The sequence below is a fragment of the Ensifer sp. MJa1 genome, assembly GCF_037026475.1.
GTDB lineage: Bacteria > Pseudomonadota > Alphaproteobacteria > Rhizobiales > Rhizobiaceae > Ensifer.
In genome coordinates, this window is sequence record NZ_JAKUMO010000032.1 from 1 (window position 1) to 56,740 (window position 56,740).

Below are 56,740 nucleotides of genomic sequence, written 5' to 3' on the forward strand. Positions count from 1 at the left end.
CGGGGTGGAGCAGCCCGGTAGCTCGTCAGGCTCATAACCTGAAGGCCGCAGGTTCAAATCCTGCCCCCGCAACCAAACTTCCCAAATACAATAAGCCCGCTTGGAGAAATCCGGCGGGCTTTTGACGTTTCTGGGGATCAACGAAAAGGCCGGACCACTAGCTCTGGAGCCGCCAGTCCCCGGCAAGGCCAATGGTATCCCTCCGGCGTGAACCGCCTTGCGAAGTTCCGCGTCTCCCGTGAGTCTGCACTCTTAAGAGTGGACTTAAGAGTGCATTGAGCATGGGACATGCAGTTTTGCTGACGGGGCCGGAGCGGCGTCGGCGATGGTCGTTGGAAGATCGCGCCCAGATACTGGCCGAGGCTTTCGCGCCAAGCGCGGTGGTTTGCGAAGTCGCACGCCGTTTCGATGTTGCGACTGGGCTGATCTATACTTGGCGACGGCAAGCTTTGGCGCCGGAAGCCGGTCCGGCGTTCGTCCCGGCCAAGCTCGTTGACGTTCCGAACAATGGTGATGCGGCCGAGCCGGCCGTGTGCGTGGTGAGAAAGGCGGAGATGCGAGCGCCATTTTCCGCGCCGCCAAGATTTCAGTTTCGACCGTGCCAACCTTGGCACTTGCTGGAAAGCCGCGCCGGATACATCCTCTAGAAGTTGCAGAACCTATGGAGGTTAAGGATGACGGCTTACAATTGTGTCCGTTTCCGCGTGAGACCTGGTCAAGAGGAACGGTTTGAGCAGCTGTTTTCATCTGCTCGTCGCGACTTTGAAGGGCTGCGCAAGATGGCGCTAAGCAAGGCAGCTGATGGATCGTATTTCTCGATCGCCGAATGGGAGAGCCTCGAAGCAGTCGCTGCTGCACGGCCCATGATGAAGGCTAATCTCGACACCTTCCGTGATGCGCTGTTGGAGATAAGCCAGGATCTCGGGGTTACGGACCCGATTTCCGGTGAGGCGATTTTCGAGATGACTCGTTAGCTCTATCTGATTGGAACCGTCTTCATAAACACCTGACGAAAGGGCTGCATTCCGAATTCGGCGCACCGCAAGGATCCTGCGATGCTCGAGGGCTCCTAAACGCTTTCCGTTCTGGCTTCGTAGTGCGATAGGATTTCGGCGCCGGTAGCGATCCACACGTCGTCGCGAGCGGCGATTTCGGTGAGGAAGTCTTTCAGGATGCGCCAGCGCATCGGTCGACCGGAGACCTGGGGGTGCAGGACGAGAGTGGTCACGCCGCCCCAGTCGTGCGTGCCGGCGAATTCTTCGCGCCATAGAGGCAGGATGGCGTCGCGGCCAAAGAGCGGGCGCGAATCCAAGCGGCCGGTCATCCCGAAGTTCCAGTCGTCGAACGCGTAGTTGACGGGGATTTCAACCGGTCCGGGCCGGCCATCGGCAAGGCGATGGCGGTAAGGCCGGATATCGTCGCGAAACGAGCTCGAATAGCGCAGGCCGCGTTCGGTGAGATAGGCGAGCAGTTCCGGGAAATTCTCGCCGGATGGCGCGCGGTAGCCGATGGGTGTCACACCGAGCCGGGACTTCAGCGCCTCGAGGCCACGGTCGATCTCCTCCTTCGCCTCGTCCAGCTTGTTGCGATCCGGGCATTTGTGCAGGTAGCCGTGATGGGCGATCTCGTGCCCAGCCGTGACAATCGGTTCACACGCGGCGGTGTGGGCTTCGGCCGTCCAGCCTGGAATGAAGAACGTCGCTTTGAGGTTCAGCATATCCAGCAGTTCGAGGATCTTTGCGATACCCACCCGTGCGTCGTAACCGCCGAGCGAGGTCGTTACCATCCGGTCGACATTGGCGTGGTTGTTGCCGATCCAGGCAGTCTCGGCGTCGACGTCGAAGCCGATGAAGAGGGCGCTTTTCTTGCCGTGCGGCCAGTCAAAAGCGGGGGCTGGTGGCGCCGGGTTGAGCGGGCGAGGGCTGAGATCGTAAGTCATGAAACGTCCTTCTCAAATGAAGACCGGCACTTCCGGTCCGTCGGCGACCAACAGTTCGCAAAGGTCTCGGCAGTCCGCGTGTCTCTCCAGCACGCCTATGAAATCGGCGAGGTTCGCAACGCGAGTTGCCGGCAACGCCATCGATGCGAGGCTGTCGAACTTGGCGCGGATGGCGGCATCGCTCATCGGCCGCTCGCTGGAGCCGGTGGCGCGCGGTACCATCGCCGTCCTGGTTCCGCCATCAGCGAAGGTGACGGTTACCTCCGGCTCGGCCATTTGTGGCATCTGCGGATCGGGATGGAAGCGGATGCGGTCGAGAGCAACGGCCAGGCGCGAATCTCCGCGGGAAGCGACGGAATACTGTTGGAGGTCGACGTGACCGAAGACCAGGAGTGCTGCCAGCGCGTAGCCGAGGCTCATTTGTGCGCCGGCCAGCGTTTCCAGTCGCGCCCGGCCGCACATGTCCATCAGGAAGGCGCTGAGGCGGAGATCAATCCTCGCGATGTCGGCGGCAGTGCGGTCGGTCTCGGCGAGGATGTCTCCGACCGCGTCGATGGCGGAATGCGCGCCGCGGCAGGCGGCGTAGGGTTTGAGCGAGGCCCGCTCGACCTTCCAGTTCGTTCCGAGGCCGGCGGAGAGTTCGGCCGGCTGTCCGGCATCGCGGACATAGGTACGGAAGAAGCCGCCCCAGACGTCCTCGAAGACCTGCGAGGGCCCGGAAAAGCCGGCAGCGGCAAGGTCGGCGGCGAGCAGTCCGCCTTCAGCCGCCCGGCCGGCATGGACCTTCTTTGCCTGGCTGCCGTCATGGTTGAAGGCCCACAGGCCAGAGGAGAAGCTGGTGGCCAATGTCAGGGCGTGGAGAAAGAGGGCGCTGTCATAGCCGCGCAACCGGGCGACCGCCGCTGCGGCGGCGAGCGTGCCGCAGGTACCGGTCGAATGCCAGCCCGCGCCATTGTGTGCGCCGTAGCCGCCGGAGGCGTCCAGCACGCGGCGGCCGACCTCGTAACCCGCCGTTAGCGCGCAAATGAGATCGCCGCCGGAAACCGGGGTCGCGCAGGACGGAAGAGCTGCCAGTAGCGCGGGAAGAACGACGGCGCCCGTATGATCGCAACCGCCGGAATCATCGAGTTCGAAGACATGGGCGGCAACGCCGTTGACGAGCGCCGCGTCTCGAGGGCCGGTTCGTTGCGGCGAGGCAAGGAGCGGCGTTGTTCCCCCGGCTGCGGCGAGCGAACGCACTTTGCGGAACTCGACCGAGCGGGTGCCGGCGAGGGCTGCGCCGAGCGTATCGAGAAGGTGGGATTTGGTGCGGGTGGCGACCCTGTCGGGCAAATCGGCAGGGGCAAGGCGGGCACAGAATTCGGCAAGCGCCTCGACATGCGGCAGCGCTTGCAGGCCGCTCCGGGCTGCATCGGGTGTCATGATATCCTCGTTCGGGCAGGCGAAGGGGACGGCCCGGCGGACCCACCGGGCCGTCCCGCCATTACTTTGCGGCTTCGCCGTTGATCATCACGCCGTCGAGCGTGCTCGCGGAGAGACCGTATTTTTCGAAGATCGCCTTGTATTCGCCGGAGGCCATGAGCGCCTTCAGCGCGCTTGCAATCGCGTCGCGCAGCTCGGGCGTCTGTTTGGAGAAGCCGATGCCCTGATAGACTTCCGTGAAGGGCTCGCCGACGATGGCGTAAGTGTCCTTCTCAAGCTGCAGCAGGTAGGGCAGCGTTTCCGAGCCCTGGACCGCGCCGTCAAGGCGCCCTTGCTTCAACTGGGCGCGGGCATCGGCCGAGCCTTCCGTGCCGACGATGACAAGCGCCGGCTTGCCGTTGGCTTCGCAATTGGCAGCACTCCACTTCTTGGCCTCGTCCGGGAAGGAGGTGCGGCGGCTCATGCCGACAGTCTTGCCGCAGAAATCGGTGATTTCCTTGAACTCGTCCTTGCGTTTGGCCGAGGTGTAAAACTGCGCACCGGAGCTCATGTAGTCGACGAAGTCCATGGTCTCGCGCCGTTTCGGAAGATCGCTCATGCCGCTCAAAACCAGGTCGGCGCGGCCGGTGTTCAGCGAAGACACCATCTGCTCGAAGCCGATCTCGGACCATTCGATCTCGGTGCCGAGCTGCTTGGCCAGCGCCTTGCCAAGCTCGATGTCGACGCCCATCAGTTCGTTCGTCGCCGGGTCGCGGTATTCCATCGGCGGATAATTCGGCGTGTTCGCGACCACGAGCTTGCCCGCGGATTTGTACTTCTCCGGCAGCTCCTGTGCGTGGGCGGTAAAGGCGAGCAGGCAAGCCGAGGCGGCCAGAATAACTTTTTTCATTGTCGTTCCCATTCTGTTGGTTCTTGCGGTTATCGTTGCACGGCCTTGAGGAAATCGGCCGTGCGGGGGTTGTCGGGTTGGGTCAGGACCCGCGCCGAAGGGCCGTGCTCGATCAGCCGCCCGCCGTCCATGAAGGCGACGGTGTTGCTGACGTTGCGGGCAAAGCCCATTTCATGGGTGACGACGATCATCGTCATGCCGGAGGCGGCGAGATCGTTCATCACGTCGAGCACCTCGGCCACCAGTTCGGGGTCGAGCGCAGAGGTCGGCTCGTCGAAGAGGATGAGCGAGGGACGCATGCCCATCGCGCGGGCGATGGCGACACGCTGCTGCTGGCCGCCGGAAAGCTCCGCGGGATAGTTGCCGGCCTTGTCGGCAAGGCCGACGCGTGTCAGGAGTTCCATCGCGTGTTCGCGGGCAACCTTCGGGCTTTCGCCCAAAACCTGTACTGGCCCTTCGATCACGTTTTCCAGCGCAGTCTTGTGCGGGAACAGATTGAAGCGCTGGAAGACCATGCCGATGCCCCGGCGCTGGCGGGCGATTTCCGCGTCGCTCAGCTCATAGAGCTTATTGCCGTCGCGACGGTAGCCGATCAGCTCGCCATTGGCCCAGATCGCACCGGAGTCGATGCGTTCCAGAAGGTTGATGCAGCGCAGGAACGTGCTCTTGCCGGAGCCCGAAGGGCCGATGATGCAGCTCACCTCGCCCTTGCGCACTTCCAGACCCACCTCATGGAGCGCCTTGAATGTGCCGAAGCTCTTGCAGACGTCAACGGCCTTGACCAGGATTTCGCTTGTCATGTGCGCCCCCTTCAGATCGTCGTGCGGCCGCGGGTGCCGCGGGCGTAGTAGCGTTCGATCCGGGATTGGATCAGCGAGAGGACGGTGACGATCGCGAGATACCAGAAGCTTGCGACCATCAGCAGTTCCAGCACGCGCGTATTGGCGTAGTAGATCACCTGCGCATTGTGCAGGATCTCCGAATACTGGATCACCGAGGCGAGCGAGGTGAGCTTGACCATGCTGATCACCTCGTTGCCAACAGGCGGGACCATCACGCGCATGGCCTGCGGCAGCACGATGCGACGCAGCGTCTGCATTCCCGTCATGCCGATCGTCCGGGCGGCTTCGTACTGGCCGGCGTCCACGGACAGAAGACCGCTTCGCACGACTTCCGAAGTATAGGCGCCCTGCTGGATGCCGAGGCCGAGCATGGCGGCGACGAAGGGCGTCATCACCTCGACGGTGTTGAATTCGAAAAGGCCCGGGATGCCCATCGTTGGGAAGATCAGCGCGAGGTTGAACCAGAGCAGCAGTTGCAGAAGCGCCGGCGCGCCGCGGAAGATCCAGACATAAACGAGCGCGATGTATTCGAGCACCGGATTGCCGGAAATCCGCATGATCGCGATGAGGACGCCGAGCGCGATGCCGAGCGACATCGCTGCGACCGTCATCAGCAGCGTGTTCCAGATGCCCTGAATGATCACGGGAGCGAACAGGAATTGGCCGACGACCGGCCATTCGATCTGGCCGACGACGAAGGCGCGGACGAGCAGCGCCACCAGGATGAGCACGATGGCGGCGAAGACCTTGCGCCCCACATGCTTGCGCGGGACGAGTTCGAGATGGGCGATGTCATGAGCATCGCGGCTGGAGTGGGGAAGAGCCGTGTCCGTCATGCTTGAGCTCCCGTCAGTGGCGCCAGGGCAATACCCGAGAGGTTCAGCTCGGCCCAGGCACGTTGTCCTTCGCAGGTTTCGGCGAAGGCTGCGATCTGCTCGCGCACCCGGGCTGGAGCCGTTCCTCCCTGGCCGAAACGTTCGGCAAGCGCCCGGGCCGGGTCGATCACCTCAAGCACGTCCGGGGTCAATGCCGCGTCGATGTTCGGAAGATCGGTCTCGGCCAACCCATCAAGTTCCATGCCCCGCTCTTCGCAGTAGCGCACCGTCGCGCCGGAGATCTCATGGGCATGCGAAAAAGGAATACCCTGCCGCACCAGCCAGTCTGCCACCTCGGTTGCCAGCGTGAAGCCACGCGGTGCGTCGGCTGCCATGCGTTCGGCGTCGAAGGTCAACGTCGCGATCATGCCGGCGAAGGCAGGCAGGATCAGGTCGAGAAGATCGATCGTCTCGAAAAGGGCGCGCTTGTCCTCGGCGAGGTCGCGGTTGTAGGCGAGTGGCATCGCCTTGAGTGTGGCGAGCATACCGGCAAGGTTGCCGATCATCGTGCCCGACATGCCACGCGTCAGCTCGGCGATATCGGGGTTCTTCTTCTGCGGCATGATCGATGAACCGGTCGAGTAGGAATCGTGCAGCTTCACCCAAGCGAACTGGCGCGAGGCCCAGATGCAGATCTCCTCTGACAGCCGCGAGAGGTTCACGCCCAGCATCGCCGTGACGAACAGAAACTCCGAGACCACGTCGCGGCTCGCGACGGCATCAATGGAATTCTCGCAGGGGCGGGCGTAGCCGAGATCGCGTGAAGAGCTTTCGGTATCGCGGGCGAAAGCCGAGCCGGCGAGCGCAGCGGCGCCGAGCGGCGAACGGTCGAAGCGGCGGTCCCAGTCGATGAAGCGCTCGATATCGCGGCTGAGCGACTGCGCATGTGCCATAAGGTGATGACCGAGCGATATCGGCTGGGCGGGCTGAAGATGGGTGAAGCCCGGCATGACCGTTTCGATATGGGCGTTCGCCTGTGTGGCGAGTGCATCCTGTACCGAAAGCACCAGCTTCACCAGTCGCCGTGACGTGCGGCGAAGGTAAAGGCGGGTGTTGTTGGCGGTCTGGTCGTTGCGCGAGCGGCCGGCGCGCAGCTTGCCGCCGAGGGCGCCGAGCCGCTCGATCAACAGGCGCTCGTGGAAGGTGTGAAGGTCCTCATCCGAGGCTTTCGGCTTCTCGCGGCCGGCCGCGACATCGGCCGCGATCGTATCGAGTGTTTGCAGCATCCGCGGCAGTTCGTCCTCGCTCAGCACCCCAGCGCGCGCAAGTTCGCGCGCATGGGCACGAGACCCGGCGATGTCTTCGGGGGAAAGGCGGAAAAAGCTCGGATTGCTTCGCGAGAGCGCCGCGAGTTCCGGAGACGGACCGCTGGAAAATCGGCCTCCCCAAAGCGACGTCGCTTGTTCTGTCATGTCAGTCTCCCATCTCGGTAATTATGTTCCCGAGCTGAGGTTGCCTTTTAGGGACCGCTTGCACAAACGCGAAAAAGCGATACCGTTATGACGAAACCGACTAGCCCCTTGCCGGAGAATGCCCTTGGTTCATACCTCCGTTCCGTTGCCTTCGATGACTGCCCTTCGCGTGATGCTGGCGATTGCGGAGCGCGGCTCGACGACGGCGGCTGCGGAAAGCATCAACCTTTCGCAAAGCGCCGTCAGCAAGCAGTTGCTGACGCTTGAAAACCTTCTCGGCGCGCAGATGTTCATGCGAAAGCCGTCAGGCATGGTGCCGACAGACCTTGGTCGCATCTACCTGGAGCAGGCACAGGTAGCGATCAAGGCGATGGAGGAGGCTGCGTTCCGCGCGGCGAGCCTGCAGCCGGATTCCCATACGCTCCGGCTCAAGGTGCTGCCCATCCTTGGTGATCGCTGGCTTTTGCCACGCTTTTCCGACTTCAACCAGAAACACCCGGATATCGACGTCCAGTACACGACCTTTGCGACCGACAACCCGGCGGCACAGCCCGACGCCGTGTTCCGTTTCGGTCGGGGACCGTTCGCGAAAGAACATTCGATCTACCTCTTCGGAGAGGATGTCCGGCTCGTTTGCGCACCCGCATATCTCGCGCGGCTCGGTTCCTGCGAAACCCTCGAGGATGCCGCGCGCGGTATCATCATCGAGCATCCGGGCACTCCGTTGCGCTGGATCGACCTTGCAGCGGAACAAGGGAAACCGGAGCTTGAGCCGCAGGCCGTCATGCGCTTCGACTATTATACGCTGGTCCTGCGCGCCGCGATCTCCGGGCAGGGCATGGCTCTCGTTCCTCCGCAACTCGTCGAGGAGGAACTGAGGGCCGGAAACCTTATCAATCCCGGCGGGATTCACTACACATCCAAGGCCGCCTATTGGTTCACCACCCCGACGGACCGCAAGCCCTCGCCCGCGCTCAAGGCGTTCCAGCGCTGGCTCATGCAGCAGGTGGAGTAGAAGAGGGGGCGATGGAAAAAGTGACGATACGGCAAGCGAGCCTTGCCGATGCGGATGCAATCGCGCACTTTCACGTGCGGGTATGGCGGCAAACCTATCGCGATCTTGCCCCACCGGAGGTTTACGCTCTGCTCGACGAAACCCGTCGCCGCAGCACTTGGCGCGAAAAGCTCGCGGCGGAGGATCCCGACCAAATCGTGCTTCTTGCGCAATTGGAGGGAAGGCCGGTCGCAATCGGCGCGGCCGGCGCGCCTTCAGCTGCGATCTTCGGCGACCACGGCGAGATCAAGAACCTTTACGTCGATCCGAACGTCAAGCGTCAGGGCATTGGTCGTACACTGCTCTCAAGGCTTGCTGCGCATCTGGTGGAGAGAGGGTTTCCCGGCGTCGGCGTCGGCGTTGTTGACGGCAACGAACCTGCGGTCGCTTTCTACGACGCGCTCGGTGGCCAGCGGGCCGGGGAATACACGGATGCCGGTCCGATCTGGCGCTCGCGAAATATCGTCTTTGTGTGGGAAAACGGCTTGGTGCTCTGAACGTCTCAGGCAGTCGCCGGTCAAGGGTTCCTTGGGCGCAAGCGCGGGATCGGCGACGCTGCTGACCACTTTCGTCATGTCGCTGGATTTGGTCTCACTTTCGGGCGATCGCTCCTGCTAGCCGAAGAAGAAGAGGCCGCATCCGTTCCGCCGGAACGCCGGCATAGCCGAGAATGAGCGCAGCCGGCTGAGGCGTGGCGATCGTATAGTCGGACAGGGGATAACATTGTAGCCCCGCATCGAGCACGGCGTGGTGCGAGGCTTGGTCCTCCCGGCCGCCCTCCAGCCAGGCGAGTGCATTGAGCCCGCTTTCGGAGCAGTCGACGCGAGCAAGCCCGGCAAGCGCATCCCGCCCGGCTTGCATGAAAGCCTCACGGCGCTCGGCGTAAAGGCCGCGCATGCGGCGCAGATGGCTGGCAAAGTGACCGCCGCCGATGAACTCGGCGAGCGCGAGCTGGGTTTCCACCGGGACACTGCGGTGGATCAGCCCCGAGAGCGTGCGAAATGTCCCGACGAGCTGCGGTGGCAGCACGAGATAACCGACGCGGATTCCCGGATAGAGCGCCTTGCTGAAACTGCCCGCGTAGATCACCCGATCGGAACCATCGATGGAGCGCATTGATGGCAATGGCGCGCCGTCATAGCGGAATTCGCTGTCGTAATCGTCCTCTATGATCCAGGCGTCGTTTGCCCGCGCCCATTCGAGCAGGGCGAGCCGGCGCGGCAGCGATAGGGTGATGCCGAGCGGGTGGTGGCGCGACGGCATGACGAAGGCGAGCCGCGCGTCGGGATAGCGCGCCATCGTGCTCTCGACATCCATGCCGTCGGCATCGGTGTTGGCCGGACACAGCCGCAGCCCGAGCGTGCGAAACAGGTTGCTGGTGGTCACCGGCCCCGGATCCTCGAACCATATTCCGTCGCCAGGATCGGCAAGCGCCAAGGCCGCGAGCGTGAAGGCGGCATGCCCGCCGGGCGTGATGACGATCTGATCGGGATCGCAAGGATCGCGCCGATGCAGGGCCAGATATTCGGCGATCCTCTGCCGCAGAACCAGCTCGCCCGCGACATCGCCATAGCCCATGGCCACGGCCTTGCCGCCGCGCGTCACGGCGTTCCAGCATTTTCGCCAGACAGCGAAGGGAAACCGGTCAAGCGCCGGACGGTTGGGGAGGAAAGGCTTGTCTTCCATCTGACCGATATCGGCTGACATCCGGCGTGACTGGTCGCCAACACGCGACAGGCGAGGCGGCGCGCCGTCGGCAACATCGTGGCGAGCGGGCATCGGCAGCGGCTTTGCCGATTGGCGCGGCAAGGCGGCCGACACGAAAGTGCCGGCTCCCTGTCGTGCCTCCAGATAGCCCTCAGCCTTCAAATTTTCGAGCACCCGCACGAGCGTTTGGCGCGACAGGCCCAACTCCCCGGCAAGGATGCGGCTTGCGGGCAGCCGTGTTCCGGCGCGCAAGTGCCCTTTCAGGATTGCCGTGCGCAATTGGTCCTGCACCTGGCGGAATTTCGGCAGCGTGATTGTCTTGTCGAGGCGGAGGAAAGGCAGGATCGGCCCTTCAAGCTGTTTGACCATCGGTGGCCTCTAAAAATTGGTACAGTCAATTGCACCATAATGGACGTTTCTTCGTCGTCCAATTGTTACATGCTGCCCCTACACGAAAACGCACCGATGCAGCCCTTCCGCAGGACGCAGACAAGGTGCAGGGGAACCGGGACAGGCGGCGGTGCCGACGACCGGATGCAAGGAAAAAGCAGCCATCGCCCACGATCCGTCGCCGACGGTCAACAGGAGGAATTCATGAAGAAGCTTCAATCGCGCGCAATGAGCCGCGCCTTCGTCTCCACGCTCGCTCTGGCCGCGGCGCTGCCGGGCATTGCCCGCGCCGAGGCCGCAGAAGAGTTGGTCGCCGCGGCCACGAAGGAAGGCGCGCTCACGGTCATCGCGCTGCCCCACGACTGGTGCAATTACGGCGAGGTCATCGCCGGCTTCAAGGCGAAGTATCCGGGCATCGAGGTCAATGAGCTGAACCCCGATGCCGGTACGGCTGACGAGCTGGAAGCGATCCGTGCGAACAAGGGGAATACGGGTTCGCAGGCACCCGATGTCGTCGATCTCGGCCTTGCCTTCGCGCCGGCTGCCGCCAAGGAAGGCCTTCTCCAACCCTACAAGGTGGCAACCTGGGACGAGATTCCGGCCAATATCAAGGACGAGCAAGGCTATTGGTACGGCGACTACTACGGCGTCATGGCGTTCGGCGTGAACAAGGACCTGCTCGAGACCGTACCGGCTGACTGGTCGGATCTGTCGAAGTCGGAATACGCCGGGGCCGTTGCACTCACCGGTGACCCGCGGTCTTCGGCGCAGGCGATCCTGGCGCTCATGTCAGCAGGCATCTCGCGCGGCGCGAAGCCTGGAGCGGAATCCGGCGGCAAGGGCCTGGAGCTCTTTGCCGAATTGAACAAGTCCGGCAACTTCGTGCCGGTGCTCGGCAAGGCCGGCACCATCGCACAGGGCCAGACGCCGATCGTCGCTGCCTGGGATTACAATCTTCTGGCCTGGCGCGACGCGCTGAAGGGCAATCCGCCGATGGAGGTCGTCGTGCCGACGAGCGGTGTCGTCGCCGGGGTCTACGTGCAGGCGATCTCGGCCTACGCGCCGCATCCGAACGCCGCCAAGCTCTGGATGGAGTATCTCTATTCCGACGAAGGCCAGACCGGCTGGCTGAAGGGATACTGCCATCCGGCGCGCTTCAACGCCATGCTGAAGGCCGGCAAGTTCCCGCAGGAGCTGCTCGACAAGCTGCCGCCTGCCGAAGCCTATGAAAAGGCAATCTTCCCGACGGTCGACGAGCTTTCCGCCAACAAGACCGCCGTGGTCGAGGGCTGGGACAAGGTGGTCGGCGCCAACGTGAAGTAAGCCTCCGTTCGGCAGAGAGGCTTCACCCCTCATGAAGCCTCTCGCCAGTGTACGCGATTAATCCAGGGACAAATCCGATGACGACAATCGTCGCCTCCCTGCCGGCGGCGCTCAGGCCGCGGCAGGTTCTCAGCTGGGTCGGGGTCGCTCCCTTCTTCCTCTTTGCCACGCTCTTCCTCATCCTGCCGACGCTCAACATCGTGCTCGGCGCGTTCCGCAACGCTGAGGGACAGCTGACGCTGGAAAACCTCGGCAAGCTCCTTGCGCCATCGATACGCTCGGCCTTCTGGATCTCGATCGAGCTCAGCCTGCTGACGGCCGTGCTCGGATGTTTTTTCGGCTTGCTCATCGCCGCCGCCATCACGCTTGGCGGTCTCCCGCGCCCGCTGCGCAATGCCATCCTGACCTTTTCGGGCGTCGCCTCGAATTTTGCCGGCGTGCCGCTCGCCTTCGCCTTCATCGCGACACTTGGTCGTCTCGGCTTCGTGACAATGCTGCTGCGCCAATGGTTCGGGATCAATCTTTATGGAGCCGGCTTCAACATCGTCTCCTTCCTCGGCCTGGCGCTTACCTATCTCTATTTCCAGATCCCGCTGATGGTGCTGATCATCACGCCGGCGCTGGAGGGGCTGCGCCGCGAATGGCGAGAGGCGGCCGAAAGCCTTGGCGCCAACGGAATTCAGTACTGGCGTCTGGTGGCGTTGCCGGTGCTCTGGCCCTCGCTTCTCGGCACACTCGCTCTGCTTTTCGCCAATGCTTTCGGAGCGGTCGCGACTGCAATCGCACTCACCGGCTCATCGCTCTCGATCGCGCCGATCGTCCTGTTCGCACAAATTCGCGGTGACGTGCTCAATGACCCGCATCTCGGCTACGCGATCGCCTTTGCCATGATCCTGCTGACCGCCATTGCCAACGCCGTCTACATCCTCTTGCGCATGCGCGCGGAAAGGTGGGTCAAATGACGGAAAGACGTCTCTGGTCCTGGCTCGCCGTCGTGTTGGGCGGGCTCTATTTCCTGCTCCCGCTCGTCGGCATGTTTGATTTCTCCCTGCGCATGCAGCGCGATGGCTACGGCTTCGAAGCCTATCGTGTGGTGCTGGCCGATCCGCAGTTCCAGCAAACCTTCGGATATTCGGTCGCGCTGGCGCTCGTGACCATCGTGCTCGGTATCCTGATCGTGGTCCCGACCGCCTATTTCGTGCGGTTACGGTTTCCATCGCTTCGCCCGATCGTGGAGTTCCTGACACTGCTGCCGCTGGTCATTCCACCGATCGTCATCGTCTTCGGCTACATCCGCATCTACAACACGTCTTCGGTCCTGCCGCTGACAGGAAGCTGGTGGGGTACCAATCTCCTCATTCTGTTCGGCTATGCGACACTGTCGCTGCCATACATGTATCGCTCCGTGGATACGGGCCTGCGCACCATCGATGTCGGCAGCCTGACGGAAGCGGCCCAGAGCCTTGGCGCCGGCTGGGCCCGGATCCTCGCCGTCGTCGTCCTGCCAAACGTCTTCGTCTCGGTGCTATCCGGTGCCTTCCTCACCTTCGCGATCGTCATCGGTGAATATGTCTTTGCCGCCTTGCTCAACGTCGGCTCGTTCGGCCCCTACATGGTCTGGATGGGCGGCAACCGCGCCTACGAACCCTCGGCGCTCGCCGTTGTCGCCTTCGCCATCACCTGGGCCTGTATGGGGCTGATCCAGCTTGTCACCCGTTTCTCCAAATTCTCCACCGTGAGGCGTTGACCATGGCTTTCCTCGACATCCAGCACCTGGAAAAATCCTTTGGGCCGACCCGTGTCGTCAAGGACTTCAACCTCAACATCGAGAAAGGGGAGTTCGTCTCCTTCCTCGGGCCGTCCGGCTGCGGCAAGACCACGGTTCTCCGTATGGTCGCTGGCTTCGAGACGCCGACATCAGGCGCGATCCGCATCGACGGAAGGGGAGTGACGGGGCTTCCTGCCAACCGGCGCAATATAGGCATGGTGTTCCAGGGCTACGCGCTTTTCCCAAATTTGACGGTTGAGGAAAACATAGGCTTCGGCCTCAAGGTTGCGGGCGAGGGCAAGGCGGCTATTGCACGGCGCGTCAGCGAAATGCTGGAGCTGATTGGCCTGTCCGATCTCGGCGGCCGTTATCCCTTCCAGCTTTCCGGCGGCCAACAGCAGCGTGTGGCGCTCGCCCGTGCACTGGCGCCGCGCCCGCAGGTGCTGCTGCTCGATGAGCCGCTGTCGGCCCTCGATGCGAAGGTCCGCATCAGTCTGCGCGAGGAGATCCGTCGCATCCAGCGCGATCTCGGTATCACCGCCGTCTTTGTCACCCATGACCAGGAGGAAGCGCTGTCCATATCGGATCGCATCGTGGTTATGCACCAGGGCGTCGCGGACCAGGTCGGCACGCCGTTCGAGATCTACAATCGGCCGGCGACCCGTTTCGTCGCGCAATTCGTCGGTACGCTGAACCTTCTCGACGCCGACGTCATGGACGCGGCCGCCGGCAAGGTGCGGCTCGGTGGTGTGCCGGTGGTGTTGAACCGGACGCTTTCCGGTCGATCCGGAGAGCGCATCAGCCTTGCCATGCGGCCGGAAACCGTCGCGCTGGGGCGCGGGGAGGGCGACGACGTCGTGCTTTCAGGCCGCATCGCCGAGGTGCATTTCTTGGGTTCAGTGATCAGGATCCGTGTCGCGGTCGACGGCGGTCTGCTCGCGCTCGACACGTTCAACCAGCCTGACAGGCCGCCGCCTTCGGTCGGCGCGTCGGTAGAGATCAGCCTGCCGCACCGTGACTTGCTGGTGCTTGCAGCCTGAAAGCCCTCGAAGTCTCGAAATCGCCTGCGAAGGAGCCGGCACTTTGACCGAAATGCCGTTTGATGACCTGTCGTCGCTGGACTGGCGCGCGAAGATTGCCGCACTTTCCGGCGCAGACCGCGCCAGGCTGGCGGAGCGGGCGCGCACCGCGCCGCTGTTCGCCCATGCCTATGCCTTTCATCTCAACATGCGCTTCGGTGGGCTGACGCCGCTGCAGCTTGCCGAATTCGCCTATGAGCAGCGGCTCGTTGGCCTCAAGCTGCACGTCGAGGACGGGGAGGCGACGAGCCTCGCCCGCATGTCAGACGCCGCCCTTTTGGATTATGGCGTGGCGGTAGCGCGGCTCGGACTGGAACTGCATGTGGAGACCAGCACGACGGAGGCGGCTGGTCTCTTCGATGCGGTGCGCATCGCGCTTGCCACCGGCGCAACGTCGCTGCGTTGCTACCCGCGCTACGAGGGGCGCGTCTCCGAAATCGTGTCACGGACGATCGCCGATTTGCGGCGACTGGAGACCTTCGACCCCGAAGGCCGGCTACGCTTTACGCTCGAACAGCACGAGGACCTGAAGTCGGAGGAACTGATCGGGATCCTGAAGGGGGTTGCCAATCCGCGCCTCGGCCTGCTGTTCGACTTCGCCAATATGATCAACGCTTATGAGCCGCCATTGCCGGCGCTTGCCGCGCAAGCGCCCTACGTGACCGAGGTTCACATCAAAGACTGCCTCGTCCAAGCGGATCGCGGCGGCTGGGCGCATCTCGCCTGCCAAACCGGCACCGGCCACTTGCCGCTGCATGCGATGTTCGTGGACCTGCTTTTGCTCGGCCAGGACCGGCCGCAAGTCTTGAGCTTCGGGCTGGAGGAAGAGGAGGGCTATTTTGCGCCCGCCCTGCGCTTCCCCTCTGAAGAGCCTGATCCCTTCATTGCGGCTCGCTCGGCGAGCTACACAGACATAGGGACCGTCGACCTTGGGGCGCGGCTGCGCCAAGAGGCCATTGCTGCTCATCGGCAGCTCGAATTTGTCAGAGCCTTACTCGATGAAATCGTTACCGAAGCTGAGAGGATCGAAGGATGAACCACGAGCCAACTTGCCCGCCGTCCCATCTGGCGCTCGCTCATGCAATGGCGGATGCTGCGGCCAGCGTGGTCCGTCCACACTTCCGCAAGCGCCTTGTCATCGACGCCAAGGCCGACGCGAGCCCCGTTACCATTGCTGATCGAGACGCGGAGGCCGTGATGCGACAGATGATCGAAGCGCAGTTTCCCGATCATGGCATCAGGGGCGAGGAGTTCGGTGCCTGCCGAACGGACGCCGAATGGGTCTGGGTGCTCGACCCGATTGACGGTACGAAGTCCTTCGTTTCCGGTTCGCTCGCTTTCGGCACGCAAATCGCATTGCTCCATCGCGGCAAACCTGTCCTTGGCATGATCAACCAGCCGATCACCGGCGAACGCTGGCTCGGGATGGGCTGCACCGCGACACTAAACGAGCAGCCTATCCGCACCAGCGAAACGACCGCGCTCGACGAGGCGATCCTCTATACCTCCGCACTCGAGCAATTCGACCCGGCGGGCCATAACCGTTTCGCCGCTCTGGCGGCAAAGGTCCGCTTCACCCGTATTTCTCACGATTGCTACGCAGCCGGGCTGCTGGCGCTGGGCAGTATCGATCTCCTCATCGAAAGCAACGTCTTCGACTACGACATCCTTCCGCAGATGCCCATCATCCTGGCTGCAGGCGGCTTAGTGACCGACTGGGAAGGACGGCCCCTGACAGCCGCCACAAACTTTGACACCGTGCTGATGGCTGCAAACGGCGATCTCCATCAGGCCGCTGTGGAGGTGCTTTGCCGAGACCGAGGATGAGCAGACGGAGGTAGCGCTGTAGCACATGCCTGATCGATTGAATCCGACTGCGGTTACACGCCACCAAGCACGCCATGTGTAGCGATCGGCGAACGATGCTCGCCGCCGCGCCAGCGACGGTCGGAGTTTCTAAGCGGCGTTGCTGATGAAGTTGTCGATCGAGCTTCTGCTGACGTCCGCCTCACTTCTGCCCAATGGGGCCGCAACGATCTTGGCTTAATTGTCTGGAGACGAACACTATGCCGACCCGGCGACAGTTCCTTGCCAGCTTCGTCGCCACGCCAATTGCGCTGCCGAGCCTGGGCCATGCAGCCGGCTCTCCTGTGGAGCTGCCGCTTACGGCTAGTTGCGGTGATGACCACGAGCAGACACCGGCACAGACCGAAGGGCCGTACTTTACGCCGCAGAGCCCTGAAAAACAGGACTTCGCGAGCGATGCACCGGGCGGTGAAAGGCTGACGCTTGCCGGTTACGTACTAACCAAGGACTGCCAGCCGGTAGCGAAAGCGTTGATCGAGCTATGGCACGCTGATGAGAGCGGCACCTACGACAACAGCGGATACAAACTCCGCGGACATCAATTCACGGATGCAGAAGGCAAATGGTGGTTCGAGACGATCGTGCCAGGGCTCTATCCTGGTCGTACCCGGCATTACCACGTGAAAGTCCAGCGGCCCGGCGGGAACGTGCTGACGACGCAACTCTATTTTGCCAATGAGCCGGGCAATGAACGTGACCGCATATTCAACGCAGCCTTGATGCTCGATATCAGGGCGACGAGCGACGGAAAATTCGGCCGCTACGACTTCATAGTGGCGTAGCTGGCGCGTTGCGCCCACCAAGTGTTCGCCTCGTTGATCGCTGCCGCGCAGCCGTACGGCTGCATGCGGCCGCCACAGGTCCCACAGCTATTGCCAGCCAAGATCTCCAAGATCGACCCGATGGGGGGCCTGAGCTTATTCCGAAGACTACAGGCTGCCGGGTAGCAGCGCCGGGCAAGGCTAGAACCATAGGCAACATCGAGTGCTCTTTCGATCCTGCAAGCCCTGTCGTCAACAACGCCCAGCTGATCTACGGTTGCCTAAAAGTTGTGCGCACAATGAAATGTCGCATTATTAGGCAATTACTGTTGCTTAAAATGCTGCGGCGCATCATGATCGAGCCCATGACGCACCGGGACCTCACCATTCTCGTGATAGACGAGAACGCCATCCGCGCCTCGATCATCGAGGAGGGATTGCATGAGGCCGGCCATCGCAAGGTCACGGTCATCCATGAAGTCCAGGGTATGGCCCGCACCATCGAGGCGCTAAGGCCCGATGTCATCTTTATCGATATCGAAAACCCGAACCGCGACATGATGGAGCATCTGTTCCAGCTGACCCGCACTGTCGGTCGGCCGATCGCGATGTTCGTCGACCGCTCCGACACGGCCGCAATCGAGGCGGCAGTGGAGGCGGGCGTTTCGGCCTATGTGGTTGACGGGCTGAAGAAGGAGCGCGTCAAGCCGATCCTCGACATGGCCGTTAGCCGCTTCAACGCCTTCAGCCGGCTGCAGCGCGAGCTTGCCGATGCGAAATCGGCGCTGGAGGAGCGCAAGGTGATTGAACGCGCCAAGGGCATCCTGATGAAGATGCGCGGTCTCTCCGAGGACGAGGCATTCGCGCTGATGCGCCAGACGGCGATGAACGAAAAGAAAAAGATGTCGGAGATCGCCCAAAGCGTGGTGACGGCCGCAGGCCTGCTGATGTGAGAGCGCGGTTACCGATGCTGTCGGAAGGAGATACCGGAGTGACCATCATGACGACCCTCGACAATACGCGACGCGGCGCGGCAATGGGTGGCGGGCTGCCCGCACCCGTGAGGCTCGGTGGGGAAGGTGCGCGAACGATCCGCGCCGGTTTCATTCCGTTGGTCGATGCGTCGGTGCTAATCGTGGCTGCGGAACTCGGTTTTGCCCGCAAGGAGGGCCTGACGCTCGATCTCGTCAAGGATGTCACCTGGGCCAATGTGCGCGACCGTCTCGCCATTCGTCAGTTCGATATCGCTCACATGCTCTCGCCGATGCCGGTGGCCGCCATGCTCGGCCTTGGATCCAATCCTTCGCCGACGATTACCCCCTTCTCGCTCGGGCGCGGTGGCAATGCGATCACGCTTTCCAACGGACTTTTCGCTCGCATGCAGGAGGAGGTTGGTCTCGGTGGGGTGGACGATGCGCTTAGCCATGCGCGTTCGCTCGCAGCGCTGCTTCGCCGAATGCGCGAGCGCGGGGAACCGGCGCCAAGGCTCGGCGTCACCTTTCCCTTCTCCTCGCACAACTACGAAGTCCGCTATTGGCTGGCTGCCGGCGGCATCGATCCCGATCGGGATGTCAAGCTCGTTGTCGTGCCGCCGCCGCTAACCTCGGACGCGCTTGCCGCCGGCACCATCGATGGTTTCTGTGTCGGCGCCCCCTGGAACATGGTGGCCGCTGAGCGCGGCCTGGGGCGCATCGTCGCTGCCAAGCAGGATATCTGGCCATTGGCGCCGGAAAAGGTGATCGGCATGCGGCCCGAATGGGCCAAGAGCAACGCCGAAACGGTGTCGCGGCTAATCCTGGCGCTCGACCGGGCGGCGCGCTGGTGCGACGAGCCCGATAATCGCGGCACGCTGGCCGAATTGCTTGCCGCGCCGCGATACGTCGGCGCCCCGGTCGAAATCATCCGCCGGGTTCTCGCCGGAGAGTTCACCGTCGATGCGGCCGGCAACAGGCGTGTGATCGACGACTACTTCGTCTTTCACCGCGACCACGCCAACTACCCCCGTCCCGGCCAGGCGATGTGGATCTATAGCCAAATGGCGCGCTGGGGGCAGGTGCGGCTGTCGCCCGAGATGCAGGCGGTTGCGGCTTCCGCCTGTCGCCCTGACCTCTATCGTCGGGCGCTCGGCGCCGCTGCTGCCCCCGAGGACGCGGACGTCCGTATCGAGGGCGACAGGCCGGGCGAGCACTTCATGGACGGACACGTTTTCGATCCCGCTGACATTGAGACCTATGTCCGCTCTTTCCCCGTTCGCGCTTTGGCACAAAGCGTTTCCGTCGAGCAGGAGGGCTGACGATTGCGCATCAGGTTTGTGCAGAGTCCCGATGGGAATTTGTGCGTCGCACAATAATTCAGCAGATTCTACAATAGGAGAATTTTTAGGCGCCTCATCTGAGTTCGGAAATTATGGTTTTAATTCAATTGTCTAAAGGTCGTGCCAGCGAGCTGGCACGACCTTTGCTTGTCTAGAAATACCTCGGTCAACGACGATCGAGGTGAACTCAAACGCAAGATCGCGTTTGCCGAAGACACCGACGTCGCAAGGTTTTGTTTCCGAGGGTTCCTCCCGATCCCGGACGCAATCACCGAGCGGCGTTTTTTTATGTCCAACTATCCGACCAGCAGAGGATCCTGCGCATGACCAAGTTTTCGACCGGCGGTCTGACCCGTCGTAGCCTGCTGAAGACCACCGCAACCGCCGCCCTGTTCGGCGCGGTCAAGTCGGCCTTCCCATCCGGCGCGTTTGCGCAAGGTTCCGGTCCGGAAACCACCAAGGCGGTGCTCGGCTTCATCGCGCTCACGGATAGCGCACCGCTGGTCATTGCCAAGGAAAAGGGCCTCTTCGACAAATATGGCATGACCGAAGTCGAAGTCGTGAAGCAGGCGTCCTGGGGAACGACGCGTGACAATCTGGTGCTCGGCTCCGCCGGCGCCGGCATCGATGGCGCCCATATCCTGACGCCGATGCCCTACCTGATCTCGACCGGCAAGGTCACCCAGAACAACCAGCCGCTGCCGATGGCGATCCTTGCCCGCCTTAATCTCGATGCGCAGGCGATCTCGGTCGGCCAGACCTATGCCGATCTCAAGGTCGGTATCGACGCCTCGGCACTGAAAGAGGTCTTTGCCAAGAAGAAGGCCGAAGGCGCTGCCGCCAAGGTGGCGATGACCTTCCCCGGCGGCACCCACGACCTCTGGATCCGCTACTGGCTCGCCGCCGGCGGCATCGATCCGGATAGCGACGTCGAAACCATCGTCGTGCCGCCGCCGCAGATGGTCGCCAACATGAAGGTCGGCACCATGGACTGTTTCTGCGTTGGCGAGCCCTGGAATGAGCAGCTCGTAAACCAGAAGATCGGTTACACCGCGGTCAACACCGCCGAGATCTGGAACGAACATCCGGAAAAGTCCTTCGCCATGCGCGCCGACTGGGTGGAGAAGAACCCGCGCGCCGCCAAAGCGCTCACCATGGCCATCCAGGAGGCGGCGCAATGGTGCGACGACATGGCCAACAAGGACGAACTGGCGAAGATCGTCGGCAAGCGCAGCTGGTTCAATGTGCCGCCGAAGGACATCGTCGACCGCCTTAAGGGTGAATACGACTACGGCAACGGCAAGGTGGTCGAAAAGAGCCCGCACTTCATGAAGTTCTGGCGCGATCACGCCTCCTATCCGTTCCAGAGCCATGACGCCTGGTTCCTCACCGAGAACATCCGCTGGGGCAAGTTCGCACCTGATACCGACATTAAGGCGCTCGTCGCCAAGGTGAACCGTGAGGACATCTGGCGCGAGGCCGCCAAGGATCTGGGCGTGACCGATGTGCCGGCATCGACCTCGCGCGGCGTCGAAAAATTCTTCGACGGCAAGGTTTTCGATCCCGCGGATCCGCAAGGCTACCTCAAGAGCCTTTCGATCTCGCGCGTTGCCTGAGCCATTGCGGATGCTGGCCGGCCTGGCCCGCCAGCATCCGCTCTCGAATTCCAAGGAGAACGGCATGACCGTCACCAATCTCAAACTCAAGGGCCAGTCAGCGCCGGCACCTGCCGCCCGCGTGATCGCCTTTACCCGCTCGGCCAACGTTAGCAGCGGCCAGCCGCTCACTGCGAGACTCGTGGCCGCCGCCACGAACATCATGCCGCTCCTCGTCACCTTGGCGCTGATCCTTGTCGCTTGGCAGGTCGCCTGTTCGGCACCCGATTCCAGCCTGCCGTCGCCGACGCGCGTCATCGAGGAAAGCTGGGAACTGATCGCCCATCCCTTCTATGTCGGCCAGGGTGTCGACCAAGGGCTGTTCTGGCATGTGGCGGCAAGCCTTCAACGCGTGGCGCTCGGCTATGCGCTTGCAGCCGTCGTTGGCATCGCGCTCGGCGCGCTGGTCGGCCAAAGCGCGCTTGCCATGCGCGGCCTCGATCCGATCTTCCAGGTGCTGCGCACCGTGCCGCCGCTCGCCTGGCTGCCTTTGTCGCTGGCCGCGTTCCAGGACGGCAATCCTTCGGCGATCTTCGTGATCTTCATCACGGCGATCTGGCCGATCATCATCAACACCGCCGTCGGCATTCGCAACATCCCGCAGGACTACCAGAACGTCGCGAAGGTGCTGCGCCTCAATACGCTCGAGTATTTCGCCAAGATCATGCTGCCGGCAGCCGCACCCTACATCTTCACCGGCCTGCGCATCGGCATCGGTCTCTCGTGGCTGGCGATCGTCGCGGCCGAAATGCTGATCGGCGGCGTCGGCATCGGCTTCTTCATCTGGGATGCGTGGAACTCCTCGCTGATCAGCGACATCATCGTCGCGCTTCTTTATGTCGGCATCGTCGGCTTCCTGCTCGATCGCCTCATCGCCCTCGTCGGCCGCGTCGTCACCCGCGGCACTGCAACCGCTTGAGAGAGGCAAAAGCCATGACCAAGAGCTATCTTTCGCTGGAACTGATCGACAAGAGTTTTGAACGCGGTAGCGTGCGCACCGAGGTGCTGAAGCAGGTGTCGCTATCGGTCGACCGGGGCGAGTTCATCTCGATCATCGGCCATTCCGGCTGCGGCAAGTCCACCCTGCTCAACATCGTCGCCGGCCTGACGCAGGCGACGACCGGTGTCGTCCTGCTCGACGGCCGCGTTGCCGACGAGCCGGGGCCGGACCGCGCCGTCGTCTTCCAGAACCATTCGCTGCTGCCCTGGCTGACGGTCTATGAGAACGTGCGCCTCGGCGTCGACAAGGTCTTCTCGGCAATCAAGAGCAAGGCCGAACGCCACGACTGGACGATGCGCAATCTTGAGCTGGTGCAGATGGCGCATGCGGCCGAGAAGCGCCCATCCGAAATCTCCGGTGGCATGAAGCAGCGCGTCGGTATCGCCCGTGCTCTCGCCATGGAGCCGAAGGTGTTGCTGCTCGACGAGCCCTTCGGCGCGCTCGACGCGCTCACCCGGGCCCATCTGCAGGACCAGGTGATGCAGATCCATGCCGAGCTTAGCAACACCGTGCTGATGATCACCCACGACGTCGACGAGGCGGTGCTGCTTTCCGATCGCATCGTGATGATGACCAACGGGCCATCGGCCCGCATCGGTGAGATCCTCGACGTGCCGCTTTCCCGACCGCGCCATCGCATCGAGCTTGCCGGTGACCGAACCTACCTCAGATGCCGTGAAGCGGTGCTCAAGTTCCTCTACGAGCGCCATCGTTTCGTCGAAGCTGCGGAGTGATCCCATGGCTCGCCACACCGCCGAAAGGCTTGTGAGCATCGGCAATGACATGGCGCCGGGCCGCATGCTTCGAGGAGGGCCAAGATCGTCAACCAATGACTAGCAGCTACCCTTGGCGATCGAGACGGCAGACGGCTGCATTATCCCGGAACTCGCGCAGGCCCTTGGAGGAGGGATGCCGGAGCTTCTCGTCTGCCGTCCACGCTCGGTATTCGATCTCTGCTATGAGCGTCGGCTGGAGCCAAACGACATTGCGTTTGTCTGAATAGGTGACTGGCGGCTGCTTCTGTTTCCAGGGCAGCTCGGGAGTTCGACAGTGTAGGGTAAGGCTTCACAAGCATTGTGCTGTGCTTGTTTTCGATTGTGCGTCCAGGATCGCCTCGTTGAGGTCGACATCTCTGTGATCGCTTTTGACGTCCGGCAACCACAGCAGGCGCGTCGATTAAAGGCAGCTTCCCCACAAGCGACGACTTGCGTATATTAGCGCAACGCAATCTATCGGGGATTCCATATCAGCGGTGGAGGTCTTCGCCATGTCATTTGGTCAGAGCATGCTTGCGGGCGCGGCAATTTTCGCGCTCGGTTGCACTTCCGTGTGGGCGCAGCAGGTATCGGGCACACTCGGCGCTCCGGGCGCGACGACGACGATCACCGGTGAACAACTCCCGCCGCCATCGTCTGCGTTTGGCGGCGTGATCAAGGAGAAGGCGTCGGACTCGAAGCCGTGGTGGGCTCCACGGATCGTACCGCCGAAGGGGGCGCCCAATGTACTCCTCATCATGACTGACGATCAGGGATTTGGCGCGCCCAGCACCTTTGGTGGCGTCATACCAACGCCCGCCATGGACCGTATCGCCAAGGAGGGGCTTCGCTTCACGAATTTCCACTCGACGTCGCTATGTTCGCCGTCGCGTGCGGCGTTGATCACCGGACGCAACCACCATTCGGTTGGCTACGGCGTCGTCGGGGAGATCGCGACCGGGTATCCCGGTTACGATTCGATCATTCCAATCGAGAAGGGAACGGTCGGAACGATCCTCAAGGAAAATGGCTACGCCACCTCGTGGTTCGGCAAGAACCACAACACGCCATCCTATCAATCGAGCCAGGCTGGCCCCTTCAACCAGTGGCCGACGGGCATGGGCTTCGAATATTTCTATGGCTTCGTCGGTGGCGATGCTAGCCAGTGGCAGCCGAACCTGTTCCGCAACACGACTGCTATCTATCCGTTTGAAGGCAATCCCAAATGGAACCTTGAAACGGCCATGGCCGACGAGGCCATTCAGTATGTCAGGCAGCTTGAAGAGATCGCACCGGAAAAACCCTGGTTCGTCTACTATGTGCCCGGTGCCACCCATGCGCCGCACCACCCGACGCCCGAATGGATCAAGAAGATCAGCGACCTGCACCTCTTCGACGAGGGCTGGAACAAGGTTCGCGAGACGATTTTCGCCAATCAGAAGCGGCTCGGCATCATGCCCGAGAATGCGAAGCTGACCCCCTGGCCAGAAGGGCTGCCGCAATGGGACACGCTCGGCCTGGAAGAAAAGAAACTGTTCATCAGGCAGGCCGATGTCTACGCCGCCTATCTTGCCTATGCCGACAACGAGATCGGGCGGATCATCCAGGCGGTGGAGGATCTTGGAGAACTCGACAACACGCTGATCATCTACATCGGCGGCGACAACGGCGCGAGTGCCGAGGGCATGCTCAACGGGACACCAAACGAGTTCACCACATTCAACGGGGTCGACGTTCCGGTGAAGGATCAGTATCTCTGGTACCCGTTCTGGGGATCGGACCGGACTTTCCCGCATTTTGCGGCCGGTTGGGCCTGGGCGATGGATACCCCGTTCAAGTGGGTCAAGCAGGTGCCGTCACATTTCGGCGGCACGGCACAGGGCATGGTCATGTCCTGGCCCGGCCACATCAATGATGCCGGCAGCATCCGCCGGCAGTTCCACCACTTCATCGATATCGTGCCGACGATCCTCGAGGCGGCCGGCATTTCGCAACCGCAGACGATCAACGGAATCAAACAGGAGCCGATCGAAGGCGTCAGCATGGCCTACACCTGGGACAAGGCAAATGCCGAGGCGCCGACGACACACACAACGCAGTATTTCGAAATGCTCGGAAACCGGGCGATCTATCACGATGGATGGGTCGCTGCGACGACGCCCGCGACGCTGCCGTGGGAACTCAGCACGAAGACGCCACCCGACGTGATTACGGGTTACAACTGGGAACTCTACAATGTCGACGAGGATCCCACGCAGGCCACCGATCTCGCCGCCAGCATGCCAGACAAGCTCAAGGAACTGCAGGACCTCTTCTATTCGGAGGCGAAGAAGTACAACGTGCTGCCGCTCGACAACTCGACATTGGCCCGTTGGAACAGCCCCCGCCCGAACCTCACCGCCGGACGAACGAAGTTCACCTATTCCGGTGAACTGAGCGGTGTGCCGGCCAGTGCGGCACCCAGCACCTTGAACAAGTCCTACACGATCACGGCTGAGGTCGACATACCCGAGGGCGGCGCGGAAGGCATGATCGTCACGGAAGGCGGGCGGTTTGGCGGCTACGGGCTCTTCCTCAGCAAGGGTGAACTCGGCGTCGGCCGAGGCAAGGTCGTGTTCCTCTACAACCTTCTCGACCTCAAGCGCACCATGTGGGAAGGACCGGAACTCGCGCCCGGTAAACATACGATCGTTTTCGACTTCAAGTCGGACGGAAAGGGACTTGGAACGGGCGGCACGGGCGTTCTGTCGGTGGACGGCAAGGACGTCGTCAAGAACAGCATCGATCATGGCATCCCCGTCACTTTCCCGGAGGATGAGACCTTCGACGTCGGTGTCGACACCCGCACCGGCGTGGCGCTGCTGGAGTACCGCTATGACGCGCCGTTCCGTTTCACGGGCAAGATTGACAGGCTGACTTTTGAGTTGAAGCCGGGGGCCAGCGCTACACCGTGATATGTCGGCCGAATGGAGAGAACGTTTGAGGTCAACCGTAAGGACACCAAAGGGGTTTGTTCGTGGTGCGCGTGCTTGATGTCGCAGCGTTCGCGGAAATTGCGACCGGTCTCGCTCTTGTGATCCTGCCCAGCTTCGTCGGGCAGGTGTTGCTCGGGGAGGCGCTGAGCGGCGCTGCCATTCCGACGGCTCGGGTCGCGGGAATTGCCCTGATCGCCCTCGGCGTTGCCTGCTGGAGAAACTCCGGCCTTCTCGGCATGCTGATCTATAGCGTCGCAGTCGCGGTCTATCTGGCGCTCTTCGGTTTGACGGCCGGCTCTGCGGGTGTGCTTCTTTGGCCGGCGGTCGTGGTTCACGCCCTGCTGTCCGTCCTGCTCGTTCGCAATTGTATGAACGTGATGCGGGAATGAACGCTAGTGCGACGGCAATGCCCTCAGTCAACGGGAACCAAGGTTGTTTGACATGCCCCTTCAGCAGAACGTAACATTGATCCGTGTGATCGTATCAACAGCGGCTCACACCCTGTGATGCGCCCGCTGACACCGTCTCTCATCCGTGAACTCAACGCTAGACGGAGCCCACGCCACATGATGGTCGTCGGCTTGTTGGCGAGTTTGCTGGTCGCCTGTGCGGGACGACCGACGGGTGTGTTGCAACCCATTGCCGCCTCGCCAACTGCCAGCCAGGTGGAAATGCTGGTGACGACGACGCGAAGCCGGGCAGCCAAACCCGGTGAGATGTTCAGTGGCGAACGGGCTCTTGAGCCGAACTTTGCCGAGATCACCGTGTCAATTCCACCTGCAAACGTCCGCAAGGTCGGCGAAGTCGCCTGGCCACGGAAGCTCCCGCCCAATCCCGCAAAGGACTTTGCGGCGGTCAAGGCGGAGGAAGTCGATCGGCCGACGGCGGAAAGCTGGCTCAGCAATTCCGTGCGCAAGAGCCCGGACCGCAGCGTGCTTGTCTTTATCCACGGCTTCAACAACGATTTTGAGCACGCGGTTTTCCGCTTTGCGCAGATCGTTCACGATTCCGGGGCTCACAGCGCCCCGGTGCTCGCGACATGGCCCTCAAGGGGCAGTCTGCTGGCCTACGGCTATGATCGCGAAAGTACGAACTACACGCGCAACGCGGTGGAGAGGCTGTTTCAGTATCTGGCGCGCGACCCACAGGTGAAGGAAGTCTCGATCCTGGCCCACTCGATGGGCAATTGGCTTGCGCTGGAATCCCTGCGCCAGATGGCCATACGCAACGGCGGGCTGCCGGCGAAGTTCAAGAATGTCATGCTGGCCGCGCCCGATGTCGATGTGGACGTGTTTCGCTCGCAGATCACCGACATGGGCGAGGTGCGCCCGCGGTTCACACTCTTCGTCTCGCGCGACGATCGGGCCCTGGCGGTGTCGCGGCGGGTTTGGGGCAATGTTTCCCGGCTCGGAGCGATTGATCCCGAGCAGTCGCCGTACCGGGAAGAACTTGCAAAGAACGACATAGCGGTCATCGACCTCACCAAGGTCAAGGCCGGCGACAAGTTGCATCACAGCAAGTTCGCTGAGTCCCCGGAGATCGTGCGGCTCATCGGCACGCGCCTTTCGTCTGGTCAGACTCTGACCGACAGCAAGTTGGGGCTGGGCGACCATATTGTGACGGCAGCCGCCGGTGCGGCGAATACTGTCGGCACGGCAGCGGGCCTCATCGTTTCGGCTCCGGTGGCTATAGTCGACCAGAACAGCAGGCAGAACTATGCCCGTCATGTGGAGGCAGTCGTTGGCCCCTTGGACAGGACCGGCCCCGGTGCCACCGAACTCGATTGCACCAACAGAAGTCAGTCAAGAACCGGCAACTGCAGCCGGTAAGTCCAACCTGCGAAAGGAACAGTCTCTAAGCGTGATTTGCCAACCGGTCGATGCGGCAAGGCAGAGCGCAGTCGAAGGCCGAACCGTCCATGTCTGAAGCGGCCCTTCCAAATGCTCGGTCGGTCCCTCAAAGTCTTGAGGAGCTGAAACTGAGGATTGTCGAGCGCCGGATCGCATTGCCGACCTCGCCCAAGCTTGCGATGCACCGCATCTTGAGTCAGCCCGGGATTGTTGCCTTTGGGACCGTAGAATCCGTAGCTGCAGCCTGTGGTGTGTCAGGTACAACGATTGTCCGATTTTGCTCGAAGATCGGCTACAAGAACGTCAGGGAAATGCGGCGGATTTTTCAGGAACATGTCGCTGTGGCCGCGAGAGGCTGGTCCTAGAACGAAGCGGCCGTCGCCGAAGGGCTCAACGTATGCGACGTGCTGGAGGAGAAGGCCAAGCTGTTCTTCATCTTCGGTGTTCGCAAAAGCGCCCAGCTGAGTGTCGAAGCTGTCGACGGCTCGATGGAGGTGGAGATCGCCTGGACACTCCCTCTTACCATTTGTTGACTCACCCGCGGTTGAACAATAACTTGCGAAGCCGGTCGTTAGGCTCGTCCTCACATGACGGATCAATCTCTTCAGCGTCGCCTTGCCGCCATCGTCGTTGCCGATGTGGTGGGATATTCACGCCTGATGGAGGCTGATGAAGTCGCAACGCTGGCGAACCTCAGGGAACTCCGTTCTGGCGTAATCGAGCCGGTTGTGATGCGCCACAACGGTCGCATCATCAAGGTCATGGGCGACGGATTCCTAATCGAATTCGGTAGCGCGGTGGATGCGGTCGCAGCAGCGTTGGAAATGCAACGGGCCACCACTGCTGTTGAGGCTTCCGGAGACCGGCGCCTGCTTTTGCGTGTAGGCGTCAATCTGGGAGATGTCATTGACGACGGTTCAGACGTGCTTGGCGACGGCGTCAATGTCGCGGCGCGCCTCGAGACCCAAGCCGCACCGGGAGGTATCTGCATTTCGGGCAAAGTTCACGGCGAGATCGTCGGCAAGATCGGCGACCGGTTCTTTGATGCAGGCGAACGCTACCTGAAGAACCTCACTCGCCCGGTCCACGTGTGGCATTGGCCGGATGCGCTGCAAAGCACATTGCCGCTGCCCGAATGTCCCTCGATCGCTGTATTGCCGTTCACCAATATGAGTGGGGATGAAACGGACGCGCCTTTCGTCGAGGGCTTGACCGAAGACCTGATCACCGACCTTTCCCGTACGGCTGGCCTGTTCGTCATCGCGCGCAATTCCGTGCATGGCTACAAGGGCAAGCCGGTCGACGTGCGGCTGGTCGCCCAGGAACTCGGCGTCCGCTACGTGCTTGAGGGGAGCGCCAGACGCGCAAAGGGCCGTGTCCGCATCAATGCCCAATTGATCGACGCGCTTGGCGGCCAGAACTTGTGGGCCGACCGTTTTGACAGGACGGTGGAAGATGTATTCGAACTGCAGGATGAAGTTAACGCCAAGATTGTTGAAGCTCTCGTCGGCCGGCTGACCATCCCGACGCAGCGCAAGCGGCCGAAGAACTTTGAGGCGTACGATCTGTGTGTGCGCGCCCGCCTGCTGACGGAAGAGTCGCCGCAAACTGAGCGTGAGGCCTATATGCTGCTCCAGCGCGCGGTTGAGCTCGAGCCATCCTATGCCGAGGCGCTCGGTTTGCTCGCCTATAACCGTTGGCTTGCCTGGACTCATTTCGGCGAGCCCGAAGATCCTAACCGTCGGATGGCGGCGACGCTCGCGCAGAAGGCGGTCGACCTGGATCCCAACGATGCCGGCTGCCGTTACGTTCTGGGGACGATCTTGGCTTATGAGCGGCGATGGGAGGAATCGGAGGCCGCCTTCGCCAAGGCCCTGGAACTCGACCCCAACCACGCTGACACCTGGGCAGCGATGTCGGACATGTCGGTGCTCGACGGCAGGATTGCCGACGGACTAACGAAAAAGCTCTGCGGCTCAATCCCTATCCAGCCTGCTGGTATCTTTGTCATCTTGGACAAGCGCAATACGCGGCGCGTGACTATGAGGCGGCAACCGCTACACTCCGCAGGAAAGAGACGTATCGTACCAATTCACGCAAATTCCTGGCTGCTGCGCTTGCGCAGTTGGGCCGCCGTGAGGAAGCGCGGCGAGAAGCAGAACTGTTCCTGATCGCCCACCCTCATTTTACGATCGGTCATTGGCTCAGCTCCCAGCCGCTGCGCGATGCATCTGTACGGGACCACTTTGTCGACGGCTTCCGAAAGGCTGACCTGCCGGAGATGTGACATCCGGTCGAAAGCATCGGCTCCTTGCGCTTCGAAGCGAGGTCGACGTCGAGGACCTGCGTTCTCCGAGAAGATCATCGCCTTTTACGCGGTATGTTCGCGGATGGAGCGGGATGCGGCGCAAATACCATCGGCGTTCCGCACCCCGCTTGACTGATCCCGAGAGGGTTAGCGAACGTAGATCGTCAGCCCGCCGTCAGTCGCCTGTTCAGCCCCGCCGATGTTGTCCATCTCGACGTTCTGCGCCTTCAGCTTTTCAGACAAGGACGTATTCGCCTTGACCGCCTCGAGCAGCGCTGCACGTTGTTCCGGCGTGGCATGCTCGACCCACATGCGCGTTTGGTTCTGCTCCGCAAGTGTGCTTACATCGACGATATTGATCTTGTCGCCGCTGTAGCTGCTCACGGTTTTCTCGATCTCTTTGGGCCATTCCATTGCGGCACCTTGGCCGAGCACGTTCCCAGCGAAGCTCAAGGCAGAGAGGCAGGCAATCATAGAAAAAGTCGCAATGCGGTTCATTGTCATGCTCCTTCCTAGGTTTTGCGCTTGTGACCGGGCGGCAACCAAGCGCGGCGGCTCAAAGCAGTCGTCGCAACTGACATTACGCGAAACTCTACCGAACGATATTGTCCTTAGGGGAAGTCGTGTGAACGCGTCGGCCGCCGGTAGGATCGACCGGCACGAGGCTCTCCACGTTTCAATGACCGACTGAGGTAGGTCCATCTTAGATCATGGACACCAAAGCTGAAGGTACTCGAAGCGCGGTATTTGGTATTCCCGGCTGTCGAGGGAACGTCCACGACTTGATCAGTTTGTGAACGAAAATTGGATCGCTGCCTGTTGCCCTTTTGGGGAGGCAGGCTCGAACGCTTTCAATCGTCTGGCGAAACGCCCAATGCCTCGTTGACCGCGCTGATCAACTTGTCGGCCGGGAACGGCTTATGCAAATAGGCGATGCAGCCCCCTTGGATCGCCTTCGACTCGAGCGTCTGATCGTCGACGGCGGTGATGAAGATGACCTTGATCTTTGAGCCGGCGCCCTTCAGTCGGTGCCAGAGTTCGATGCCCGATATGCCGCCGAGATGGACATCAAGTACGATGCAACTGATCTCGCTCAACATGGCGCGGCCGAGAAAGGCCTCGGCCGAGACAAATCCTTCCGTCGCGAAACCATGCGCGTTCAAGAGCCGCACGACGCTCTTGCGCATGCTCGGATCGTCTTCCACGACGGCCACTTTGCGTGGGTGGCTTTCCAAGTGGATGCCTTTCTGAGGCCCATGCGGAAGGGCATGTCCAGCCCCGATCATCATGATCGTATGACCAACGTTGAAGGCTGGATATTGTCCTATGGGGAAGCGCGGCGAACGGCATCGTGCATATCTTCAGGCGGATTTGCTGTCGGGTCGAGAAGTCCCAGTCTCTCTGCGATCGACACGGCCTCGGCCAGCGAATGCACGCCAAGCTTTTCCATGACATTGTGCCGATGCGCTTTGACGGTTCGCTCGGAGGTGCCGAGATCGTAAGCGATCTGCTTATTGAGTTTGCCGCGGACCATCAGGCCGAAAACTTCGACCTCTCGTGGCGTCAGGGTCTCCAGACGGGCCTGGAGTGCATGGACGCGATCGAGTTCGGCGCGCCGTGTCTCTGAGCGAAGCAGCGCACGCTCAACGGCGTCCAGCAACGCCTCCCTCGGGGCCGGCTTCTCCAGGAAGTCTTCGGCGCCGGCCTTCATCGCCCGGACGCTCGCCGTGATGTCGCCTCGTCCGGTCAGAAACACGATCGGCAACAGTGGCGCTTTCTCAGTGAGCCGGTCCTGCAACTCGAGCCCGCTCAGACCCGGCATCTGCAGGTCGAGGAGGATGCATCCGGGGTCGGAGCCCGGCAGATGGGCCAAAAGCTCTTCGCCGGAGCTATAGGTGACGACACCAAAGCCGGATGCCTCCATCAACCGTGCCAGCGCGGTGCGATAGGACTTGTCGTCGTCGACGATATGAATGACGCGTTCCAATTGGGTCATCCTGGCTGAGCAAGCGGCAGGACAAAACGAAACACGGCGCCGCCTTCGGCGCGATTGTCCGCCCATATCTTGCCACCATAGGTTTCGATGATCGCACGGGCGATTGAAAGACCCAGCCCGGTGCCTGTCGGCTTGGTCGTGTAGAAGGCACGGAAAACGTGGTCGAGCTGGTCGCTCGGGATGCCGCGGCCTGTATCGGAGATCGACAGCTCGACCTTGGAATTCTCGATCAGCGCCGTCTGAAAGACCAACCTCCGTTCAGTGGCCGCGGCATCGACCATGGCGTCCATCGCATTGGTGGCGAGGTTGAGAATGACCTGCTGGAGATGCACCTTGTCGGCCCGCACTGGCAGCGCCCGGGTCTGGTCGCTGGAGCTGACGACGATGCTTTTTTGTCCCGCCTCGGCGTGAAGGATACAGATCGCGCTGTTGACCACCTCGTTCAGGTCGAATTCCTGCCAGTCGATCTCGCTTCGCTTCTTCAGCAGTCCCCGTAGTCGAACAATGATATCACTGGCGCGCTGGTCGTCCTCGCCGATGTCTACGAGAATCTGCCGGATAAGGTTGAGATCCGGCCGCTCTTTTCGAAGCAGGACTTCGATGGCATCGACATTGCTGCGGATCGCCCCGAGCGGCTGGTGCAGCTCGTGAGCGATCGATGCCGAGAGCGCTCCCGCCGTCGCCGACTGGTTGAGATGCACGAGCTCAAGCAGACGAAGCCGCGCTTCCTGCTCTGCGGCCCGCCGGCGATGTTGCTCGAACAGAAGCACCGTTATGATCGCCGCCTGAAGCGCAAGAGCCGCAACGAAGCCGATGATTGCTACCCGGTATGTTTCCCAGAGGCTCTTCTCCTTGAAGCTCAGGACGGTTCCGGCAGGAAGCCCGCTCTCCGGTAAACCCCAGCGCGCCAACTCTCTCGCATCGGCGACAAAGGTCTTCGGCACGTTGACGTTGGCGATCGGTTTTCCCGCGATCGCGTCAAGCGCAAGTTCAGCGACCGCTGTTCCGACCGACTCGAATGTGACGGTGTTACCGCCGACGGCGCCGTGGCCGATATAAGTGGAATACGGACCGTAGATCGGAGCGCTCGCCTTGGCGGCAATCCGTTCGAGAGCGTTGCGCGGAATGAAGTTGCGGCGGCTGCGATCGGTAAAGACGGTCAGGACAAGAATGATGCCTCCTTCCGGCACACGCGAGGCGCGGTCCGCGAATTCATCGATGGTCAAATCCTCGACGTAGGTCGTTCTAAGGCCGTTTGCGGGGCCGGCGAGACTCGTGCGCGCCGTCGCAAGCCAGGAGCGGTCGAAATCCGAGGACCCACCGATTACGACCAGATCGCGGGCATCCGGCTGGAGACCGCGCGCCATGAGAAGGGTTTTTGCGATGTCATACTCGCTGAAGGCTCCGACGACGTCGCTCGGTAGGCTCAACTTCGCGGCATCCGCGCCGCTGAAGCCGCCGAACACGATCTTCGCATCCGGGGCGATCGCATGCCGGTACCTGACGATGAAGCCTGTTGCCTCCTCACCGAGCGCAATCACTACATCCGGATGTCGGTCGGCGTATTTCTCACTGAGATGTCGCGCCATCCGGTCGATGTGAACCTTCTCGGGGAACCTGGAAAGGTCGAGAAATTCCGAGAACAGATCGACCTTCCCCGCTGTCGCCTGCTGCAGTCGATTTCTCAGGGTCTCGCCAGCAATAGTTGTTGCCGGAATCCTCTCGTCATAGGGATAGAGGATAAGGATGCGTGGCACCTGGTCCACGACCTCCGCCGACAAGGGCCCGGCCGTCACAAGGGTCAGGAACAGCAGAAGGCAAAGAAATGCGGATGCGATCCAGGTCAACGGGTTCCATGGTTTCGTTGATGCACGGACCATATTGAACGTCCTTTACGCCATTGTCCGTCTATGCGTTCGGATGTGCGATGCGGCCGGGGCGGTTGCTCGTCGGCGTTCAACTATTTCAGAATCTAGTCCCGTCCCCTGCGCCAAAACCGTGCTGCGTCCGGTTTCCACACGCATGCAATTGCTGATCGATCCAATTCGTACGCGCTGCCCCAAAGGACAATATCGCTGAGGCGCGTTCCTGACTAGGCTGGGATGCAATGAGTGGCTTTCGCGTAAGTAGAAATTGCGTGAACTCGGCGTAGTTCCATGTTCGACGACAACAGACGCGCGACGACTTCGGCGCACCTATGAATGCAAGGATAGGCATGTGGTCAGGCCACCGTGAGCCAACTTCCGGTTCGGAGAACGCGTCGCTGCACGTTCGGCGGAGAATGCAACGACTGTTGCAATCATTGGTTATGGTCCTGGTGTAGATGAAGGCGTGCCCTTCTTTTGCTTCTACGCCCAACCGCGTTGACCGCCTGGCCGCGCCGCCATGCAAGACCGGGCGCATTCCGAACCGCAGCGGCATGACCACAATTGCCTTCCAGGGCCAAGGCCAAAGGGGCGCAGGCTGCCGGCCCATTTCGGGCAGCCAGTGAGGAATCCAGACCATGAGCAAGATGAAAAACATCTGGTTCGGTCTGCTGGCTTCCACTTTTGTTGCGTCAGCAACAACTATGCCGGCAGCCGCGCAAGATCAGCAAAAGCCCAACATTGTCGTCATCATGGGCGATGATGTTGGTTGGTTCAACATTGGCGCCTATCACCGGGGTATCATGTCCGGGAAGACGCCAAACCTCGACAAGCTTGCCGCCGAGGGCATGCTATTCACCGACTACTACGCGGAAGCAAGCTGCACCGCGGGTCGAGCAAGCTTCATCACAGGTGAGATCCCATTGCGCACCGGCTTGACGACCGTCGGTCAAGCGGGGGCAGACGTCGGCATGCCGGACAAGGCGGCAACCCTGGCCACCGTCCTCAAGGCCCAGGGATACGCCACCGGCCAGTTCGGCAAGAACCATCTTGGAGATTTGAACAAGTACCTGCCGACGCTGCATGGCTTCGATGAGTTCTTCGGCTATCTCTATCACCTTGATGCGATGTCAGACCCCTATTGGTATTCGTTCCCGAATGACCAATCTTACCGGGACAAAGTGGGGCCACGCAATTTGGTCCACAGCTTTGCAACGGACACGGACGACACGACCGAACAGCCGCGTTGGGGCAAGATCGGCAAGCAGAGGATCGTGGACGAGGGCCCACTGGCGCCGTATCCCGACATGTCCAACGTGCCGAACATGCATGACATAATACCCAAGGCCAAGTACGATATGGGCACGTTCGACGAAGTGCTGGTCAAGGCTTCGTGCGACTTCATGGACAAAGCCAAGACCGACGGCAAGCCGTTTTTCGTCTGGCACAACACGACGCGCATGCACGTCTGGACTTTTCTGTCGCCCAAATACCAAGCCCTCATGAACAGCGACACAAACTACGGCCTTGAAGAAGCCGGAGTGGCACAGCTTGATGACAGCGTTGGCGCTCTCGTGAAATGCGTGGAAGACGCGGGTGAGACCGACAACACCATCGTTATTTTCACGACCGACAATGGGGCGGAAGTTTTTACTTGGCCCGACGGTGGCATGACCCCGTTCAAGGGCACCAAGGGTACCGTAATGGAAGGTGGCTTCCGCGCACCGGCCATCATTCGCTGGCCCGGCAAGGTCAAGCAGGGTACGGTCGAGAACGGCATATTTTCCGCCCTGGATTGGTTCCCCACATTGGCGGCTGCAGCCGGCAACACCGAAATCACGGAGCAGTTGCTCAAGGGTGTGAAGCTGGGCGACAGAACCTACAAGAATCACCTTGATGGCTACAATCAATTGGGCCTGCTGGAGGGAAAATCCCCATCTGCACGGCATGAATTCTTCTACTTCGGCGGCCCTTCTCTAGGGGCGGTTCGCATCGATAACTTCAAGTTCCAGTTCTTCCAACAGCCGCAGGGCTGGCCCGGTGGGAAGGTAACAACTGACATGCCCACCATGGTGAATATCCGCCAGGACCCATTCGAGCGGACACCGTCGATTGGTCAGCAAAGCCTCAATGACCTGGGCGGGGGCTATATGAATGACTTCTTCGCTCGCGAGTTCTGGCGCTTCGTCAGCGTCCAGCAGGAGGTTGCGAAACTGGCGCTCACGGCGATCGACTATCCGCCGATGCAAGACCCGGCTTCGTTCAATCTTGATGCCGTCAAGCGGCAGATCGACGCCGCAATTAGGAACAAGCCTGGTAACTAGAAGGCAGGCTCAACACGACGGGCGGTTTTCCAGGGCCGCCCGTCTGGCTCCGAGGCACAGTTCAGCGCAGGTCTTAAGGGACGGTCCAGGAACCGGGACACCTAACCCATGGAGGGTTCGTCATGTCTGTGGCGCATAACTTCATCAGACTGGCCGGTGGTATCGTGCTTGGCCTGACAACGTTGTTGGTTAATGCTTCGGCGCAGACCCAGACCGACCCGCTGCCGTCGTGGAACGATAACGCCCCGAAGGCGGCCATCGTCGCCTTCGTCGAGAAGGTGAGCAAGGAAAACTCGCCCGACTTCATTCCGGAGCCAGAGCGCATCGCTGTCTTTGACAATGACGGCACGCTATGGGTCGAACATCCGATGTACGTCCAACCCGCTTTCGCGCTCGACCGCGTGAAAGCGGAGGCCGCAGCCCATCCGGAATGGAAGGACACACAACCGTTCAAGGCGGTCCTGGAGGGCGACATGAAGGCGCTTGCGGCAGCCGGCGAAAAGGGGCTGGTGGAGCTCATCATGGAGACCCATTCGGACATGACCAGCGACGCGTTCCAGAAGGTCGTTTCCGAGTGGCTCGCCACCGCGCGGGACCCGCGCTTCAAGCGCCCCTATACCGCTCTCGTCTACCAGCCGATGCTCGAACTGCTCGCCTATCTGCGCGCGAGCGGTTTCAAGACCTTCATCGTATCGGGTGGCGGCATCGAGTTCATGCGCCCCTGGGTCGAACAGGTTTACGGCGTGCCGCCCGAGCAGGTCGTCGGCTCGTCGATCAAGACGCAGTTTGAGATGCGTGACGGCGTGCCGACCCTGTTTCGCCTGCTGCAAACCAACTTCATCGATGACAAGAGCGGCAAGCCGGTTGGCATCAACGAGCACATCGGCCGCCGCCCGATTGCCGCCTTCGGCAACTCTGACGGCGACCTGGAAATGCTGCAATGGACGACGATCGGCGGAACAACGCCCCGTTTCGGCCTGATCGTTCATCACACCGATGCAGATCGCGAATACGCCTATGACCGGGACGCCGAATTCGGCCGTCTCGACAAGGCGCTGGATGCCGCCGCGATAAACCAATGGACCGTGGTCGACATGAAGGCCGATTGGAAACAGATTCTTCCGGAGAAGTAGAACTGCGTTTTACGCCGGCGACGCGCCACGCGCTCAGTCATGCATCTGCAACAAGAATGGATAGGCGGCCTTGCCACTTGTTCCCAGCTAGGGGGACATCCACATGGGCATCAATCATATCGCCGGCTTGATCGCCGTTGTCGAAGGCATGGCACTGGCGACAACTGCTGCAATCGCACAGGTCTCCTATTGGGCGTCGGCGAGCCAGCGTCGATCGAGCAGAACCGAAATGGCGGCATGGACCGTAACCGCCGGCCACAGCAGCATCAATTCCTTCCGCCGATCCGAGATAGGCAAGATATAGCGCGACTGCCGTGCTGCAGATCAACATGCCAAGCAAAGGCGCTCTCCGCCAGCAGGCGATTGCCAGGGCAACCAGGGCGATGCCAGCGACACGGGCGACGGCTGCAGCGATCCCGTCCAGCGCCCCGCCGAGCAGCAACTCCCCGACAAGCGACGAGGCCACCAGCAGAGCAGCGCCTGTCGCTGCCTCCGCCGCCGCAGCGATATCAGGTGCGCCACTCTCTCTGGTCCGTTGACCACTCGGGCAGGTTTAGGTCCTGCTAGCTAGCACGGTGGAAGCGGATAGTAGCCGCATGCCGGATGTACATAAGGATGATAATAGGTGGCCGCTGCGCCATACCAGGCTCCCCTGTATGCCGTTCGGCGCGCCGCACCGGCGAAAGAGGCGGGCGTTCGCGGCATTCCGATTATGTCTATGAATATGGAGGCCGGGCCGTCCGCCTTGCTAAGACTGCCCTCGAGCACGTCCACCTTGAAGGTCAAATCGGTTCCCTCGAGCTTCGGTTCCTTCAGGACTACGACAGCGTCCTCGACGTCGGCGGCGTCCTTGTTGAGAACGGACACCGTGGCGTTCGGTGGATCGTTCACGAATCCGCCTCCTGGCGACCATTCCTCCAGCAGGTGAGCGGTAAGCGCATGCCCGGCCGAACGAACCGGGCGGTCGGCAAACAGGATTGAGTTGTTGGAGATTCCCGTCAAAGTGAGCGTGTCACCACTCAGCTTCGCACCCGCCGAATTCATGACTATCAACGAGGGCACGAGCTGGCTCTTCTGTGTGCTGGTGGTGCCAATACTCTTCGCGGCCGGCTCTTTAATGGCATTTTGTGCCGGCGAGACGGACGGCGCGAGTATCGCGATCGACGCAGAAGCCGCGGCGGCGCAAGTGATAAGCTTCAACCTCATTTTCAGCTCCTAATTGGGTTCGAAAGTTAGCTTGTCGATTTTGCCCGTGAAGCGGAAGGTGCGTCGTAGCGGTATTCCAGCAAGGCGACGCGCGTGCGTAGAACAACGAAGCGCTACGCAAGTTAGGGTTTTCTAACTTACATGTATTGTTGTGTGCTGGAAAGGTAGCCTCCGGGAGAATGTTGCGGACACTCCTTCAAACTGAAGGTCGCTCGAGACCAGATTGTGGACGTCGAGTTCACGTCGACCACATGTCCGATGAGCGGACACTGATGCACGTTGTCCACGGCCATCCAGCGCCCGCGGGGCGGCGCGCAGCTCTCTGACTGCTCCCTCCGCGACACTCTTCCTTGAGACGGCTGCTTGATGGAGATCACATTGACTGCTGCGCCCTGAGCCGGCTCGGCGTTTGGCCATAGGTCTTGGCAAAAATCCTCGAGAAGTGGCCGGCGCTCTCGAAGCCGACCTCGAGAGCGATTTCTATCAATGATGCGTTTGTCTGGGTGAGAAGATGCTTGGCGCGCTCCAGACGAAACTTGCGATAGACGAGCGCAGGCGACATCTTGGCCTTGTCCATGAACAGGCGCTCGAGCTGGCGCCGCGACAATCCGACGGACGCCGCCAGTTCAGGGATCGAGATCGTGTTTTCGGTGTGCTGCTCCATGATGATGAGCGCAGCGTTTAACCGGGGATCGTTGCTCTCGATCGCGAGCGGCTTTCTCGGTTGAACATGAAGATGCGAGCGTGCCTTGTCGATCTGCAGGACTTCAAGCGCATTCCGCTCCGCCTCCTTGCTGATGTGAAGGCGGACGATATGGGCCGCCATGTCGGCAGCACTGCTGCCGCCGGCGCATGATCCGCGCGTGCGTTCCAGATTGAACAGGCGATCCGAGCGCACCTTGAGATCGGGAAAGCGTTCACGGAATGCCTGGTAGTGGAGCCAGCTGACACACACGTTGTGCCCCGCCATCAGGCCCGCATCCGCGAGAACGAAAGTTCCCGTGCACAGGCCGATCAGCGGGATTTTCTTCGCCGCCGCTTTCTTGAGGAAGCTGACGGTCTCGTCGTCGATCGGGCTCTTGCTGTTGAGCAAGCCGCCGACGACGACGATGTAGTTGAGTTGAGCGGGGTCGACGAGGCCCGAAGTCGGCGCCACCTGCACGCCGCAGCTGGAGGTGATGAGGTGCCGCGTGTTGCCGAGCACCTGCCAGTCGGCGCGGATGCGGCCGGACTTGTCGAGTTCGTCGCTCGCGAGCCGAAGCGTGTCGACGAAGAGCGCGAAGGCAGAGAGAGTGAAGGATCGGGCCAGCACGAAACCGATCTTGAGACGGTTCGTCGCCGCTGCGTTGGGTCTCATGCTTGTCGTCATCGCAAACCTACCTCGCCGCCCGGGCCTTGGTTGTCACTTGTGGGCTGTTCATCGTAGTGGGGTGCATCCCAAACGCGCGTCTATTAACGCCCCGTCGCGGCTCGCACAGAAAGCGCATACATGCTTCCAAACTCGATTGCTTATGGCTTCTAAAAGGGCGCCTGCCTTGCGCAAAAGGGCGGCAAATCAGTGCGTCTCTCAAGGATACGTGTGCTCATTCTCGGTGTAGACGCGGCCTCAAACAGCCGTCGCCAAGGTGCGTCATCCCTCGCGACCTGCGCGCAGTTCCTGCAATCGGATGACCGAGTTGATCCCGAGCCACGCAAACGGCTCCGGCGGGAGCCGGGTTGGGCCGTGGTGATTCATGTAATCTGCGAGCTCCCGAGACGTGCTCCCGGTCGCCAAGTCGGCGGCCATCATGCCGGCAAGAGTGCTCTTGACAGTGCCAAGCCCATTCTCGCAGCAGGCGGAAAAGAGCCCATCGTCGATCTCGCCAAAGGCTGGGACATGGTTGAGGCTGAGGCAAAGACGACCTGCCCAACTGTGCTCGAACGGTATTCCCTTGAGGCCAGGAAATCTCGCATCCATCGAACGTCGATGCGCTTGCGCCATTTTCGAGAGGCGGTTTTCTGAGAGGGCGACCGTCGTGTCATAGGTGTACTTGGTGCGGATCGCGATGCGTGACTGACCGCCTGACGTGATCTTGCGCACCGTGGCGCCCATAGCGTCGGCCGGCAGCAAGGCCCAACGATCCCGACCGGAAGCCTTGTGTCCGATGCCGTCAGCCGGAAACGGCGCGGTCATGGAGGCGTAGGCGAAGATGTGCACCAGCCGCCTGCCGAAATGGCCGAAATCGTCCACATGACCGTTGACGCCGAGGATGACCTTCGGCGCGCTTACCGAGCCGCGTGCCGTCATTGCCGTCCAAATCCCATTGTCGCGCTTGAGGGACGTCACCGGGGATCGCTCGAAGAGGTCGATGTCGTGCGAAAGGCCGGCAGCGAACTGGCGCACGTAGTCCGCCGGCTGGATAAGCACCGCACCCGGCGTATAGAGTCCGCCGAGGTAATAGTTCGACCCCGTTATCTCCCGCATGTCTGCGGCGTCGAGGAAGGTGTGCTTTTCTCCTGCGGCCTTGAGCGACTGGCCAAAACTCATATTGAGTTTGATGCCGCGGGCCGTCGCAGCCGCATTGATCTTGCCTGCGGGATCGAAGGTCTCGCGCGACATTCCATAGGCTTGCGCCACTCGCCTGGCGAATTCGATGGCGTATCGGTTCTGGGCCATTTCCCGGCGCGTGCTGTCAGCGCCTCCGCTTGAATATTCGCTGGATGACAGGTTGTGCGGCACGTCGATCATGTAGCCGGAGTTCCGGCCCGACGTGCCCTTGCCAACTTCGCTCGCCTCGAGAATGACGATCTTGTCATCGGGACGCAGTTGTATGAGGCGACGCGCTGCCGAAAGGCCGGCAAAGCCGGCGCCGATGATCAGCCAGTCTGCGTTCACGTGGCTGTCGAGGCAGCAGACCGGAAACGAACGTTGGCTGATCGCCTCCCAGCCCGAGATGCCATTTTCGACCGGCAAGCGTTTGACGGGCCGCGTGATCATCGGGGTGTCTCGCTTGTGGCTTCAAGGCGCATCTCGGCGATCATTTTGGCTGTGATTGCTCGCTCACGCATGGCGGTTTCCCGCGGCGATCAGGGCGACATCGCGCCTCAAGGTGGCGACGATCGTCTCGAGAGTTTGCTTTTGTTCGGTGTTGAGCGGACCGAGTGGCGCACGGACCGGCCCCGCCGGCAGGCCCTTCAGTTCGCAACCGTATTTGATCGACTGGACGAACTTGCCGCCTTCGAGGAAATCCATGAGCGGCAGCATCGCCGTCATGATCGCCCGTCCCTTGTCGAAGTTCTTCTCGATGACGCAGGCCTCATAGAGGGCGACATGTTCCTTCGGCAGAAAGTTGGAGCCGGCGCAGACCCAGCTCCTTGCGCCCCAGGCGAAGAACTCGAGTGCCTGGTCATCCCAACCGCAGGAAAGTGCGATGTTAGGATACTTGCGCGCGAGCAGGTGGAGATTGGCCATGTCGCCGGAGCTTTCCTTGATCGCCACGACGTTTCTGGATTCGCTGACACGGGAGAAGTACGCGTCCCCCATCATCACCCCCATGCGGGCCGGGTAGTTGTAGAGCATGATGGGCAGACCCGCCGCCCGATCCACCGTCAGTGCGTGGACGGCGTTTTCCTCCTCGGTCGGCAAGGCGTAGGGCGGCGATGACACGAGAATAGCGTCGGCGCCGATCTCCTTGGCCGCCTTGGCGAACGCCACGGAATCTTCCGTCCTGGTGGCACCGGTCCCAACGACGAGCGGCAGCCGCGAGCCGATCACATCCTTGGCGAGGGCGGCCAGTTCGAACCGCTCCTCTGCACTCTGGGCGTAGTATTCGCCGGTCGATCCGCCAATGATGATGCCGTGAACTCTCGCTTCGATAAGGGACTCGAGCACGGCTGCAAAACCCTTGCGGTCGATTTGCCCGTCGTGCCCGATCGGGGTGATGGCCGGGGTGTAGATGCCTTCGAACTTCATGATGCAGTCTCCATGGATAGTCGGATTCTGGACGAGCGGCGCCGCGGAGACGCCTGGCCCGGGTTCCTGGGTTTCCGTTGAATGTGTGCGGGTCTTCCGCCGCTCAGTGCGGCGTTACGACTGCTGCGGCCAGCCGCTTCAGATCGACGGTGCCGACGGGCATTCCGCCGGCATCGACCACCACCAGATCCTTGGCATCCCTGTGCGCCAGTATCTTGAGGGCGGCTTCGATCGTGCTTCCCGTGCTCAGCGTCGCGCCATTGACGGCGTGATCCGCGGCGACCGGCGTCATGACGGCCTCGACATGCACGACCCGACCACGGTTCACCTCCTTGACGAAGTTGGCGATGTAGTCGTCCGCGGGCCTCAAGACGATGTCCTGGCTGGTGCCCTGCTGGATGACCTCGCCGTCGCGCAGGACCGCAATCTGGTCGCCCAATCTCAAGGCTTCGTCGAGATCATGGGTAATGAAGACGATGGTCTTCTTGATCTCTTTCTGCAGGTCGAGAAGGACCGTCTGCATGTCCATGCGGATCAGTGGGTCGAGGGCAGAATAGGCTTCGTCCATCAAGAGAACCGGCGCATCGTTGGCAAGCGCACGCGCAAGGCCGACACGTTGCTGCATGCCCCCGGAAAGCTGATTGGGGTATTTGCTTTCAAAGCCCTTCAGCCCCACGCGCTCGATCCATCGCATGGCGATGTCGACACCCTTCGCGCGCTCAACGCCCTGAACTTCAAGGCCATAAAGCGTGTTGTCGAGTACGTTGCGATGCGGGAGCAGCGCGAACTTCTGAAACACCATCGCCGTCTGGTGGCGCCGGAACTCACGCAGTTCCGGCTGGGCCATCTTGACGACATCGACACCGTCGACGAGCACTTCGCCGGCAGTCGGGTCGATCAGCCGGTTGATGTGCCGGATGAGCGTCGATTTTCCCGAGCCCGACAGACCCATGATCACTTGAATGCAGCCGGAGGGAATTTCGATGTTGATGTCCCGCAGGCCGAGCACATGTCCGTGCCGCTCGTTGAGTTCTGTTTTCGTCAGGCCCTTTTGCACGGCCTCGACGTGCGTGCCTGCGTTCGGGCCGAAGATCTTGTAGAGGTGGCGGATCTTGATGCCGCCAAATGTCGTGTCAGCCATGGACGATCTCCCGGTGCTTCTGGAGCCTTTCGCCATATGCCTGGCTGACCCGGTCGAAGATGATGGCGATGCCGACGATGGCAAGGCCGTTGAAAATGCCGAGCGTGAAGTACTGGTTGGCAATCGCCTTCAGCACCGGCTGGCCGAGACCCTGAACACCGATCATCGAGGCGATGACGACCATGGCGAGCGCCATCATGATCGTCTGGTTGATGCCGGCCATGATTGTCGGTAGCGCCAGCGGCAACTGCACGTTCTTGAGCTTCTGCCAGTTCGATGAACCGAAAGCATCGGCCGCTTCGAGAACGTCCTTGTCGACCAGACGGATACCGAGATTGGTAAGCCTGATCATCGGCGGGATCGCGTAGATGACGACGGCGATCAGCCCCGGCACCTTGCCGATGCCCAAAAGCATGACGACGGGGATCAGGTAGACAAAGCTCGGCATGGTCTGCATCACGTCGAGCACCGGGTTGACGACCCGCTGCAGGCGATCGGAGCGGGACATCAGAATGCCGATCGGAATGCCGATCGCAATTGAAAGCAGCGTGCAGACGAAGATCATCGAGACCGTCCGCATCGTGTCGTCCCACATGTCGAAGTAGCCGATCGCCAGGAGCGTCACCAGACAGCCGAGCACGACCTTCAAGCTTCGGCTCGCGCCCCAGGCGATCGCCAGGATGATCAGTAGGATGATCGGCCAGGGCGTCTGTGTCATGAAGCGCTCGGAAGCGATCAGAAAATGCTGCAAGGGGGAGAAGAAGCCCTCGATGGCGTCGCCATAGGCGCGCGTGAACGACCGGAATCCCTCGTCTATCGCTTTCTTCAGCGTGCGAAGGGAGTCGTCGTTCATGTGTGGGAATTCATAAAGCCATTCCATTCGGTTCCCCTTTTCTGAAGAAGCCGGCGCGAGTTTTCGATTTTGGCCAAGGGTGCGGTGCGCCTCGGCTCACCGCACCCGGACGAGGCTTACAGGGCCGATTTGATCTTCTCGGCCGCTTCCGGCGAGACCCATTTCGACCAGACCGCCTCATTTTCTTCGAGGAAGTGCTTGGCGCCTTCTTCGCCGCTTGCCTGATTGTCCGTCATCCAGGCCATCAGCTTGCTGACCGTGTCGTTGCTCCAGGCGCGTTTGTTGAGATAGTCCATGACCTCCGGCCCAACCTTTTCGGAAAACGGCTTGGCCACCAGTGTCACGATCGTATCGACGGGCCAGGCGCTCGGTTTCGGATCCGAGCAATCGGCAACGGTGATGCAGCGTTTCCATTCGGCGGCATCGAGCGGCACGCCTGCGTCGAGCTTGACCATCTCATACTTGCCAAGCAATGCGGTCGGCGCCCAGTAGTAGCCCGCCCATCCTTCCTTGCGCTCGTAGGCCTTGGCGATGGAACCGTCGAGACCCGCCGCCGAACCGGTATCGACCAGCGTGAAGCCTGCCTTCTCGGCTTCAAACGCCTTGAAGTACTGGGCGGTGACCACCGTGCCGCCCCAGCCCTGGGGGCCGTTGAAGATGGCGCCCTTCTTTGCGTCTTCCGGATCGGGGAAGAGTTCCGGATGCTTCAGCACGTCGCCAATCGTCTTGATGTCCGGATGGGCGTCGGCGATATATTTCGGGATCCACCAGCCCTGCACGCCGCCATCGGGTAGTGGCGAGCCGACCTTGATGATCCGGCCTTCATCCGTTCCCTTCTTGACGATGTCGGGCAACAGGTCGATCCACGCTTCCGGAGCGATGTCGGGCTGGCCCTTCTCCGCCATGGACGTGATGGTCGGCACGGTGTCGCCGATGGTGATCTCGGCGCTGCAGCCATAGCCTTCATTGAGGATGAATTTGTCGAGGTTCGAGAGCACCTCGGCGCTCTGCCAGTTCATACTGGCAATGGTCACGCTTCCGCATTCCGCGGCATGTGACGCCGATGCTCCGCCAATCAGGCCGAACATCAGGCAGGTTGATGCAAGCAGCTTTTTCATTTTTCCGTTCCCTCTTTTGGCGGCGTGTTCCATCAAAGCCGGAGTGCCGCGACCACCGACTTCAGTTATCGAAAGGTCCTGCTGTCGCGGCGACTATCTACTCGCCACCGGCGCGCCACTCGCGGAACGCGAGGTTCGCCTTGGCACCGATTGTCCGAAACGGTTGGCGAGGCAGCGATTTCGGTGCGTCGAAGCGCGCGAAGATTTCTGTCAGTCGTGATTTGACGCCGAGCATCAGGTCGGCCGCCGCGATGCCATTCGCAGTGGCTTTCGTGGCGCCGACGCCGTTGCACCCGCAGGCCGCAAACAGGCCGGGCTCGATTTCGCCGAACGCGGGCACCGAGTTCCACGTCAGTGCCATGGCTCCGCCCCATCGATACTCCATCGGAACATCCGGCAATTGGGGAAAGCGGGCGTGATATTTCTGATCGTGCTTCGCACCCGCGCGCCGCAGGGTTGTCTCGCTCGCCTCAATGTTGTGGTGATAGGTGTAGCGGGAGCGGATGAGGATCCGGTCGCCAGCCTGACCCTGAATGCGCCGCACGGTCGTGCCCATCGGAAGCGCCGGCGTCGCCGCCCATTTTCGCTGACCCGGCAACCGGCTCGGGTCGAACTCTCTTGTCATCGAGGCAAAGGTGAAGACATGGAGCAGCCGGCTCTTGAAGAAGCCAAAACTCTCCGCATGGCCGTTGTTGGCAAGGATGATCCGGCCCGTGCTGATCGAGCCTTGGGGTGTCTTGACGAACCACCCGCGACCGGCGTTTTCCAACTGCACCGCTGGGGTATTTTCAAAGATCCTGACGGGGTCGCGCAGGCTGTCTGCGACGCCGCGGATATAGGCTGCCGGCTGCACCATGATGGTTCCGGGTGTAAACAGCGCCGACGTATAGGTGTTCGTGCCCGTCACGTCGGCGATTTCGCGCGCGTTGAGCAACTGATGCTTTTCGCCAAGCTTCACCAATCCCTTGGCATAGTCGACCAGATGCCGGTCGCCCTCGTCGCTGATGGCGACGCTGTAGCGTCCGCATGGATCGAAGATCTCGCGGCCCCAGCCCTGTTCCTGTGCAACGGTACCGGCAAGGGCGATGGCAGTGCGGCTGATCTCGATGGCCTCGCGGCTTCTTGTGGTCGAGTCGCCGCCGTAGTCTTCGGACGAGACCTCATGCGGCAGGTCGATGATGAAGCCGGAATTTCGTCCCGCCGCGGCCTCTCCGATGACGCCCGCCTCAAGGACGGCGATATCGAGTGTCGGATCGAGTTCCATGATCCTGCGGGCTGCGGACAGGCCTGCGAAGCCTCCACCGATGACGACGACGTCGGCGGTGATATGCCCCTCGAGCCGGAGTTTTGCCTGGCGGGCAGGGAGCATCGCCACCCACCCGGAAACGCCCGTGTTCTTCGGGAGCCTCGATGCGACAAATACCTTCTTCGAGGGGGTGCTCACGGCTCAAGCTTCCCGTTCGATCAGGCTGCCGAGAGCAGCGCGGATAGTTGCGATGCGATCTGCCGAGAGCGGACGAAGCGGCTTGCGCGGCGCGCCGGCACCAAAACCAGTGAGTACGGCGGCGGCATAGACCGACTGCACATAGTCGCCTTCCCAGATGAGCGACATCGCCGGTTCGAGCAGAGACCAGATCTCGCGCGCCTTGCCCCACTCGCCGGCGGTTGCGGCGGCGACCAAGGCGAGCGCGGTGCGCGGGGCAAAATTGGCGCCGCCCCAGATGAGGCCACTCGCTCCGGACCAGAGAGCGAAAGGAACCAGATGGTCGGCGCCATTCATGACCGGAAGGCCAGTACGAATGAGCGATGCCTGCCTGCCGAGATCGCCGCTCGAGTCCTTGACGGCACAGAAGTTCGGGATGGCGCAGAGCGCCTTGAGAAGCTCCGGCGTCACGGTCACGCCGACGGCGTGCGGGACGTTGTAGCCGATGACCGGAAGGCCGGCGGCCGCCACTTCCGCGTAGAAGTCGATGATGCCTTCATCGTCCGTCGGCCCCTCGAAGAAGGGCGGCAGGACCATGACGCCGTCGGCGCCGCAATCGGCCGCAAACTTCGTCCGCTCGACCACGTCGGCCGTCAGCAGCGCCGAGGTCTGGGCGATCACCTTGGCCCGGCCATTGATGATCTTCGCGCCGCGCCGCACGAGTTCCTTCGATTCCTCTTTTGTCAGGTACACATGCATGCCGGTGCCCGAGCTCAACACGAAGCCGGGTACGCCGAGCGCCAGGTAGCGCTCGATATTCTGCTCGAGCTTCGCGTAGTCGATGCGGCCTTCCGCGTCGAAGGGCGTTGCGATTGCGAGGTTCAGTCCGGGAAACGGAAAGCTGGTCATGACTAGAGGTCCGCGGTTTCGTCGTCGTTGAGATCGAGCCAGATGGTCTTGAGCTGGGTGTATTGGTCGTGGGCGTGAACGGAATTGTCGCGCCCGCCGAAGCCGGACTGTCTGTAGCCGCCGAACGGTGTGGTGATATCGCCCTCGCCGAACGAGTTGACGGTGACGGTGCCGGCACGAAGGGCGCGGGCGGCGCGCATGGCCCGTTTGCCGTTGCCGGTGAAGACGGAAGCGGTCAGTCCGTATTCCGTCTCGTTGGCGATCGCGACGGCCTCTTTCAGGCTGTCGACGGTGATGACCGTCAGGATCGGTCCGAAGATTTCTTCCTTCGCATGCCGGGCGGCGTTGCTTTCGACCTCGACGATGGTCGGGTGAACGAAGCGGCCCTTGCTGGTTTCACCTCCGTGAAGAACCTTCACCCCATCGCCGAGATAGCTCGCAACTTTCCGGTAGTGCGCCTCGGAGACGAGGGGGCCGACACGGTTATCCGGATCCAACGGATCGCCCACGTGCCAGTTCTTCACCTCGGCGACGATCTTGTCGAGCAGCTTCCCCTTGATGGCAGAATGGACGATCAGTCGAGAAATGGCCGAGCAATTCTCGCCCATGTTCCAATAGGCGCCGTTGACAATATGAGCGGCCACCGCGTCGAGATCGTCGGCATCGTCCAGGACGATCGAGGGGTTCTTGCCGCCCATTTCGAGGACGACTTCCTTGAGGTTGGACTCGGAGGAATAGTTGAGGAAACGGCGGCCGGTCTGCGTGGACCCGGTGAACGAAACGGCGTCGACATCCATATGCCGGCCGATCGGTTCGCCGACCTGCGAGCCGGAGCCTGTCACCACGTTGAAGACTCCGGCCGGGATGCCGGCCTCGAGCGCCAGTTCGGCCACCCGAAGCGCCGTCAGCGACGTCTCGGCCGCCGGCTTGACCACCAGGCTGCAACCGGCGGCAAGCGCCGGACCGATCTTCCAGGCAAGCATGAGAAGCGGGAAGTTCCACGGCAGGACCAACCCGACAACACCCACGGGTTCGCGAACGACAAGCGCGATGTGGTCGTTCGAGGCCGGCGAGACCTGATCATAGATCTTGTCGATTGCTTCGGCATGCCAGCGGAGGCAGTTGACGGTCTCGGGTACGTCGACCGTCTGGCAATCGAGGATCGTCTTGCCGCTGTCCAGGCTCTCCATGACGGAGAGTTCGACCAGATTGTCCTCGATGAGCTGGGCAAGGCGAAGAAGCGTCTGTTTGCGGGCAGCGGGATGTTGCTTCGCCCAGCGGCCATCGGCGAACGACTGCCGCGCGCTCGCAACCGCCGCGTCAACGTCCTCGGGGCCGCAGGCGGGCAGATCTGCGAGCTTCTCTCCTGTCGCGGGATTGGTCGTTGCAAATGTGCGTCCCGATCTCGCCTCGACAGATCGGCCATCGATGATGGCCTTTGCGGGAAGGGATAGTTGCGACGCGATTTGCTCGTACTGCGCCCTGGTCAGAAGTTCCGTCATTCGTCTGCTCCCATCAATCGTAAAATCATCCGCAACGCTCGACCTGGCTCGACGGTCCTGCCGAGTGTCTTGCTCGTTTGCTATAATACAATAGATAGACATTTGATCTACTGTCAATAGACACGTGAAGTGCGATGACGCGACAGTGCCTCGGCTCATCCCGCGGAACGGACTGATAACCGAACGTGCGGCGAGCGTTGGCCGTCGGGCCGGAGACCATCGGGCCTTGCGCATCTAGCGAAGAGCGGGCAAAAAGGAGCCGCGCGATCACAGGGGGAGAGTCGACGAAAATCGAAATACGTTGACCAGTCTACCTTTTGTAGACAAGATGCGCGCAAAAGGAGTTTGTCATGGCGCAAAATCAAAGCTCACCTGAAACAGGCGTTGGCCCGGATCGTAAGGCTGCGCTGAACAACACCTTGCGCCACCGTATCCTGACGATGCAGATAGCGCCGGGATCGGTTCTGGATGAAGTCGCCTTAAGCGAGGAATTCGGACTGTCCCGCCCTCCGGTGCGCGAAGCGATGCGGCAGCTTGCGGGGGAAGGGTTCATCGAGCTTGAGGCGAACCGCCCGGCCCGCGTGACCTCGATGAGCTACCAATCCCTTCGAGACTTCTTTTTGATCGCCCCAATGATCTATGTCGCGGCCACGCGGCTCGCCGCCGAACACGCGTCGAAGGCCGACATCGCAGGCCTGCGCGAGATACAGGACAGCTTTCGCGACGCGGTCCACAGCAATGACGTCGACGGGCGCGTTTTCTACAATGACAAATTTCACCTTCGGGTCGGCGAGATCGCGAACAATGCGTACATTCTTCCAAGCCTTCGCCGGCTGCTGATCGATCATGCGCGTATCGGCAAGATTTTCTACAGGCCGAGCAATGCGCGCATGTTGGAGGAGTTGCACGAGGCGTCGCGCCAGCACGACGAAATCATCGATGCAATCGCGAACCACGATCCTGACCGCGCGGAGGCGTTGATCCGCGCACACCTCGATCTGTCGCGCAAGAACATGGCGATGTATGCCGCCCCGGAAGGGATGGCGATTTCGCTCGGCGTGTAACGGGACCTTCGTCGCTGGGTTACGCCGATCCGCCAGACCAGTTGGACGCAAAACGATCAATGGCGTCGAAGACGGCGCGGGACATGCGCAATGGTCGCTCCATCGAACCGGGCGGCCTGCCGCTGACGCCCGGAACGTGCACGCCGAGTTCTTCCAGCCGCCGGACCTGGTTGTGGGCGCGGGCGATGTGATCGCTGCCTGCCGCACCCGGCATCATCGCAATCACTGTCAGGCCGACGGCCGGGGATGCATCACCCGACCGGAAGCTCGGCGTGTCGAGCGACCACGATCCGCCCGAGAGGCCGGCCGACAGCATTTCGACGACCAGCGCGACGTTCGCACCCTTGCGGCCGCCGAACGGGAGGAGCGCGCCTATAAGTGCCCTTTCCGGATCCTGCGTATCTGCGCCTTCTGCGTCGACCGCCCATCCTTCCGGGATTTCTCGCCCCTCGGCGGCAGCAGCGACAATGTTGACGTAGGCAGTCGCGCTCGACGATTGGTCGACGATGAGCGGCGGCGCGGTGTCGCCGAGCGGAAATCCGAAGGCGATGGGGTTCGTGCTGTAGACGGGCGGCCCTCCCGCCTTTGCCACGACCATGGCATTGGCGTTGGTCGCTGCAAGTCCGCTCAAGCCTTCCAACGCAAGCCGGCGCACGTAGTAACCAAGCTCGCCTGTCGTATAGCTGTTCTTCTGGGTGAAGAGCGCAATCCCGAAGGTGCGGGCGGCATCGACGAAGTCGCGGAAGGCGAGGTCGAAGCCGAGCTGCGCGATCCCTCGGTCGGCATCACAGGCGAGATGAGCGGGGAAGGGGCGAGTGGCGACCGGCGCGGGAGCGCAATTGATGCGCCCTTCGCGAAAACTGTTCAGATAGTCGACCAGGTGCGGAAACCCGACAGCACTCGGGCCCAAGCGGGCGGCCGATACCGTTGCGTCCACGAGCGATCGGGCGCTCGCCGCGTTGGCGCCGGCACCAAGGCAGGCTCGGAGCGCCAGATCTCGTGCGTCACTCTCGCTGAGTTCGATCTCTTGCATGTCAGATCTCCAGTCCCGCCTTGCGGCCCTCGTAGAATGCATAGGGCGCCTGTCGCGGCGCGGCGCAGTCACCGATCTGGTGCGCAACGATATCGCGTTCGGCAAGACCGGGCATCAGCCAGTCGGCCGGGGAATTCGTGGTGGCCGTGACAAGGGCGTCGGCCTCGATGAACCGGCACTCTCCCGTCGTGTGATCGACGATCGTTGCGCCGTTGCCATGCCACTCGGTGACGCTCGCCTCGACGATCCATTCGACGCCGAGTTTCCTCAGCGCCTGCCGCATGGGAACGTCGGCCGCGGTTCTCTGCAGCTCCTTGCCGACGAACGGATCGGGCGTCAGGATCGTTACCTGATGGCCTTCCTCAGCAAGCTTCCAGGCGGTGCCGCAGCCGCGCCAGCCGCCACCTTCATCCAAAAGCAGCACGCGTTTGCCCGGTCGGGCCTGGCGCGCCATGACCGCTTCGACCGTGAAGACATTGCCCTTCTCCAGGCCCGGCATCGTATCGACCGTCGGCAGCGCCTTCTGGAAGCCTGTCTCCGGGGAATAGGAGCCGGTGGCAACGATGACGCGGTCAAATTCGGCAACGTCGATGTCCTCGGCCTCGACATAGGAGTTCAGGCGAACCTCGACGCCGAGTTTGTCGAGTTGCCGCTCATACCAGGCGATGAGATCGAGGACCTGCGCCCTTCGCGGCTGCATGCCCGCCAAAAGGAAATTGCCGCCGAGACGGCTCGATGCTTCTGCGAGCACGACCTTGTGCCCGCGTTCTGCGGCCACCCGGGCCGCCTCCAGTCCGGCGGGTCCGCCACCGACGACCAGCAGGCGTTTCGGATCGCCGGTCCTTACAAAACGGTCACCGTTCCATTCGGCTTCGCGCCCGACCGAGGGGTTGATCAGGCAACTGATCCAGTAGTCCCGCGACCGGCGTCCCCAGCACATCTGATTGCACGAAATGCAGCCGCGAATGTCGTCCGGGCGATCGTCGCCCGCCTTGGTCGCCAGATGGGGATCGGCGATCTGGCCGCGCACGATCGAAACGAGGTCGGCTGACCCTTCGCCAAGCACTGTTTCGGCATTTTCAGGGGTGCGGATGTGGCTTTCGGCGATCACCACAGCATTCCTGACGACACCCTTCAGGACGGATGCGAGGTCTGCGCCCAGCTTCTCGGGATAGAGGAACGTCGGCATCAGCTTGTAGAAATCGAGATAGCCGCCCGAGCCACAGGTGACATAGTCGATGAGGCCAAGCTCGTCGTGCAGACGGATGATTTCGGCAAGCTCGTCGCGCTGAAGCGCGACCTTCACGTCCGGTTCGTCGCTGATGGCAAGGCCGACGATGAAGTCGGGGCCGCAAACTTGCCTGATCCGCGTCAGGATCTCCCGCGACATCCGCGTACGATTTTCGAGCGAACCGCCCCATTGGTCGTCGCGCCGATTGCACCATGGGGTCCAGAACTGGTCGACCATGCCAAGATAGGCTGCCCAGACTTCGACACCGTCGAAGCCGGCGTCGCGACATCGCCGCGCCGCTTCGACGAAGCCGTCGATCGTCTCGAGGATTTCCGCTTCGGTCATCGGATGCGAGCCGTCGCTGTCGTGATAGCTCGGGCCGCCCGAAGGCGACCAATGGGGGTGGAAGGAGTTGTCGGAATCTCCATGCGCGCCGACGTGATAGAGCTGCTGGATCGCGACCGCTCCATGCCCCTTGATCGCCTCGACCACCTTCTTGAAGTGCGGGATGACGCCGTCGTCGGAGTGGCGGAAATTGCCGCGGGTCAGGACAGCCGCGGCGTGCACCGGCATGGGTTCGACGACAATCATCGCGGCGCCGCCGATTGCGCGTTCCCGGTAATAGGCGGCATGGCGTTCGGTTGGTAGGCCCTCGACCGCCATGTTCGCTGTGTGGGCACCGAAGACGATCCGGTTCTTCAGCGTGTGCGACCGCAGCTTGAGCGGGGAGAACAGCCGGGGAAACTTCTTGGACATCGCGCAACTCCGGGCGGGGAGAGGATCGGGTTGGGAAAGGGGGGCTCATCGTTCCTTCCGGGCGGCGAACACACCGCCCGGAGGCAAAGCAATTGGACTGTCGGGTTGGCGCATCACGCGGCGGTGGCCGCAATCGCCATCGTGCGATCGATGGTCTCATGCGCATTGACCATGGCGCCTGCGAGTTGGCGGAAGGTCACCGTGCCGAGAGGTTTGCCTGCGGGATCGACGACGGTGATATCGCCTTCGGGTGCAGACGCAAGCGCTCGCACCGCCTCTTCAACCGTGAGATCGGCTGCAATCTTCTGTCCGCTGCCGGCAGCCGCCGTACCAAGCGGCGCCATGATCGCCCCGACATGCACGACGCGGCCCCGGTTCACCTCCTTGACGAAGTTGGCGACATAGTCGTCGGCAGGCCTCAGCACGATATCCTGGCTCGAACCCTGCTGGATGACCTCGCCGTCGCGTAAGATGGCAATCTGATCACCCAGTCGGAGTGCCTCGTCGAGATCATGGGTGATGAAGACAATCGTCTTCTTGATCTCCTTCTGAAGGTCCAGAAGCACCGATTGCATATCCGTGCGGATGAGGGGATCGAGGGCCGAATAGGCTTCGTCCATCAAGAGAACCGGCGCATCGTTGGCAAGCGCCCGGGCAAGGCCGACGCGCTGCTGCATGCCGCCCGACAGTTGGTTCGGGTACTTCTTCTCGAAGCCCTTGAGCCCGACCCGCTCCAGCCAGCGCATCGCCGTGTCGATGCTTTGCGCGCGCGATGCGCCCTGGATTTCGAGGCCGAAGATCGTGTTGTCGAGTACGCTTCGATGTGGAAGCAGCGCGAACTTCTGGAACACCATTGCCGTCTGGTGCCTGCGGAACTCGCGCAGTTCCGCCTCCGGCATCTTCACCACGTCGACGCCGTCGACGAGGACTTCGCCGGCCGTCGGGTCGATCAGCCGGTTGATATGGCGGATGAGCGTCGACTTGCCCGAGCCGGAAAGGCCCATGATCACCTGGATCGAACCCGACGGCATTTCGATGTTGATGTCGCGAAGGCCGAGCACATGCCCGTGCCGTTCGTTGAGCTCTGCCTTCGTCAAGCCGTTTTGAACTGCCTCGACATGGGCCTTCGCATTCGGCCCGAAGATCTTGTAGAGGTGGCGGATCGCGATGCCGCCGAAAGCGTGGTCAGCCATGGACGACCTCCCGGTGCTTCTGCAGCCGTTCGCCGTAGGCCTGGCTGACACGGTCGAACATGATGGCAATGCCGACGATGGCGAGACCGTTGAAGATGCCGAGCGTGAAATACTGGTTCGCGATTGCCTTCAGCACCGGCTGGCCAAGCCCCTGAACGCCGATCATCGAGGCGATGACGACCATGGCGAGCGCCATCATGATCGTCTGGTTGATGCCGGCCATGATGGTCGGAAGCGCCAGCGGGAGCTGCACCTTGAAGAGCTTCTGCCTGTTGTCGGCGCCAAACGCATCGGCAGCCTCCAGCACATCCTTGTCCACCAGGCGAATGCCGAGATTGGTCAGCCGGATCATCGGCGGGATGGCGTAGATGACGACGGCGATCAGGCCCGGAACCCTGCCGATGCCGAGCAGCATGACCACGGGGATCAGGTAGACGAAGCTCGGCATGGTCTGCATCACGTCGAGCACGGGATTGACGACCCGTTGGACCCTGTCGGAACGCGCCATCAGAATGCCGATCGGCAGGCCGATGGCGATCGATAGAACAGTGCAGACAAAGATCATCGAGATCGTCCGCATCGTGTCGTCCCACATGCCGAAGTAGCCGATCAACAACAGCGTCACGAGACAGCTGGCTACGATTCGCATGCTCCTTGTCGCTGCCCAGGCGATGGCGAGGATCAGAAGCGTGATGATCGGCCAGGGCGTCTTGGTCATGAAGCGCTCGGCGGCGATCAGAAAATGCTGCAGCGGGACGAAAAATCCTTCGATCAGATCGCCGTAGTTGCGGGTAAAGCCTCGAAATGTCTCGTCGATGACCTTCTTCAGGGCTCGAAGCGCATTGTCGTTCATATGCGGAAATTGATAAAACCAGTCCATTCGGTTCCCCTTCTCGAAAGAGCCGATCCGTTCTTCTTGTTATGTCGGCAGGAACGGTGCGACGGGTCTAGCGCCCATCGCACCGGATTCAGTGGCGGCTGACTAAAGCGCGGCTTCGATTTTCGCTGCGGCCTCGGGGGACACCCACTTTTTCCAGATATCCTTGTTTTCTTCGAGGAAGTGCTTGGCGCCTTCCTCGCCGCTCGCCTGATTGTCCGTCATCCAGGCCATCAACTGGCCCAGCGTCTGGTTGCTCCAGGAGCGCTTGTTCAGATAGTCCATCACCTCAGGGCCGGCCTTTTCGGAGAAGGGTTTTGCAACCAGCGTCACGATCGTGTCGATCGGCCAGGCATTCGGCTTGGGGTCCGGGCAGTCCGCCACCGTGTTGCATCGCTTCCATTCCGCCGCGTCGTTCTCAACGCCGTAGCCAAGCTTTACCATTTCGTATTTGCCGAGCAGCGCCGTTGGAGCCCAGTAGTATCCGACCCAGCCTTCCTTGCGCTCGTAGGCCTTGGCGATCGAGCCGTCGAGGCCTGCAGCCGAGCCCGTATCGACCAGCGTGAAGCCGGCTTTTTCCGCCTCGAACGCCTTGTAAAACTGCGCTGTTACGACCGTACCGCCCCAGCCTTGCGGGCCGTTGTGGATCGCCCCCTTGCTCGGGTCTTCCGGATCCGGGAAGAGTTCCGGATGCTTGAGTGCATCCTGGATCGTCTTGATGTCCGGATGGGCATCGGCAAGGTACTTCGGGATCCACCAGCCCTGTACGCCGCCATCGGGAAGCGGTGAACCGACCTTGACGATACGACCCTCGTCCGTTCCCTTTTTGACGACGTCTGGCAGCAGGTCGATCCAGGCTTCGGGCGCGATGTCGGGCTCGCCCTTTTCCGCCATCGAGGTGATCGTCGGGACCGTGTCTCCGATGGTGATCTCGGCGTTGCAACCATAGCCCTCGTTGAGAATGATCTTGTCGAGGTTGG

The 56,740-nt window shown here is 61.7% G+C and carries 50 protein-coding genes and 2 pseudogenes (1 of these 52 cut by a window edge); 25 read left to right on the top strand and 27 right to left on the bottom strand.

What is annotated here, in order from left to right; all coding sequences use genetic code 11:
- The first annotated feature begins 281 nt into the window (after positions 1-281).
- Positions 282-647 (top strand): transposase, encoded by a 366-nt coding sequence (locus MKZ91_RS31685; protein WP_442892360.1) that lies wholly within the window; start codon positions 282-284, stop codon positions 645-647.
- Positions 648-674: 27 nt separating this feature from the next.
- The gene (locus MKZ91_RS28490) at positions 675-974 is read left to right on the top strand and encodes an antibiotic biosynthesis monooxygenase family protein (RefSeq protein ID WP_336174410.1); all 300 of its coding nucleotides are present in this window, start codon (positions 675-677) and stop codon (positions 972-974) included.
- 95 nt (positions 975-1,069) lie between these two features.
- Here the strand turns inward: MKZ91_RS28490 and MKZ91_RS28495 are convergent, their stop codons facing one another.
- The 6 genes from MKZ91_RS28495 to argH form a co-directional block, all read right to left on the bottom strand.
- Positions 1,070-1,939, bottom strand: coding sequence for a polysaccharide deacetylase family protein (locus tag MKZ91_RS28495; RefSeq protein WP_336174411.1), 870 nt, complete (start codon positions 1,937-1,939; stop codon positions 1,070-1,072).
- Between the two features lie 12 nt (positions 1,940-1,951).
- Complete coding sequence (locus tag MKZ91_RS28500; RefSeq protein ID WP_336174412.1) at positions 1,952-3,361, bottom strand: MmgE/PrpD family protein; 1,410 nt, start codon at positions 3,359-3,361, stop codon at positions 1,952-1,954.
- Positions 3,362-3,422: 61 nt separating this feature from the next.
- Entirely contained in the window at positions 3,423-4,250 is an 828-nt protein-coding gene (locus MKZ91_RS28505; RefSeq protein ID WP_336174413.1) for an ABC transporter substrate-binding protein, read from the bottom strand.
- 29 nt (positions 4,251-4,279) lie between these two features.
- A complete protein-coding gene (locus MKZ91_RS28510) occupies positions 4,280-5,050 on the bottom strand; it encodes an amino acid ABC transporter ATP-binding protein (protein WP_336174414.1) in 771 nt (256 codons plus the stop codon).
- Positions 5,051-5,061: 11 nt separating this feature from the next.
- Positions 5,062-5,928 carry an amino acid ABC transporter permease gene (locus MKZ91_RS28515; protein ID WP_336174415.1) on the bottom strand — a complete coding sequence of 289 codons (867 nt, stop codon included), beginning with the start codon at positions 5,926-5,928 and terminating at the stop codon, positions 5,062-5,064.
- Positions 5,925-7,379 (bottom strand): argininosuccinate lyase, encoded by a 1,455-nt coding sequence (gene argH / locus MKZ91_RS28520; RefSeq protein WP_336174416.1) that lies wholly within the window; start codon positions 7,377-7,379, stop codon positions 5,925-5,927. The genes MKZ91_RS28515 and argH overlap by 4 nt, the downstream gene beginning before the upstream one ends.
- Before the next feature lie 154 nt (positions 7,380-7,533).
- Here argH and MKZ91_RS28525 point away from each other — a divergent pair, with 154 nt between their 5' ends.
- Together MKZ91_RS28525 and MKZ91_RS28530 are read left to right on the top strand one after the other, a co-directional pair.
- Positions 7,534-8,394 carry a LysR substrate-binding domain-containing protein gene (locus MKZ91_RS28525; RefSeq protein WP_336174458.1) on the top strand — a complete coding sequence of 287 codons (861 nt, stop codon included), beginning with the start codon at positions 7,534-7,536 and terminating at the stop codon, positions 8,392-8,394.
- Positions 8,395-8,405: 11 nt separating this feature from the next.
- A complete protein-coding gene (locus MKZ91_RS28530) occupies positions 8,406-8,930 on the top strand; it encodes a GNAT family N-acetyltransferase (RefSeq protein WP_336174417.1) in 525 nt (174 codons plus the stop codon).
- 94 nt (positions 8,931-9,024) lie between these two features.
- Here MKZ91_RS28530 and pdxR read toward each other — a convergent pair whose 3' ends face one another.
- The gene (pdxR, locus tag MKZ91_RS28535) at positions 9,025-10,509 is read right to left on the bottom strand and encodes a MocR-like pyridoxine biosynthesis transcription factor PdxR (RefSeq protein ID WP_336174418.1); all 1,485 of its coding nucleotides are present in this window, start codon (positions 10,507-10,509) and stop codon (positions 9,025-9,027) included.
- Positions 10,510-10,758: 249 nt separating this feature from the next.
- Here pdxR and MKZ91_RS28540 point away from each other — a divergent pair, with 249 nt between their 5' ends.
- The 12 genes from MKZ91_RS28540 (at position 10,759) to MKZ91_RS28595 (ending at position 23,030) form a co-directional block, all read left to right on the top strand.
- Entirely contained in the window at positions 10,759-11,853 is a 1,095-nt protein-coding gene (locus MKZ91_RS28540) for an ABC transporter substrate-binding protein (RefSeq protein WP_336174459.1), read from the top strand.
- A gap of 77 nt (positions 11,854-11,930) precedes the next feature.
- Positions 11,931-12,815 (top strand): ABC transporter permease, encoded by an 885-nt coding sequence (locus tag MKZ91_RS28545; RefSeq protein WP_336174419.1) that lies wholly within the window; start codon positions 11,931-11,933, stop codon positions 12,813-12,815.
- Positions 12,812-13,600 (top strand): ABC transporter permease, encoded by a 789-nt coding sequence (locus MKZ91_RS28550; RefSeq protein ID WP_336174420.1) that lies wholly within the window; start codon positions 12,812-12,814, stop codon positions 13,598-13,600. The genes MKZ91_RS28545 and MKZ91_RS28550 overlap by 4 nt, the downstream gene beginning before the upstream one ends.
- Before the next feature lie 2 nt (positions 13,601-13,602).
- The gene (locus MKZ91_RS28555) at positions 13,603-14,661 is read left to right on the top strand and encodes an ABC transporter ATP-binding protein (RefSeq protein ID WP_336174421.1); all 1,059 of its coding nucleotides are present in this window, start codon (positions 13,603-13,605) and stop codon (positions 14,659-14,661) included.
- A 52-nt stretch (positions 14,662-14,713) separates the two neighbouring features.
- On the top strand, positions 14,714-15,736 hold the full coding sequence (locus tag MKZ91_RS28560; RefSeq protein ID WP_336174460.1) for a sugar phosphate isomerase/epimerase family protein: 1,023 nt from the start codon (positions 14,714-14,716) through the stop codon (positions 15,734-15,736).
- Complete coding sequence (locus MKZ91_RS28565; protein WP_336174422.1) at positions 15,733-16,527, top strand: inositol monophosphatase family protein; 795 nt, start codon at positions 15,733-15,735, stop codon at positions 16,525-16,527. The genes MKZ91_RS28560 and MKZ91_RS28565 overlap by 4 nt, the downstream gene beginning before the upstream one ends.
- A 239-nt stretch (positions 16,528-16,766) precedes the next feature.
- Positions 16,767-17,348 (top strand): dioxygenase family protein, encoded by a 582-nt coding sequence (locus tag MKZ91_RS28570; RefSeq protein WP_336174423.1) that lies wholly within the window; start codon positions 16,767-16,769, stop codon positions 17,346-17,348.
- 344 nt (positions 17,349-17,692) lie between these two features.
- On the top strand, positions 17,693-18,280 hold the full coding sequence (locus MKZ91_RS28575; protein WP_336174424.1) for an ANTAR domain-containing response regulator: 588 nt from the start codon (positions 17,693-17,695) through the stop codon (positions 18,278-18,280).
- Between the two features lie 47 nt (positions 18,281-18,327).
- Positions 18,328-19,620, top strand: a complete 1,293-nt coding sequence (locus MKZ91_RS28580; RefSeq protein WP_336174461.1) for a CmpA/NrtA family ABC transporter substrate-binding protein — start codon at positions 18,328-18,330, stop codon at positions 19,618-19,620.
- 344 nt (positions 19,621-19,964) lie between these two features.
- A complete protein-coding gene (locus MKZ91_RS28585) occupies positions 19,965-21,257 on the top strand; it encodes a CmpA/NrtA family ABC transporter substrate-binding protein (protein WP_336174425.1) in 1,293 nt (430 codons plus the stop codon).
- A gap of 64 nt (positions 21,258-21,321) precedes the next feature.
- Positions 21,322-22,215, top strand: coding sequence for a nitrate ABC transporter permease (ntrB, locus tag MKZ91_RS28590; RefSeq protein ID WP_336174426.1), 894 nt, complete (start codon positions 21,322-21,324; stop codon positions 22,213-22,215).
- Between the two features lie 14 nt (positions 22,216-22,229).
- Positions 22,230-23,030, top strand: coding sequence for an ABC transporter ATP-binding protein (locus MKZ91_RS28595; RefSeq protein WP_336174427.1), 801 nt, complete (start codon positions 22,230-22,232; stop codon positions 23,028-23,030).
- 106 nt (positions 23,031-23,136) lie between these two features.
- Here MKZ91_RS28595 and MKZ91_RS28600 read toward each other — a convergent pair.
- A pseudogene (locus MKZ91_RS28600) lies at positions 23,137-23,331 on the bottom strand (ATP dependent DNA ligase); the annotation flags it as partial.
- A gap of 232 nt (positions 23,332-23,563) precedes the next feature.
- Here MKZ91_RS28600 and MKZ91_RS28605 point away from each other — a divergent pair.
- The 5 genes and pseudogenes from MKZ91_RS28605 (at position 23,564) to MKZ91_RS28620 (ending at position 30,163) form a co-directional block, all read left to right on the top strand.
- The gene (locus tag MKZ91_RS28605) at positions 23,564-26,005 is read left to right on the top strand and encodes an arylsulfatase (protein ID WP_336174428.1); all 2,442 of its coding nucleotides are present in this window, start codon (positions 23,564-23,566) and stop codon (positions 26,003-26,005) included.
- 62 nt (positions 26,006-26,067) lie between these two features.
- A complete protein-coding gene (locus MKZ91_RS28610; RefSeq protein ID WP_336174429.1) occupies positions 26,068-26,415 on the top strand; it encodes a hypothetical protein in 348 nt (115 codons plus the stop codon).
- 177 nt (positions 26,416-26,592) lie between these two features.
- Positions 26,593-27,855 (top strand): alpha/beta hydrolase, encoded by a 1,263-nt coding sequence (locus MKZ91_RS28615; protein WP_442892361.1) that lies wholly within the window; start codon positions 26,593-26,595, stop codon positions 27,853-27,855.
- 89 nt (positions 27,856-27,944) lie between these two features.
- Complete coding sequence (locus tag MKZ91_RS31690) at positions 27,945-28,241, top strand: hypothetical protein (RefSeq protein ID WP_442892362.1); 297 nt, start codon at positions 27,945-27,947, stop codon at positions 28,239-28,241.
- 222 nt (positions 28,242-28,463) lie between these two features.
- A pseudogene (locus MKZ91_RS28620) lies at positions 28,464-30,163 on the top strand (adenylate/guanylate cyclase domain-containing protein).
- A 168-nt stretch (positions 30,164-30,331) separates the two neighbouring features.
- Here the strand turns inward: MKZ91_RS28620 and MKZ91_RS28625 are convergent.
- The 4 genes from MKZ91_RS28625 to MKZ91_RS28640 form a co-directional block, all read right to left on the bottom strand.
- Positions 30,332-30,682 carry a hypothetical protein gene (locus MKZ91_RS28625; protein WP_336174430.1) on the bottom strand — a complete coding sequence of 117 codons (351 nt, stop codon included), beginning with the start codon at positions 30,680-30,682 and terminating at the stop codon, positions 30,332-30,334.
- Positions 30,683-31,035: 353 nt separating this feature from the next.
- On the bottom strand, positions 31,036-31,470 hold the full coding sequence (locus MKZ91_RS28630) for a response regulator transcription factor (RefSeq protein ID WP_336174463.1): 435 nt from the start codon (positions 31,468-31,470) through the stop codon (positions 31,036-31,038).
- 38 nt (positions 31,471-31,508) lie between these two features.
- Positions 31,509-32,180 (bottom strand): response regulator transcription factor, encoded by a 672-nt coding sequence (locus MKZ91_RS28635; RefSeq protein WP_336174431.1) that lies wholly within the window; start codon positions 32,178-32,180, stop codon positions 31,509-31,511.
- On the bottom strand, positions 32,177-34,060 hold the full coding sequence (locus MKZ91_RS28640) for a sensor histidine kinase (RefSeq protein ID WP_336174432.1): 1,884 nt from the start codon (positions 34,058-34,060) through the stop codon (positions 32,177-32,179). The genes MKZ91_RS28635 and MKZ91_RS28640 overlap by 4 nt, the downstream gene beginning before the upstream one ends.
- Positions 34,061-34,683: 623 nt before the next feature.
- On the opposite strand from MKZ91_RS28640, the gene MKZ91_RS28645 reads away from it, so the two are divergent.
- From MKZ91_RS28645 to MKZ91_RS28655, 3 genes are all read left to right on the top strand, one after another.
- Positions 34,684-36,369 carry an arylsulfatase gene (locus MKZ91_RS28645; protein WP_336174433.1) on the top strand — a complete coding sequence of 562 codons (1,686 nt, stop codon included), beginning with the start codon at positions 34,684-34,686 and terminating at the stop codon, positions 36,367-36,369.
- Between the two features lie 122 nt (positions 36,370-36,491).
- Positions 36,492-37,502 (top strand): HAD family hydrolase, encoded by a 1,011-nt coding sequence (locus tag MKZ91_RS28650; protein ID WP_336174434.1) that lies wholly within the window; start codon positions 36,492-36,494, stop codon positions 37,500-37,502.
- Positions 37,503-37,605: 103 nt separating this feature from the next.
- Complete coding sequence (locus tag MKZ91_RS28655; protein ID WP_336174435.1) at positions 37,606-37,806, top strand: hypothetical protein; 201 nt, start codon at positions 37,606-37,608, stop codon at positions 37,804-37,806.
- Between the two features lie 263 nt (positions 37,807-38,069).
- Here MKZ91_RS28655 and MKZ91_RS28660 read toward each other — a convergent pair whose 3' ends face one another.
- From MKZ91_RS28660 to MKZ91_RS28705, 10 genes are all read right to left on the bottom strand, one after another.
- Positions 38,070-38,708, bottom strand: coding sequence for a hypothetical protein (locus MKZ91_RS28660; RefSeq protein ID WP_336174436.1), 639 nt, complete (start codon positions 38,706-38,708; stop codon positions 38,070-38,072).
- Positions 38,709-39,081: 373 nt separating this feature from the next.
- Positions 39,082-40,065 (bottom strand): GlxA family transcriptional regulator, encoded by a 984-nt coding sequence (locus MKZ91_RS28665; RefSeq protein ID WP_336174437.1) that lies wholly within the window; start codon positions 40,063-40,065, stop codon positions 39,082-39,084.
- Positions 40,066-40,338: 273 nt separating this feature from the next.
- Positions 40,339-41,685, bottom strand: a complete 1,347-nt coding sequence (locus tag MKZ91_RS28670) for an NAD(P)/FAD-dependent oxidoreductase (protein ID WP_336174438.1) — start codon at positions 41,683-41,685, stop codon at positions 40,339-40,341.
- Positions 41,686-41,748: 63 nt separating this feature from the next.
- Positions 41,749-42,660, bottom strand: a complete 912-nt coding sequence (locus MKZ91_RS28675; protein WP_336174439.1) for a dihydrodipicolinate synthase family protein — start codon at positions 42,658-42,660, stop codon at positions 41,749-41,751.
- A gap of 103 nt (positions 42,661-42,763) precedes the next feature.
- Positions 42,764-43,801, bottom strand: coding sequence for a quaternary amine ABC transporter ATP-binding protein (locus tag MKZ91_RS28680; RefSeq protein ID WP_336174440.1), 1,038 nt, complete (start codon positions 43,799-43,801; stop codon positions 42,764-42,766).
- The gene (locus MKZ91_RS28685) at positions 43,794-44,681 is read right to left on the bottom strand and encodes an ABC transporter permease (RefSeq protein WP_336174441.1); all 888 of its coding nucleotides are present in this window, start codon (positions 44,679-44,681) and stop codon (positions 43,794-43,796) included. Before MKZ91_RS28685 ends, MKZ91_RS28680 begins: the two co-directional genes overlap by 8 nt.
- Positions 44,682-44,770: 89 nt before the next feature.
- On the bottom strand, positions 44,771-45,772 hold the full coding sequence (locus tag MKZ91_RS28690) for an ABC transporter substrate-binding protein (RefSeq protein ID WP_336174442.1): 1,002 nt from the start codon (positions 45,770-45,772) through the stop codon (positions 44,771-44,773).
- Positions 45,773-45,869: 97 nt separating this feature from the next.
- Positions 45,870-47,216 (bottom strand): NAD(P)/FAD-dependent oxidoreductase, encoded by a 1,347-nt coding sequence (locus MKZ91_RS28695; protein ID WP_336174443.1) that lies wholly within the window; start codon positions 47,214-47,216, stop codon positions 45,870-45,872.
- Between the two features lie 3 nt (positions 47,217-47,219).
- Complete coding sequence (locus tag MKZ91_RS28700; RefSeq protein WP_336174444.1) at positions 47,220-48,104, bottom strand: dihydrodipicolinate synthase family protein; 885 nt, start codon at positions 48,102-48,104, stop codon at positions 47,220-47,222.
- 2 nt (positions 48,105-48,106) lie between these two features.
- Entirely contained in the window at positions 48,107-49,606 is a 1,500-nt protein-coding gene (locus MKZ91_RS28705; protein ID WP_336174445.1) for an aldehyde dehydrogenase, read from the bottom strand.
- Between the two features lie 350 nt (positions 49,607-49,956).
- Between MKZ91_RS28705 and MKZ91_RS28710 the strand changes: the two genes are divergently transcribed.
- Positions 49,957-50,670 carry a GntR family transcriptional regulator gene (locus MKZ91_RS28710; protein WP_336174447.1) on the top strand — a complete coding sequence of 238 codons (714 nt, stop codon included), beginning with the start codon at positions 49,957-49,959 and terminating at the stop codon, positions 50,668-50,670.
- 19 nt (positions 50,671-50,689) lie between these two features.
- Here the strand turns inward: MKZ91_RS28710 and MKZ91_RS28715 are convergent, their stop codons facing one another.
- The 5 genes from MKZ91_RS28715 to MKZ91_RS28735 all read right to left on the bottom strand — a co-directional run.
- A complete protein-coding gene (locus MKZ91_RS28715; RefSeq protein ID WP_336174448.1) occupies positions 50,690-51,703 on the bottom strand; it encodes an Ldh family oxidoreductase in 1,014 nt (337 codons plus the stop codon).
- Position 51,704: 1 nt separating this feature from the next.
- Complete coding sequence (locus MKZ91_RS28720; RefSeq protein WP_336174449.1) at positions 51,705-53,690, bottom strand: oxidoreductase; 1,986 nt, start codon at positions 53,688-53,690, stop codon at positions 51,705-51,707.
- A 113-nt stretch (positions 53,691-53,803) separates the two neighbouring features.
- Positions 53,804-54,883, bottom strand: a complete 1,080-nt coding sequence (locus MKZ91_RS28725; RefSeq protein WP_336174450.1) for a quaternary amine ABC transporter ATP-binding protein — start codon at positions 54,881-54,883, stop codon at positions 53,804-53,806.
- Entirely contained in the window at positions 54,876-55,763 is an 888-nt protein-coding gene (locus MKZ91_RS28730; protein ID WP_336174451.1) for an ABC transporter permease, read from the bottom strand. Before MKZ91_RS28730 ends, MKZ91_RS28725 begins: the two co-directional genes overlap by 8 nt.
- A 102-nt stretch (positions 55,764-55,865) precedes the next feature.
- Positions 55,866-56,740, bottom strand: partial view of an ABC transporter substrate-binding protein gene (locus MKZ91_RS28735; protein ID WP_336174452.1) — the 3' portion only. 127 nt of this gene lie beyond the right edge of the window; 875 of the gene's 1,002 nt are visible here — the last part of the coding sequence; its start codon lies beyond the right edge, outside the window — the gene reads right to left on this strand; its stop codon occupies positions 55,866-55,868.

Excerpts from the sequence above, each read along its gene's own strand:
- MKZ91_RS31685 (WP_442892360.1), top strand. The coding sequence starts at position 282 with ATGGGACATGCAGTTTTGCTGACGGGGCCGGAGCGGCGTCGGCGATGG.
- MKZ91_RS28490 (WP_336174410.1), top strand. The coding sequence starts at position 675 with ATGACGGCTTACAATTGTGTCCGTTTCCGCGTGAGACCTGGTCAAGAG.
- MKZ91_RS28495 (WP_336174411.1), bottom strand. The coding sequence starts at position 1,939 with ATGACTTACGATCTCAGCCCTCGCCCGCTCAACCCGGCGCCACCAGCC.
- MKZ91_RS28500 (WP_336174412.1), bottom strand. The coding sequence starts at position 3,361 with ATGACACCCGATGCAGCCCGGAGCGGCCTGCAAGCGCTGCCGCATGTC.
- MKZ91_RS28505 (WP_336174413.1), bottom strand. The coding sequence starts at position 4,250 with ATGAAAAAAGTTATTCTGGCCGCCTCGGCTTGCCTGCTCGCCTTTACC.
- MKZ91_RS28510 (WP_336174414.1), bottom strand. The coding sequence starts at position 5,050 with ATGACAAGCGAAATCCTGGTCAAGGCCGTTGACGTCTGCAAGAGCTTC.
- MKZ91_RS28515 (WP_336174415.1), bottom strand. The coding sequence starts at position 5,928 with ATGACGGACACGGCTCTTCCCCACTCCAGCCGCGATGCTCATGACATC.
- argH (WP_336174416.1), bottom strand. The coding sequence starts at position 7,379 with ATGACAGAACAAGCGACGTCGCTTTGGGGAGGCCGATTTTCCAGCGGT.
- MKZ91_RS28525 (WP_336174458.1), top strand. The coding sequence starts at position 7,534 with ATGACTGCCCTTCGCGTGATGCTGGCGATTGCGGAGCGCGGCTCGACG.
- MKZ91_RS28530 (WP_336174417.1), top strand. The coding sequence starts at position 8,406 with ATGGAAAAAGTGACGATACGGCAAGCGAGCCTTGCCGATGCGGATGCA.
- pdxR (WP_336174418.1), bottom strand. The coding sequence starts at position 10,509 with ATGGTCAAACAGCTTGAAGGGCCGATCCTGCCTTTCCTCCGCCTCGAC.
- MKZ91_RS28540 (WP_336174459.1), top strand. The coding sequence starts at position 10,759 with ATGAGCCGCGCCTTCGTCTCCACGCTCGCTCTGGCCGCGGCGCTGCCG.
- MKZ91_RS28545 (WP_336174419.1), top strand. The coding sequence starts at position 11,931 with ATGACGACAATCGTCGCCTCCCTGCCGGCGGCGCTCAGGCCGCGGCAG.
- MKZ91_RS28550 (WP_336174420.1), top strand. The coding sequence starts at position 12,812 with ATGACGGAAAGACGTCTCTGGTCCTGGCTCGCCGTCGTGTTGGGCGGG.
- MKZ91_RS28555 (WP_336174421.1), top strand. The coding sequence starts at position 13,603 with ATGGCTTTCCTCGACATCCAGCACCTGGAAAAATCCTTTGGGCCGACC.
- MKZ91_RS28560 (WP_336174460.1), top strand. The coding sequence starts at position 14,714 with ATGCCGTTTGATGACCTGTCGTCGCTGGACTGGCGCGCGAAGATTGCC.
- MKZ91_RS28565 (WP_336174422.1), top strand. The coding sequence starts at position 15,733 with ATGAACCACGAGCCAACTTGCCCGCCGTCCCATCTGGCGCTCGCTCAT.
- MKZ91_RS28570 (WP_336174423.1), top strand. The coding sequence starts at position 16,767 with ATGCCGACCCGGCGACAGTTCCTTGCCAGCTTCGTCGCCACGCCAATT.
- MKZ91_RS28575 (WP_336174424.1), top strand. The coding sequence starts at position 17,693 with ATGACGCACCGGGACCTCACCATTCTCGTGATAGACGAGAACGCCATC.
- MKZ91_RS28580 (WP_336174461.1), top strand. The coding sequence starts at position 18,328 with ATGACGACCCTCGACAATACGCGACGCGGCGCGGCAATGGGTGGCGGG.
- MKZ91_RS28585 (WP_336174425.1), top strand. The coding sequence starts at position 19,965 with ATGACCAAGTTTTCGACCGGCGGTCTGACCCGTCGTAGCCTGCTGAAG.
- ntrB (WP_336174426.1), top strand. The coding sequence starts at position 21,322 with ATGACCGTCACCAATCTCAAACTCAAGGGCCAGTCAGCGCCGGCACCT.
- MKZ91_RS28595 (WP_336174427.1), top strand. The coding sequence starts at position 22,230 with ATGACCAAGAGCTATCTTTCGCTGGAACTGATCGACAAGAGTTTTGAA.
- MKZ91_RS28605 (WP_336174428.1), top strand. The coding sequence starts at position 23,564 with ATGTCATTTGGTCAGAGCATGCTTGCGGGCGCGGCAATTTTCGCGCTC.
- MKZ91_RS28615 (WP_442892361.1), top strand. The coding sequence starts at position 26,593 with ATGATGGTCGTCGGCTTGTTGGCGAGTTTGCTGGTCGCCTGTGCGGGA.
- MKZ91_RS31690 (WP_442892362.1), top strand. The coding sequence starts at position 27,945 with ATGTCTGAAGCGGCCCTTCCAAATGCTCGGTCGGTCCCTCAAAGTCTT.
- MKZ91_RS28625 (WP_336174430.1), bottom strand. The coding sequence starts at position 30,682 with ATGAACCGCATTGCGACTTTTTCTATGATTGCCTGCCTCTCTGCCTTG.
- MKZ91_RS28630 (WP_336174463.1), bottom strand. The coding sequence starts at position 31,470 with ATGATCGGGGCTGGACATGCCCTTCCGCATGGGCCTCAGAAAGGCATC.
- MKZ91_RS28635 (WP_336174431.1), bottom strand. The coding sequence starts at position 32,180 with ATGACCCAATTGGAACGCGTCATTCATATCGTCGACGACGACAAGTCC.
- MKZ91_RS28640 (WP_336174432.1), bottom strand. The coding sequence starts at position 34,060 with ATGGTCCGTGCATCAACGAAACCATGGAACCCGTTGACCTGGATCGCA.
- MKZ91_RS28645 (WP_336174433.1), top strand. The coding sequence starts at position 34,684 with ATGAGCAAGATGAAAAACATCTGGTTCGGTCTGCTGGCTTCCACTTTT.
- MKZ91_RS28650 (WP_336174434.1), top strand. The coding sequence starts at position 36,492 with ATGTCTGTGGCGCATAACTTCATCAGACTGGCCGGTGGTATCGTGCTT.
- MKZ91_RS28655 (WP_336174435.1), top strand. The coding sequence starts at position 37,606 with ATGGGCATCAATCATATCGCCGGCTTGATCGCCGTTGTCGAAGGCATG.
- MKZ91_RS28660 (WP_336174436.1), bottom strand. The coding sequence starts at position 38,708 with ATGAGGTTGAAGCTTATCACTTGCGCCGCCGCGGCTTCTGCGTCGATC.
- MKZ91_RS28665 (WP_336174437.1), bottom strand. The coding sequence starts at position 40,065 with ATGAGACCCAACGCAGCGGCGACGAACCGTCTCAAGATCGGTTTCGTG.
- MKZ91_RS28670 (WP_336174438.1), bottom strand. The coding sequence starts at position 41,685 with ATGATCACGCGGCCCGTCAAACGCTTGCCGGTCGAAAATGGCATCTCG.
- MKZ91_RS28675 (WP_336174439.1), bottom strand. The coding sequence starts at position 42,660 with ATGAAGTTCGAAGGCATCTACACCCCGGCCATCACCCCGATCGGGCAC.
- MKZ91_RS28680 (WP_336174440.1), bottom strand. The coding sequence starts at position 43,801 with ATGGCTGACACGACATTTGGCGGCATCAAGATCCGCCACCTCTACAAG.
- MKZ91_RS28685 (WP_336174441.1), bottom strand. The coding sequence starts at position 44,681 with ATGGAATGGCTTTATGAATTCCCACACATGAACGACGACTCCCTTCGC.
- MKZ91_RS28690 (WP_336174442.1), bottom strand. The coding sequence starts at position 45,772 with ATGAAAAAGCTGCTTGCATCAACCTGCCTGATGTTCGGCCTGATTGGC.
- MKZ91_RS28700 (WP_336174444.1), bottom strand. The coding sequence starts at position 48,104 with ATGACCAGCTTTCCGTTTCCCGGACTGAACCTCGCAATCGCAACGCCC.
- MKZ91_RS28705 (WP_336174445.1), bottom strand. The coding sequence starts at position 49,606 with ATGACGGAACTTCTGACCAGGGCGCAGTACGAGCAAATCGCGTCGCAA.
- MKZ91_RS28710 (WP_336174447.1), top strand. The coding sequence starts at position 49,957 with ATGGCGCAAAATCAAAGCTCACCTGAAACAGGCGTTGGCCCGGATCGT.
- MKZ91_RS28715 (WP_336174448.1), bottom strand. The coding sequence starts at position 51,703 with ATGCAAGAGATCGAACTCAGCGAGAGTGACGCACGAGATCTGGCGCTC.
- MKZ91_RS28720 (WP_336174449.1), bottom strand. The coding sequence starts at position 53,690 with ATGTCCAAGAAGTTTCCCCGGCTGTTCTCCCCGCTCAAGCTGCGGTCG.
- MKZ91_RS28725 (WP_336174450.1), bottom strand. The coding sequence starts at position 54,883 with ATGGCTGACCACGCTTTCGGCGGCATCGCGATCCGCCACCTCTACAAG.
- MKZ91_RS28730 (WP_336174451.1), bottom strand. The coding sequence starts at position 55,763 with ATGGACTGGTTTTATCAATTTCCGCATATGAACGACAATGCGCTTCGA.